The 57671-nt window shown below is 61.2% G+C and carries 50 protein-coding genes (2 of these 50 cut by a window edge); 21 read left to right on the top strand and 29 right to left on the bottom strand.

Annotated elements, in window-relative coordinates; translation table 11 throughout:
• The 3 genes in view from CAF77_RS08215 to CAF77_RS08225 are tightly spaced (each overlapping or abutting the next) and all read right to left on the bottom strand, a layout consistent with a single transcriptional unit that may run on beyond the window.
• Positions 1-400: the beginning of a carbohydrate ABC transporter permease gene (locus CAF77_RS08215; RefSeq protein WP_007951487.1), read on the bottom strand. The gene continues 467 nt to the left of window position 1, outside the view; the window shows 400 of its 867 coding nt (coding positions 1-400); its start codon is at positions 398-400; its stop codon lies off the left edge, out of view.
• A complete protein-coding gene (locus CAF77_RS08220; protein WP_007951488.1) occupies positions 397-1509 on the bottom strand; it encodes an ABC transporter ATP-binding protein in 1113 nt (370 codons plus the stop codon). Before CAF77_RS08220 ends, CAF77_RS08215 begins: the two co-directional genes overlap by 4 nt.
• Positions 1509-2603 (bottom strand): ABC transporter ATP-binding protein, encoded by a 1095-nt coding sequence (locus CAF77_RS08225; RefSeq protein WP_007951489.1) that lies wholly within the window; start codon positions 2601-2603, stop codon positions 1509-1511. The genes CAF77_RS08220 and CAF77_RS08225 overlap by 1 nt, the downstream gene beginning before the upstream one ends.
• 302 nt (positions 2604-2905) lie before the next feature.
• On the opposite strand from CAF77_RS08225, the gene CAF77_RS08230 reads away from it, so the two are divergent.
• A complete protein-coding gene (locus CAF77_RS08230) occupies positions 2906-4756 on the top strand; it encodes a sigma-54-dependent Fis family transcriptional regulator (protein ID WP_064380732.1) in 1851 nt (616 codons plus the stop codon).
• Between the two features lie 16 nt (positions 4757-4772).
• On the opposite strand, the gene CAF77_RS08235 is transcribed toward CAF77_RS08230, so the two are convergent.
• The 3 genes from CAF77_RS08235 to CAF77_RS08245 form a co-directional block, all read right to left on the bottom strand.
• Positions 4773-5984, bottom strand: a complete 1212-nt coding sequence (locus CAF77_RS08235; protein WP_064380733.1) for an MFS transporter — start codon at positions 5982-5984, stop codon at positions 4773-4775.
• A gap of 291 nt (positions 5985-6275) precedes the next feature.
• Positions 6276-7658, bottom strand: coding sequence for a cysteine--tRNA ligase (gene cysS, locus CAF77_RS08240; protein WP_039767472.1), 1383 nt, complete (start codon positions 7656-7658; stop codon positions 6276-6278).
• 20 nt (positions 7659-7678) lie between these two features.
• Positions 7679-9379 carry a glutamine--tRNA ligase/YqeY domain fusion protein gene (locus CAF77_RS08245; protein WP_039767474.1) on the bottom strand — a complete coding sequence of 567 codons (1701 nt, stop codon included), beginning with the start codon at positions 9377-9379 and terminating at the stop codon, positions 7679-7681.
• A 250-nt stretch (positions 9380-9629) separates the two neighbouring features.
• Here CAF77_RS08245 and CAF77_RS08250 point away from each other — a divergent pair, with 250 nt between their 5' ends.
• A complete protein-coding gene (locus CAF77_RS08250) occupies positions 9630-10136 on the top strand; it encodes a peptidylprolyl isomerase (protein ID WP_011334985.1) in 507 nt (168 codons plus the stop codon).
• Complete coding sequence (gene lpxH, locus CAF77_RS08255; RefSeq protein ID WP_064380735.1) at positions 10133-10888, top strand: UDP-2,3-diacylglucosamine diphosphatase; 756 nt, start codon at positions 10133-10135, stop codon at positions 10886-10888. The genes CAF77_RS08250 and lpxH overlap by 4 nt, the downstream gene beginning before the upstream one ends.
• A gap of 72 nt (positions 10889-10960) precedes the next feature.
• On the opposite strand, the gene CAF77_RS08260 is transcribed toward lpxH, so the two are convergent.
• The 7 genes from CAF77_RS08260 to CAF77_RS08290 form a co-directional block, all read right to left on the bottom strand.
• Complete coding sequence (locus CAF77_RS08260) at positions 10961-12490, bottom strand: DHA2 family efflux MFS transporter permease subunit (RefSeq protein ID WP_039767480.1); 1530 nt, start codon at positions 12488-12490, stop codon at positions 10961-10963.
• Between the two features lie 174 nt (positions 12491-12664).
• Positions 12665-13867: an efflux RND transporter periplasmic adaptor subunit gene (locus tag CAF77_RS08265; RefSeq protein ID WP_064380737.1), complete on the bottom strand. Its 1203-nt coding sequence runs from the start codon at positions 13865-13867 to the stop codon at positions 12665-12667.
• Positions 13868-13882: 15 nt separating this feature from the next.
• A complete protein-coding gene (locus CAF77_RS08270; protein WP_064380738.1) occupies positions 13883-15352 on the bottom strand; it encodes an efflux transporter outer membrane subunit in 1470 nt (489 codons plus the stop codon).
• Positions 15342-15824, bottom strand: coding sequence for a MarR family winged helix-turn-helix transcriptional regulator (locus CAF77_RS08275; protein ID WP_011334990.1), 483 nt, complete (start codon positions 15822-15824; stop codon positions 15342-15344). The genes CAF77_RS08270 and CAF77_RS08275 overlap by 11 nt, the downstream gene beginning before the upstream one ends.
• Positions 15825-16083: 259 nt before the next feature.
• On the bottom strand, positions 16084-19758 hold the full coding sequence (locus CAF77_RS08280) for a translocation/assembly module TamB domain-containing protein (RefSeq protein WP_064380741.1): 3675 nt from the start codon (positions 19756-19758) through the stop codon (positions 16084-16086).
• Entirely contained in the window at positions 19755-21482 is a 1728-nt protein-coding gene (locus tag CAF77_RS08285) for an autotransporter assembly complex family protein (protein WP_064380743.1), read from the bottom strand. The genes CAF77_RS08280 and CAF77_RS08285 overlap by 4 nt, the downstream gene beginning before the upstream one ends.
• A gap of 66 nt (positions 21483-21548) precedes the next feature.
• Positions 21549-22199, bottom strand: a complete 651-nt coding sequence (locus CAF77_RS08290; protein ID WP_064380744.1) for an N-acetyltransferase — start codon at positions 22197-22199, stop codon at positions 21549-21551.
• Between the two features lie 327 nt (positions 22200-22526).
• Here CAF77_RS08290 and xthA point away from each other — a divergent pair, with 327 nt between their 5' ends.
• Both xthA and CAF77_RS08300 read left to right on the top strand, forming a co-directional pair.
• The gene (gene xthA / locus CAF77_RS08295; RefSeq protein ID WP_064380745.1) at positions 22527-23339 is read left to right on the top strand and encodes an exodeoxyribonuclease III; all 813 of its coding nucleotides are present in this window, start codon (positions 22527-22529) and stop codon (positions 23337-23339) included.
• A 115-nt stretch (positions 23340-23454) separates the two neighbouring features.
• On the top strand, positions 23455-24789 hold the full coding sequence (locus CAF77_RS08300; protein WP_064384076.1) for a substrate-binding domain-containing protein: 1335 nt from the start codon (positions 23455-23457) through the stop codon (positions 24787-24789).
• Between the two features lie 180 nt (positions 24790-24969).
• On the opposite strand, the gene CAF77_RS08305 is transcribed toward CAF77_RS08300, so the two are convergent.
• On the bottom strand, positions 24970-26199 hold the full coding sequence (locus tag CAF77_RS08305; protein ID WP_011334996.1) for an acyl-CoA dehydrogenase: 1230 nt from the start codon (positions 26197-26199) through the stop codon (positions 24970-24972).
• A 176-nt stretch (positions 26200-26375) separates the two neighbouring features.
• Between CAF77_RS08305 and CAF77_RS08310 the strand changes: the two genes are divergently transcribed.
• From CAF77_RS08310 to CAF77_RS08335, 5 genes are all read left to right on the top strand, one after another.
• Positions 26376-27320, top strand: coding sequence for a LysR family transcriptional regulator (locus CAF77_RS08310; protein ID WP_064380747.1), 945 nt, complete (start codon positions 26376-26378; stop codon positions 27318-27320).
• 55 nt (positions 27321-27375) lie between these two features.
• Entirely contained in the window at positions 27376-27777 is a 402-nt protein-coding gene (locus tag CAF77_RS08315) for a MerR family DNA-binding transcriptional regulator (protein ID WP_039767497.1), read from the top strand.
• 144 nt (positions 27778-27921) lie between these two features.
• A complete protein-coding gene (locus tag CAF77_RS08320; protein ID WP_064380750.1) occupies positions 27922-28821 on the top strand; it encodes a hydroxymethylglutaryl-CoA lyase in 900 nt (299 codons plus the stop codon).
• A 1069-nt stretch (positions 28822-29890) separates the two neighbouring features.
• The gene (locus CAF77_RS08330; protein WP_064380754.1) at positions 29891-30256 is read left to right on the top strand and encodes a DUF6124 family protein; all 366 of its coding nucleotides are present in this window, start codon (positions 29891-29893) and stop codon (positions 30254-30256) included.
• An 87-nt stretch (positions 30257-30343) separates the two neighbouring features.
• The gene (locus CAF77_RS08335; protein ID WP_064380755.1) at positions 30344-30703 is read left to right on the top strand and encodes a DUF6124 family protein; all 360 of its coding nucleotides are present in this window, start codon (positions 30344-30346) and stop codon (positions 30701-30703) included.
• Between the two features lie 51 nt (positions 30704-30754).
• On the opposite strand, the gene CAF77_RS08340 is transcribed toward CAF77_RS08335, so the two are convergent.
• Positions 30755-32452: an AMP-binding protein gene (locus CAF77_RS08340; RefSeq protein ID WP_085654291.1), complete on the bottom strand. Its 1698-nt coding sequence runs from the start codon at positions 32450-32452 to the stop codon at positions 30755-30757.
• A gap of 200 nt (positions 32453-32652) precedes the next feature.
• On the opposite strand from CAF77_RS08340, the gene CAF77_RS08345 reads away from it, so the two are divergent.
• From CAF77_RS08345 to CAF77_RS08360, 4 genes are read left to right on the top strand one after another with little or no spacing between them, the layout of a single operon-like run.
• On the top strand, positions 32653-33816 hold the full coding sequence (locus CAF77_RS08345) for an isovaleryl-CoA dehydrogenase (protein ID WP_039767508.1): 1164 nt from the start codon (positions 32653-32655) through the stop codon (positions 33814-33816).
• Positions 33817-33828: 12 nt separating this feature from the next.
• Positions 33829-35436 (top strand): carboxyl transferase domain-containing protein, encoded by a 1608-nt coding sequence (locus tag CAF77_RS08350; protein ID WP_064380759.1) that lies wholly within the window; start codon positions 33829-33831, stop codon positions 35434-35436.
• 13 nt (positions 35437-35449) lie between these two features.
• Positions 35450-36265 carry a gamma-carboxygeranoyl-CoA hydratase gene (locus CAF77_RS08355; RefSeq protein WP_064380760.1) on the top strand — a complete coding sequence of 272 codons (816 nt, stop codon included), beginning with the start codon at positions 35450-35452 and terminating at the stop codon, positions 36263-36265.
• Positions 36265-38214 (top strand): acetyl/propionyl/methylcrotonyl-CoA carboxylase subunit alpha, encoded by a 1950-nt coding sequence (locus tag CAF77_RS08360; protein ID WP_064380762.1) that lies wholly within the window; start codon positions 36265-36267, stop codon positions 38212-38214. The genes CAF77_RS08355 and CAF77_RS08360 overlap by 1 nt, the downstream gene beginning before the upstream one ends.
• Positions 38215-38253: 39 nt before the next feature.
• Here the strand turns inward: CAF77_RS08360 and CAF77_RS08365 are convergent, their stop codons facing one another.
• Positions 38254-38910 (bottom strand): LexA family transcriptional regulator, encoded by a 657-nt coding sequence (locus CAF77_RS08365; RefSeq protein ID WP_064384077.1) that lies wholly within the window; start codon positions 38908-38910, stop codon positions 38254-38256.
• A gap of 129 nt (positions 38911-39039) precedes the next feature.
• Here CAF77_RS08365 and CAF77_RS08370 point away from each other — a divergent pair, with 129 nt between their 5' ends.
• Positions 39040-39378: a DUF6124 family protein gene (locus CAF77_RS08370; RefSeq protein WP_011335006.1), complete on the top strand. Its 339-nt coding sequence runs from the start codon at positions 39040-39042 to the stop codon at positions 39376-39378.
• A 143-nt stretch (positions 39379-39521) separates the two neighbouring features.
• On the opposite strand, the gene CAF77_RS29330 is transcribed toward CAF77_RS08370, so the two are convergent.
• Positions 39522-39761: a hypothetical protein gene (locus tag CAF77_RS29330; RefSeq protein WP_223290654.1), complete on the bottom strand. Its 240-nt coding sequence runs from the start codon at positions 39759-39761 to the stop codon at positions 39522-39524.
• A gap of 97 nt (positions 39762-39858) precedes the next feature.
• Here CAF77_RS29330 and CAF77_RS08375 point away from each other — a divergent pair, with 97 nt between their 5' ends.
• Both CAF77_RS08375 and CAF77_RS08380 read left to right on the top strand, forming a co-directional pair.
• Complete coding sequence (locus tag CAF77_RS08375) at positions 39859-41010, top strand: M14-type cytosolic carboxypeptidase (RefSeq protein ID WP_064380763.1); 1152 nt, start codon at positions 39859-39861, stop codon at positions 41008-41010.
• A 145-nt stretch (positions 41011-41155) separates the two neighbouring features.
• Positions 41156-42364: an MFS transporter gene (locus tag CAF77_RS08380; RefSeq protein WP_064380764.1), complete on the top strand. Its 1209-nt coding sequence runs from the start codon at positions 41156-41158 to the stop codon at positions 42362-42364.
• A gap of 7 nt (positions 42365-42371) precedes the next feature.
• Here CAF77_RS08380 and CAF77_RS08385 read toward each other — a convergent pair whose 3' ends face one another.
• The 5 genes from CAF77_RS08385 to CAF77_RS08405 all read right to left on the bottom strand — a co-directional run bounded on the left by CAF77_RS08385 (position 42372) and on the right by CAF77_RS08405 (position 47849).
• Positions 42372-42917: a cytochrome b gene (locus CAF77_RS08385; RefSeq protein WP_011335009.1), complete on the bottom strand. Its 546-nt coding sequence runs from the start codon at positions 42915-42917 to the stop codon at positions 42372-42374.
• Entirely contained in the window at positions 42914-44008 is a 1095-nt protein-coding gene (locus tag CAF77_RS08390; protein ID WP_064380766.1) for a catalase family peroxidase, read from the bottom strand. The genes CAF77_RS08385 and CAF77_RS08390 overlap by 4 nt, the downstream gene beginning before the upstream one ends.
• 120 nt (positions 44009-44128) lie before the next feature.
• Complete coding sequence (locus tag CAF77_RS08395; RefSeq protein WP_064380768.1) at positions 44129-44893, bottom strand: enoyl-CoA hydratase-related protein; 765 nt, start codon at positions 44891-44893, stop codon at positions 44129-44131.
• Between the two features lie 50 nt (positions 44894-44943).
• Entirely contained in the window at positions 44944-46212 is a 1269-nt protein-coding gene (locus CAF77_RS08400) for a hypothetical protein (protein ID WP_371915536.1), read from the bottom strand.
• Positions 46213-46274: 62 nt separating this feature from the next.
• Positions 46275-47849, bottom strand: coding sequence for an amino acid adenylation domain-containing protein (locus CAF77_RS08405; protein ID WP_064380770.1), 1575 nt, complete (start codon positions 47847-47849; stop codon positions 46275-46277).
• Between the two features lie 259 nt (positions 47850-48108).
• On the opposite strand from CAF77_RS08405, the gene CAF77_RS08410 reads away from it, so the two are divergent.
• Positions 48109-48615: an RNA polymerase sigma factor gene (locus CAF77_RS08410; RefSeq protein ID WP_064380772.1), complete on the top strand. Its 507-nt coding sequence runs from the start codon at positions 48109-48111 to the stop codon at positions 48613-48615.
• A complete protein-coding gene (locus tag CAF77_RS08415; protein WP_064380773.1) occupies positions 48612-49364 on the top strand; it encodes an anti-sigma factor in 753 nt (250 codons plus the stop codon). Before CAF77_RS08410 ends, CAF77_RS08415 begins: the two co-directional genes overlap by 4 nt.
• A gap of 5 nt (positions 49365-49369) precedes the next feature.
• On the opposite strand, the gene CAF77_RS08420 is transcribed toward CAF77_RS08415, so the two are convergent.
• The 7 genes from CAF77_RS08420 to CAF77_RS08450 form a co-directional block, all read right to left on the bottom strand.
• Positions 49370-50341, bottom strand: coding sequence for a spore coat U domain-containing protein (locus CAF77_RS08420; protein WP_064380774.1), 972 nt, complete (start codon positions 50339-50341; stop codon positions 49370-49372).
• Positions 50338-52695, bottom strand: a complete 2358-nt coding sequence (locus CAF77_RS08425) for a fimbria/pilus outer membrane usher protein (protein WP_064380776.1) — start codon at positions 52693-52695, stop codon at positions 50338-50340. Before CAF77_RS08425 ends, CAF77_RS08420 begins: the two co-directional genes overlap by 4 nt.
• A gap of 84 nt (positions 52696-52779) precedes the next feature.
• Positions 52780-53562, bottom strand: coding sequence for a molecular chaperone (locus tag CAF77_RS08430; RefSeq protein WP_064380777.1), 783 nt, complete (start codon positions 53560-53562; stop codon positions 52780-52782).
• 24 nt (positions 53563-53586) lie between these two features.
• Complete coding sequence (locus tag CAF77_RS08435; RefSeq protein WP_011335016.1) at positions 53587-54087, bottom strand: spore coat U domain-containing protein; 501 nt, start codon at positions 54085-54087, stop codon at positions 53587-53589.
• Between the two features lie 4 nt (positions 54088-54091).
• Positions 54092-54628, bottom strand: a complete 537-nt coding sequence (locus tag CAF77_RS08440) for a spore coat protein U domain-containing protein (protein ID WP_007951533.1) — start codon at positions 54626-54628, stop codon at positions 54092-54094.
• Positions 54629-54648: 20 nt separating this feature from the next.
• A complete protein-coding gene (locus CAF77_RS08445) occupies positions 54649-55182 on the bottom strand; it encodes a spore coat U domain-containing protein (RefSeq protein WP_064380779.1) in 534 nt (177 codons plus the stop codon).
• A gap of 100 nt (positions 55183-55282) precedes the next feature.
• Positions 55283-55792, bottom strand: coding sequence for a spore coat U domain-containing protein (locus CAF77_RS08450; RefSeq protein ID WP_139831582.1), 510 nt, complete (start codon positions 55790-55792; stop codon positions 55283-55285).
• Positions 55793-56079: 287 nt separating this feature from the next.
• Between CAF77_RS08450 and zapE the strand changes: the two genes are divergently transcribed.
• Both zapE and CAF77_RS08460 read left to right on the top strand, forming a co-directional pair.
• Positions 56080-57213, top strand: a complete 1134-nt coding sequence (zapE, locus tag CAF77_RS08455) for a cell division protein ZapE (RefSeq protein WP_064380782.1) — start codon at positions 56080-56082, stop codon at positions 57211-57213.
• 62 nt (positions 57214-57275) lie between these two features.
• Positions 57276-57671: the beginning of a leucine-rich repeat-containing protein kinase family protein gene (locus tag CAF77_RS08460; protein WP_064380784.1), read on the top strand. Its footprint extends 918 nt past the window's final position; only the first 396 of its 1314 coding nucleotides appear in the window; its start codon is at positions 57276-57278; its stop codon lies off the right edge, out of view.

Here is a 57671-nt window from a genome sequence, read left to right on the forward strand (position 1 = left end):
TCGAACCCAGCAGACCGATGTCGGCGCGGCCGAAAATCTGCCAGATAGTGCCGACCACGTTCCATGGAATCAGCAGCGGGATCGCCAGCACGATCAGTACCACCGACGACCAGCGGCCCTTGGTCGGCATGGTCAGCGCAATGGCGATGCCGAGGGGGATTTCGATCAGCAGCACACACGCCGAGTAGATGAACTGGCGCAGCAACGAGTCGTGCAGACGCGGATCGAGCAGCACCTGCTTGTACCAGTCGGCACCGACGAAGTAGCGGCTGGACTGGTCGAAGATGTCCTGCACCGAATAATTGACCACAGTCATCATCGGGATCACCGCACTGAAGGCCACCAGCAGGAACACCGGCAACACCAGCCACCAGGCCTTGTTGTTCTGCACCTTGTTCATGGCTGTACCTCGCTGTCGGTGGCATCCAGCAGAAATTCGTCGGCATAGACCATCAGCCACTGCGCCGGAAAACTGATGTAGGCCGTGCCCTGCGGCACCGGTTTGTCCTCGGCCAGTCGCACTTTCAGCGGTGCGCCGTCCAGATCCAGGGTCATGATCTTGTAGGTGCCGAGGTCTTCGACGTGTACGACCCGCGCCTGCATCGCGTCATCGAACGGCTCGTCCCACACATGGATGAACTCGGGACGGATGCCGACCTTCAGATTTTTCCACTGGCCGTGTTCGATATGGCGCTGCAAGCCGTCCGACAGCGGCAGATGGGTCGAGTTGAAACCGACCCCGCCCGGTTGCGGCTGCACTTCGATCAGGTTCATCCCCGGGCTGCCGATGAAGTAGCCGACAAAGGTGTGGCTTGGCCGCTCGAACAATTCCCGTGGCGTGCCGAACTGGACGATCTGGCCGCCGTACATCACCGCGATCTTGTCGGCGAAGGTCGAAGCCTCCAGCTGATCGTGAGTGACGTAGACCATGGTGATGTTGAACTGCTCATGGATCTGCTTGAGCTTGCGCCGCAGTTTCCATTTCAGGTGCGGGTCGATCACTGTCAGCGGCTCGTCGAACAGGATCGCCGACACGTCATCGCGCACCAGACCACGGCCCATGGAGACTTTCTGTTTTTCGTCGGCGGTGAGGTTGCGCGCCTTTTTGCTCAGCAGGTTTTGCAGGTCGAGGACTTCGGCGATTTCCTGCACCTTGCTGTGCACTTTCGCCTCGGCCAGGCCCTGATTTCTCAAAGGAAAGGCCAGGTTGTCGAACACGGTCATGGTGTCGTACACCACCGGGAACTGGAACACCTGGGCGATGTTGCGCTTCTCCGGGGTCAGGTCGTTGACCGCTTTGCCGTCGAACAGCACATGACCCTGAGATGGGCTGAGCAGACCGGAAATGATGTTGAGCAAGGTCGACTTGCCGCAACCCGACGGACCGAGCAAGGCATAGGCGCCGCCCTGCTCCCAGATGTGGTCCATCTCGCGGATCGCGTAATCCTCGGGCCCGCTCGGGGTTTTGCTGTAGCTGTGGGCGAGGTGCTGCAAACGGATTTCGGCCATCAGGCAACCCTCGCGACACGCCGGCCCGGTGCCTGCACCAGACGGCCCTGCGCATCGAACACAAATAGTTTATGGGTCGGGATATAGATGCGGATCGGCGCATCGACGTCGTATTCGTGAACGCCGGGCAAATGCAGCACCAGCAGGAAATGCTCGTTGCGCACGTGGAGGAAGGTTTCCGAACCGCTGATTTCCGCCACCTCGACGGTCACCGCCAGTTCCAGGTCGTCGTCGTTGCTCGGCACCAGCGAGATATGACTCGGGCGCACGCCGAAACGGAACTCGCCCTCGCCCACCGGCCGCAGGTCGACGTTCAACGGGAAGTGCACGAAGTTGGCGAAACTCACTTCGTTGCCGGCGATGCGCCCCGGCATCAGGTTGATCGGTGGCTCGGAGAACAATTCAGCCGCCAGCACCGTTTGCGGCTGGTGATAGACCTCGGTCGACGGGCCGCTCTGGATCACCCGGCCTTCATGAAGAATGGTGGTGGTGCCGCCCAGCGCCAGCGCTTCATTGGGCTCGGTGGTTGCGTAGATGGCGATGGTATGGCGCGCCTTGAACAGCTCGCGCATTTCCTGGCGCAGTTCTTCGCGCAGTTTGTAGTCGAGGTTGACCAGCGGCTCGTCGAACAGAATCAGCTCGGCATCCTTGACCAGCGCCCGCGCCATCGCGGTGCGCTGCTGCTGGCCGCCAGACAGTTCCAGCGGATAGCGCTTCAGGAATTTCTCGATGCGCAGCATCTTCGCGGTTTCCTGCACCTTGCTCTGGATCTGCTCGTTGGAGATCCCGGCCTGGCGCAGCGGCGAGGCGATGTTCTCGAACACCGTCATGGTCGGGTAATTGATGAACTGCTGATAGACCATCGACACGTTGCGCAGACGCACCGGGCGCTGGGTGACGTCGACGCCGTTCATCAGGATGCGGCCGCTGTCGGGCTTGTCCAGACCGGCCATCAGACGCATCAGACTGGTCTTGCCGGACAGCGTGCGCCCGAGCAGAACGTTGAAGGATCCAGGTTCGAATTTCAGGCTCGCATCGTCGATCCAGGTCTGGCCCTCGACGGTGCGGCTGACGTGCTCCAGGGTGAGTGACATGGCTCGGCCTTTTTATTATTGGAGTCAAGCGACCTGAGCTTTAGAGCGACATTCGTGCCAGAAACGGCAAGCCTTTGATTTACCGTCGAATTCGCTGCAAGCCACGCAAACCGTGGTTCGTAGCTGAACACAAATGAACAGTTACGAATGAACAATTGAACAGCCGGGCGATTGACAATGAACAATCGTGAACAACACTCTATGGATGCTTTTTGGCACGGATCCTGTGAGAGCGAGCTTGCTCACTCCCAAAGAGATCTCAATAACAATAATAAAAATGCTGTATTCAGAGGCTGACTGCCATGGCCGCACCTGCCCCGCCGCTTTCCCACGATGCGATCGTCCAGGACTCCTGGTCCCGTTGCCGCGCCTTCGGTCTCAATCATCAAAGCGCCCCGGCTTTCGATCAGTTGCCCGCCGCCGGCATCGCGCAGTTGCTCGACCGCCATCATTCGCTGGTACAGACCACTCACCAAGAAGTGCTGCCGTATTACGAGAACATCCTGAGCAACTCCAACTGCCTGATCATGCTGGCCGACAATCAGGGCCAGGTACTGACGTCCTGGGGTACACAGCGCTTCATCGAGCCGAACCTGGCGCGCGGTTTTCAGGCCGGCGCCAGTTGGGTCGAGCGCGCCAGCGGCACCAACGCCATCGGCACGGCGCTGGCCTGCGAGCAGGCGGTGCATATCGAACACGATGAACACTTTCTCAAGGCCAACCGCTTCATGACAGGCTCCGCCGCGCCGATTTTCGATGCCGAGCGCAAGGTCATCGCCGTGCTCGATGTGTCCAGCGACAGTTATCTGCCGCCCTCGCACACCCTCGGCATGGTCAAGATGATGAGCCAGACCGTGGAAAACCGGCTGATCCTCAACCTGTTCCATGGCCAGCACTTTCAACTGACCTTCAACACCGGGTTGAACAACCTCGACAGCCAGTGGGCCGGGCTGCTGATCTTTGATGAAAGCGGTCAGGTGTTGTCGGCCAACCGTCGGGCCGACAATCTGCTGGGGGTGCGGTTGTCGCGGGTCAGCGTTGAAAGCCTGTTCAAGGTGTCGTTGCTGGAGTTGATCAATCAGCCGGATGGCTTGCCGTTTGCCTTGCAGACTTCCGGGCGCAATCGTTTCCAGTGTTTGCTGAAGCGACCTAAACAGGCGCCGGTTCAGGCGCGGGTCTTTACTGAAGCCAGAACCGCTGAACCGAAAGTCACCGTACCGACGGCCATCAGCCTGAGCACTTTGCACTTCGGCGACAGTCGCGTGGAAAAAGCCGTGCGCCAGGCCGAGCGTTTACTGGAAAAAGACATTCCGCTGCTGATTCACGGGGAAACCGGGGTCGGCAAGGAAGTCTTCGTCAAGGCTCTGCACCAGGCCAGCTCCCGCAGCAAACAGGCGTTCATCGCCGTCAACTGCGCGGCGATCCCCGCCGAACTGGTGGAGTCTGAGCTGTTCGGCTATGAGAAAGGCGCATTCACCGGCGCCAACCAGAAAGGCAGCATCGGCCTGATCCGCAAGGCCGACAAAGGCACGCTGTTCCTCGATGAAATCGGCGACATGCCACTGCCGACCCAGGCCCGCCTGTTGCGGGTGTTGCAGGAGCGCTGCGTGCAACCGGTGGGCAGCAGCGAGCTGTTTCCGGTGGATCTGCGGATCATCTCAGCCACCAACCGCTCGCTCAGGGAACAGGTGCAACTGGGGCGCTTTCGCGAAGATCTGTACTACCGCATCGGCGGTTTGACCCTGGAATTGCCACCGCTACGCGAGCGCAGCGACAAGCAGGCGCTGTTCAAACGGTTGTGGGAACAACATCGCGAGCCGTCGCAGTGGGCGGGATTGAGTCGTGAGGTGCTGGAGCTGTTCGAGCGGCACCCGTGGCCGGGCAATCTGCGTCAGGTCAGCAGCGTGATGCAGGTAGCGCTGGCGATGGCCGAGGAACAACCGATTCGACCCGAGCATTTGCCGGACGACTTTTTTGTCGATCTGGAGATGGAGCCAGTAGAGGTGGCCGAGCCGTTGGGCATCGATCTGAACGATGCCGAGGCGTTGAACCGGGAGTTGCAACTGGCCGGCGGGAATATTTCCCATCTGGCGCGACGGTTGGGGGTGAGCCGCAATACGCTGTACAAGCGATTGCGGCAGATTGAAAGCTGAGAGCCTCCATAGCGGATCAGACCGAAACGGCTGGCTCAACAGGCGCAGCCGATGCCGCCGCCAACGTCCGCAGGCCCATCAACACCACAACCATCATCATCAGACCTGCGGCTATCGCAACGCCGAACCCTGCCCGTGCACCGTAAGCGTCAATTACCAGCCCCGCCAGCATGCCGCCGAGCGCCACGCCGATGCTGATCCCGGTGGTCATCCACGTCAGCCCTTCGGTCATCCTCGCCGCCGGGATAATGATCGTCCCCAGCTTCATCACCACAACCATGGTCGGCGCGAACGAGATGCCGGCGATAAACAGCATCGCGGTAAGGACATAAACGTCCGGTGAGAAAACCGGCAATACGCCGGTGACTGCCGTGACCAGGATCCCGATAAAGAACTGTTTTTCAATCGCCAGCGAAACCCGCAGCGCGCCGAAGGTCAGACCCGCCACCAGCGAGCCGAATGCATAGGCGGCAAGAATGAAGGTGGCAGCCGATGGCCAGCCTTGCGCATTGGCGAAGGCCACAACGGCAACATCGATCGCTCCGCCAATAACCCCCATCGCCAGCAACGCCAGGACAATGGTGCGAACGCCGGGAATCAGCAGGGTCGAACCACTGTTTCTCCGGTTGCCCGCCACCACTTTCGGTTCGGTCTGACGCTGCATGAGAAACGCCGTCACGCCGACAGCGAGCAACCCTACCGCCACCAGCGGCCCGGCTTCCGCGAAGAAACTCACACTCAAACCGATCGCCAGTGGCGGGCCGATGATGTAAGCCAGTTCAGTGAGGACTGTGTCCAGCGAGAACGCGGTGTGCAGTTGCGGCTTGCCACGAAACAGCTGCGTCCAGCGTGCGCGGATCATGGACGGCATGCTCGGCATCGTCCCCGCCAGAGCCGCCAGCACAAAAAACAACGCGGCCGGAGCCCTCAGGTGCACGGCAACAATCAGCGCCAGCAGCATGACGATACTGAAGGCCGTGACGACGGGCAGCACACGACTCTGGCCACGCCGATCAACCTGTTTCGAGATGCGCGGACCGAGCAGCGCATTAGCCAGGGTAAACGTACCGGCGACTGCGCCCGCCAGCCAGTAAACGCCGGTCTGCTGCACCAGCATGGTGATGATGCCGATGCCGATCATTGCCTGGGGCAGTCGGGCGATGGAGCTCGCGAGGATCAGCCCGGTGGCGCCGGGTGTCGATACCAGTTCGCGATAGTGATTAGCCATGATTCCTCCCTTCCGGATTCGTCGCTGATGAGCATCCTGCCGCGTGCGCTATCAAGACCTATGCGAATACCAAAAGCAATCGCACATTGTCTGGATCGTTCCCACGCTCTGCGTGGGAATGCAGCCCGGGACGCTCCGCGTCCCATGCCGAAGCGGACGCGGAGCGTCCATTGAGGCATTCCCACGCGGACGGTTCGACGCCTCGACGTGGGAACGATCAATCAAATCTGCCAGCCAGCAGAAAAACAAAAACCCGCACAAGGCGGGTTTTGTTTGTAGCAAGCGCAGCGATCAGTCAGCCAGACGCCAGGTCGTGCCGCCCTTGCCGTCTTCCAGCACCACGCCCATGGCGGTGAGCTGGTCGCGGATGCGGTCGGATTCGGCCCAGTCCTTGCCGGCACGTGCCGCCAGACGCGCAGCGATCAGCGCCTCGACTTCAGCAGCATCGACACGCCCTTCGGCGCCGGCCTGCAGGAAATCATCGGCTTCGAGCTGCAACACACCGAGCACGCTGGCCAGTTCTTTCAGACGCGCCGCCAGACCGGCCGCGGCATCGAGATCGCTCTCGCGCAGACGGTTGATCTCACGCACCATCTCGAACAGCACCGCGCAGGCTTCCGGCGTGCCGAAGTCGTCGTTCATCACCGTGGTGAAACGCTCGACGAACGCTTCGCCGCCAGCCGGCGCCACATTCGGCAGGCCTTTCAACGCATGGTAGAAACGCTCCAGTGCGCCCTTGGCGTCCTTGAGGTTGTCTTCCGAGTAGTTGATCGCGCTGCGGTAGTGGCTCGACACCAGCAGGTAACGCACGACTTCCGGGTGGTACTTGTCGAGCACGTCGCGAATGGTGAAGAAGTTGTTCAAGGACTTGGACATCTTCTCGCCATTGATACGGATCATGCCGCAATGCATCCACGCGTTGGCGTAGGTCTTGCCGGTGGCCGCTTCGCTCTGGGCGATTTCGTTTTCATGGTGCGGGAACTCGAGATCGCTGCCGCCGCCATGAATGTCGAAGGTCTCACCGAGGCAGCAGGTGGACATCACCGAGCACTCGATGTGCCAGCCCGGACGCCCCGCGCCCCACGGCGATTCCCAGCTCGGCTCGCCCGGCTTGACGCCTTTCCACAGCACGAAGTCCAGCGGATCTTCCTTGGCTTCGTCGACCTCGATCCGCGCACCGATGCGCAGGTCTTCGATCTTCTTGCGCGAAAGCTTGCCGTAGCCCATGAACTTGCCGACGCGGTAGTACACGTCGCCATTGCCCGGGGCGTAGGCGTAACCCTTGTCGATCAGGGTCTGGATCATCGCGTGCATGCCAGGGATGTGATCCGTGGCGCGCGGCTCCATGTCCGGCTTCTGGATGTTCAGGCGCGCTTCGTCTTCGTGCATCGCCGCGATCATGCGCTCGGTCAACGCTTCGAACGACTCGCCGTTCTCGTTGGCCCGGTTGATGATCTTGTCGTCGATGTCGGTGATGTTGCGCACGTAGGTCAGGTCATAACCGCTGAACCGCAACCAGCGGGTCACCAGGTCGAACGCGACCATGCTGCGGCCATGGCCCAGGTGGCAGTAGTCGTATACGGTCATCCCGCAGACGTACATGCGCACCTTGTTGCCATCCAGCGGCTTGAAGACTTCTTTGCTCTTGGTGAGCGTGTTGTAGATCGTAAGCACGGTGTTTCCTTAAGACTTGATCACTGGCCCCACGAATCGCGCAGGGTCACGGTACGGTTGAATACCGGCTGACCTGGTTTCGAGTCCTTGATATCCGCGACGAAGTAGCCTTCGCGCTCGAACTGGAAACGGTCTTCCGGCTGTGCATTGCCCAGCGAGGGTTCAGCACGACAACCGGTCAGCACTTGCAGTGAGTCAGGGTTGATGTTGTCCAGGAAACTCGCGCTGTCTTCGGCCTTCTCCGGGTTCGGAGAACGGAACAGGCGATCGTACAGACGCACTTCGCACTCGATGCTGGCAGCGGCCGGCACCCAGTGGATCACGCCCTTGACCTTGCGGCCTTCAGGGTTCTTGCCCAGGGTGTCCGGATCGTACGAGCAACGCAGCTCGACGATGTTGCCGTCGGCGTCCTTGATCGCTTCGTCGGCACGGATCACGTAGCTGCCGCGCAGACGCACTTCGCCGTTCGGCTCCAGGCGCTTGTAGCCTTTTGGCGGCTCTTCCATGAAGTCATCGCGGTCGATGTAGATTTCACGGGCGAACGGCAGCTGGCGCACGCCGAGTTCTTCTTTCTGCGGATGACGCGGCAGTTCGAGGTTCTCGACCTGATCTTCCGGGTAGTTGGTGATCACGACTTTCAACGGACGCAGCACGCACATGGCGCGCGGGGCGTTCGCGTCGAGGTCCTGACGGATGCTGAACTCGAGCATGCCGAAGTCGACCACGCCGTCGGAACGGTTGGTGCCGATCATCTCGCAGAAGTTGCGGATCGATGCCGGGGTGTAGCCACGGCGGCGGAAGCCCGACAGCGTGGACATGCGCGGATCGTCCCAGCCATTGACGTGTTTCTCGTCAACCAGTTGCTTGAGCTTGCGCTTGCTGGTGATGGTGTAGTTGAGGTTCAGACGGCTGAATTCGTACTGACGCGGGTGCGCCGGCACCGGCAGTGCGTCGAGGAACCACTCGTACAGCGGACGATGGCTTTCGAACTCCAGGGTGCAGATCGAGTGGGTGATGCCTTCGATGGCGTCCGACTGACCGTGGGTGAAGTCGTAGTTCGGGTAGATGCACCACTTGTCACCGGTCTGGTGGTGATGGGCGTGGCGGATGCGGTACATGATCGGGTCGCGCAGGTTCATGTTCGGCGAGGCCATGTCGATCTTGGCACGCAGTACGCGGGCACCGTCCGGGAACTCACCGGCGCGCATGCGGGCGAACCAGTCCAGGTTCTCTTCCACCGACCGGTCGCGGAACGGGCTGTTCTTGCCCGGCTCGGTCAGGCTGCCACGGTATTCCCTGGCTTGCTCGGGCGTCAGGTCGTCGACGTAGGCCTTGCCGGCCTTGATCAGTTCAACGGCCCAGTCGTGCAACTGGTCGAAATATTGCGAGGCATAGCGCACTTCGCCGGACCATTCGAAGCCCAGCCATTTGACGTCGCTTTCGATCGCGTCGATGTATTCCTGGTCTTCCTTGGCCGGGTTGGTGTCGTCGAAACGCAGGTGAGTGACGCCGCCGAACTCCTGGGCCAGGCCGAAGTTCACACAGATCGACTTGGCGTGGCCGATGTGCAGGTAGCCGTTAGGCTCAGGCGGGAAACGGGTGACGATCTGCGTGTGCTTACCCGAGTCCAGGTCCGCCTGGATGATCGGGCGCAGGAAATTGACCGGCGTAACGGGGCCGGTCTTGGAATTCGAGGTAGGGTCGACAGTGGGCTTGCTCATAGGATCCTTGAACGTACAGTGCGCGGCCGGGACACGGGCCTGACAAAACAAAGCGGCTATCATAGCCGATGCTGTCAAGCCCCTGACAGAGCAGGGCTTAAAAGGAATGCATTTAATCGCCGGGTTTTGAAAAACAGCCTCGAAATTCGCGCCTGTCACGCTAAACTGCGCACCTTGGCCCTCACGGGCTGAACCGGTACGGGGCCCAAATGTCCCAATACCCACGAATTCCTTATAAAGAGCATCGATCATGACTCAAGTTAAATTGACCACCAACTTCGGTGACATCGTCATCGAACTGAACGCTGAAAAGGCGCCTCTCACCACCGCCAACTTCATCGAATACGTCAAGAAAGGTCACTACGAGAACGTCGTGTTCCACCGCGTCATCAAAGGCTTCATGATCCAGGGCGGCGGTTTCGAGCCAGGCATGAAAGAAAAGAAAGACAAGAGCCCGAGCATCCAGAACGAAGCCGACAACGGTCTGAAGAACGACAAGTACACCATCGCCATGGCCCGTACCATGGACCCGCATTCGGCTTCGGCGCAGTTCTTCATCAACGCCTCCGACAACAGCTTCCTGAACCACACCGCCAAGACCGCTCAGGGCTGGGGTTATGCCGTATTCGGTAAAGTGGTTGCGGGCACCGACGTAGTCGACAAGATCGAAGGCGTTTCCACCACGTCCAAGGCAGGTCACCAGGACGTACCCGCAGACGACGTGATCATCGAGAAAGCCGAGATCATCGAAGCGTGATATTGCTGATTTCAGACTTGCATCTGGAAGAGGAGCGCCCGGACATTACCCGGGCGTTTCTGGATTTGCTCGCCGGACGCGCCCGCTCGGCGAGTGCGTTGTACATTCTGGGCGACTTTTTCGAGGCGTGGATTGGCGACGACGCCATGACCCCCTTCCAGCGTTCCATCTGCCAGGCCCTGCGCGACTTGAGCGACAGCGGCACGGCCATTTTTCTGATGAACGGCAATCGCGACTTCATGCTCGGCAAGGCCTTCTGCAAAGAGGCTGGCTGCACGCTGTTGAAGGATCCGAGTGTCGTGCAGTTTTACGGCGAACCGGTGCTGCTGATGCACGGCGACAGCCTGTGCACCCGCGACGAAGCCTATATGAAGCTGCGCCGCTACCTGCGCAACCCGCTCAGCCTGTTCATCCTGCGCAACCTGCCCTTGCGCACTCGGCACAAGCTCGCGCGCAAGCTGCGCAGCGAAAGCCGGGCGCAGACGCGGATGAAGGCCAATGACATCGTCGATGTCACGCCGGAGGAAATTCCGCGGATCATGCAGGAGTTCGGGGTGAAAACCCTGGTTCACGGGCACACCCATCGCCCGGCCATCCATAAATTGCAGATCGGCGACCAAGCGGCGAAGCGGATCGTGCTGGGGGATTGGGATCGTCAGGGTTGGGCGTTACAGGTGGATGAGAACGGGTTTGCGTTAGCGCCGTTTGACTTCGCGCCACCGCCTGCACTACCCGCCCCTGCCACCGCCTGATCGTTCCCGGACTTAGTTGATCGTTCCCACGCAGACGGTTCGACGCCTCGACGTGGGAACGATCTGTCGGACTTAGTGACCGCTGGCGGCCGGGCCTGCCTTGGCAGCAAACGGCGGCTTGGCCAGCCAAACAATCAATATCAACCCCATAAACCCCCACCCCAACAACGTGAAGTAATCCACGGTGGAGAGCATGTACGCCTGACTGGTGAGGATCTGATCCATCTGTGCATAGGCCGATTGGCTCGCGCCACCCAGCGAATGCAAGGTCTCGCGAGTCGCTGGCTCAAAGGTGCTGATGCTCTCGCTCATATAGGCATGATGCTGATCCGCCCGGCGAATCCAGATCCACGTGGTCAACGACGCCGCAAAACTGCCACCCAATGTCCGCAGGAACGTCGCCAGACCTGCGCCATCGGCAATCTGGCTCGGCGGCAAGTCCGACATCAGGATGCTCAAGGTCGGCATGAAGAACAGCGCCACCCCAATCCCCATGAACAACTGCACCAGAGCGATGTGCTGGAAGTCCACCTCGTTGGTGAATTCAGCACGCATGAAGCAGCTCAGGCCGATCGCCAGGAACGCTAGCCCCGCCAGCAGACGCAGGTCGAACTTATGCGCGTACTTGCCGACAAACGGCGACAGCAGCACCGGCAGAATGCCGATCGGTGCCACCGCCAGCCCGGCCCAGGTCGCGGTGTAACCCATCTGGGTCTGCAACCACTGCGGCAGGATCAGGTTGATGCCGAAGAACCCGGCGTAACCCAATACCAGCACCAGCGTACCGATGCGGAAGTTGCGATAGGCAAACAGCCGCAGGTTGACCACCGGATGCTGGTCGGTCATTTCCCAGATCACGAACACCGCCAGCGCGATCACCGAAATGGCCGCGCCGATGATGATGAAATTCGACTCGAACCAGTCCAGGTCATTGCCCTTGTCGAGGATCACCTGCAACGCGCCCACGCCGATGATCAGCGTGATCAGCCCGACGTAATCCATCGGTTGGTGGCTGGTGACCACCGGGCGTTTGGCCAGCTGCTGGCGCACCACCATCACCGCGAAGATCCCGATCGGCACGTTGATGAAGAAGATCCACGGCCAGCTGTAACTGTCGGTAATCCAGCCGCCGAGGATCGGTCCGGCAATCGGCGCCACCACCGTGACCATCGCCAGCAATGCGAGGGCCATGCCCCGCCTCGCCGGTGGATAGACCGCGATCAGCAGCGTCTGGGTCATCGGGTACAACGGCCCCGCTACAAGGCCTTGCAGCACGCGGAAGCCGATCAGTTCCGGCATCGACGTGGAAATACCGCAGAGGAACGAAGCCAGCACAAACAGAATGGTCGCCCACAGAAACAGCTTCACCTCACCGAAGCGACGGCTCAGCCACCCAGTGAGTGGCAGCGCGATGGCGTTGCTCACGGCGAACGAGGTGATGACCCAGGTGCCCTGCTCCGAACTCACGCCGAGGTTGCCGGAAATGGTCGGCAGCGCCACGTTGGCGATGGTGGTGTCGAGCACCTGCATGAAGGTCGCCAGCGACAGGCCGATGGTGCTGAGCAACAGGCTGGGCGGCGTAAAAGAGGCGTTATTGCTCATCGCGAATCCTATGAAGCCGGGTTGGCGCCGTGTCTGTTACGGACACAGCTGCCCTTTGTGGGAGCGGCGGTGCGACGATTCGACTTGCTCGCGAAGGCGGTCTGTCAGACAAATCAATGCTGAATGACACACCGCTTTCCCGAGCAAGCCCGCTCCCACAGGGTCAGTGGTGGATCAGCGTTGCGCAGTCTTGCTGACCGCCGCGCTGTTGTCGTGGATCAACTGGGTGATCATCGCGTCGGCTTCGGCCAGTTGGCGGTCGTAGACGTTGGTGCTGAACGAGGCCTTTTGCGGCGGCTGCTGGGCCAGTACCGGGCCACTCTGGTCGTGCAGATTGACCTCGACATTGGTCGACAGGCCGACGCGCAGCGGGTGTTTGGCCAGCTCTTCGGCGTTGACATGAATCCGTACCGGCACACGCTGCACGATCTTGATCCAGTTACCGGTGGCGTTCTGCGCCGGCAACAGGGCGAACGCGCTGCCGGTGCCCGCGCCGAGGCTGTCGACGGTGCCGTTGAACTTGACGTCGCTGCCGTAGATGTCCGACTCGATCTCCACCGGTTGGCCAATGCGCATGTCACGCAGTTGGGTTTCCTTGAAGTTGGCGTCGATCCACAGCTGATCCAGCGGGATCACCGCCATCAGCGCGGTGCCCGGCTGCACACGCTGGCCAAGTTGCACGGTGCGTTTGGCGACGTAACCGGTGACCGGTGCGATCAAGGTGCTGCGAGCGTTGGTCAGGTAGGCCTGGCGCAGTTGCGCGGCGGCGGCCATCACGTCCGGGTGCGAAGAGACCACGGTGTCATCGACCAGCGCGCTGGTGGTTTTCAACTGCTGCCTGGCGTTGGCCAGGGCGTTCTGTGCCGAGGTCAGGTCATCGCGGGCATGGGACAGTTCTTCCTGGGAAATCGCCCCGCCGGCCGCGAGATTTTTCCGCCGGTTGAAGTTGTCCTGGGCTTTCTGCACTTCGGCCTGTTGCGCATTGACCTGAGCCTTCATGCCGTCGACGTTACTGTACAGGCCGCGCACCTGACGCACGGTGCGGGCCAGATTGGCCTTGGCACTTTGCAGGCCGACTTCGGCGTCGTTCGGGTCGAAGTTGATCAGCACCTGGCCTTCATGCACCAGATCGCCATCGTCAGCACCGATGCTGACCACGGTGCCGGTCACCAGCGGGGTGATTTCCACCACGTTGCCGTTGACGTAGGCGTCGTCGGTGCTTTCGCTCCAGCGCCCGATGAATTCGTGATACGCCCAGACGCCGGCACCGGCGAGGGCAACCACAACGGCCAGCACCAGCAGCATCACCTTGCGTTTGCGCGGGTTGCCAGTGTCCTGGGCGTTGTCTTGAGCTTGTGTGTTTTCGGCAGTGGCCATGACAAGTACCTTGAATTAGTTGTGCGGCGTGGCTGGGGTGGCGTTGGCTGCGGTCAGGGTTTGCCCCTGGAAGCCGCCGCCCAGCGCTTGCATCAGTTGAATCGACAGGTCGATCTGCTCGGCATTCAGGTTCGCCAGCTGACGCTGGGCCTGCAGCAATTGCTGCTCGATGCTGAGCACGTCCAGGTAGTTGCCGATGCCGGAACCGTAACGCTGGACGACGGTGTTGTAAGAATCCTGGGCAATCTCGGTTGCGTGCTGCTGGGCGCCGATCTGCCGGCCGATGTCACGCAGCTGGTTAATGGTGTCGCTGACATCGCCCAGGGCTTTCACCAGGCTTTTGTTGTACTGCGCCACGGCGAGGTCGTAATCGGCGTCGCGCGCATCGAGGTTGGCGCGCAGGCGTCCGCCATCGAAGATCGGCACCGAAATCGTCGGGGCAATGTTGAAGAAGCGACTGGCGGAACCGAACATCGCGTCCCCCAACAAGGATTCGGCACCAGCGGAAGCCGACAGGTTCAAGTTCGGATAAAAGCGGGTCTTGGCCGAATCGATGTCCTTGCTCGCGGCCTCGACACGCCAGCGCGCGGCGACCAGATCCGGACGACGGCCCAGCAGTTCGGCGGGAAGCACCGATGGCAGTGCGACAGCGCTGGCTTGCAGGACTTTCGGCCGAGCGATTTCGTTACCGCGATCCGGGCCTTTGCCGAGCAATACGGCCAGGGCGATTTTCGCGCTGTTCAGGCGCTTTTCAGCGTCGATCAGGCTGGCTTCGGAGCTGGCTTCCAGGCTTTGGGTCTGCTGGAACTGGTACTGGCTGTCGATCCCCGAACTCAAACGACGCTGGCTCAGGTCGAGCATCTGTTTGGTGCGTTTGAGGTCTTCGTTGGCCAGGTCATAGACGATGTGCGCCTGACCGAGATCGCTGTAGGCCCGGGCCACATCGGCAGCCAGGGTCAGTTGCGCGGCCTGACGGTCGACTTCGGCGGCGCGGGCCTGACCGAGTGCGGCTTCCCAGGCGTCGCGCTGACCGCCCCACAGGTCGAAGTTGTAATTGAAGCCGGCGCTGATATTGCGCACGGTGGAGTAAGCCCCACCCTGCCCCAACGGATCCTGATCCCGGGCCAGACGCGAACGGCTGATGCCGGCGCTGGCGTCGAGGGTCGGATAACGCTCGGCATCGGCGGCGTACGCAGCGGCGCTGGCCTGATGGGCGCGGGCGTCGGCGATCTGCATGTCCGGGCTGTCTTTCAGAGCTTCGCGGATCAGACCGTTGAGTTGCGGGTCGCCGAGGCTGGTCCACCAGTCGCTCTTCGGCCACGCGGCCGGGGACAGGGTCACGCCATTGAGCGATTGCCCGGTCTGCAGGGTTTTCGCATCGAGGCTCGCGCCCTGGGTATCGAGGCCGCTGTAGTTGGCGCAACCGGCGAGAATCATCGCCGACAGCACCAGTGTCAGGCTGCTGCGCAAGGTTTTACCGCTCATTGTGTTCACCTAACCGCTGGATGGTGATGGGGTCACCGGCTGCCAGCAAAATTTTCTTGAGGATGTATTCCAGGGTTTTCAACTCGTCCGGGGTCACGGCGCCGGCCAGCTCATTCATGGCGTCGGCGCCGATGTGCGGCAGGCGATCGGCCAGTTGCTGGCCCTGCTCGGTGAGTTTCAGTTGCACCTGACGGCGATCGCCTTCGCTGCGTTGGCGAACCAGAAAGCCTTTCTGTTCCAGACGATCGAGCATGCGGGTCATCGAACCGCTGTCCAGCGACAGGTGCCGGCACAGCTCGGCCGGGGTGTCGACGCCGAACTGGGCCATGATGATCAACACCTTGAACTGCGCGGCGGTGATGCCGTGGGGTTCCATGTGGGTGTCGATGATCTTGTCCTTGAGCAAGGCCGCACGGCCGAGCAACAGGCCGAGATGGCAATGCTGGAATTCGTCTGGGGTGAAATGCTTCATGTGCTCACCTAATAACTGCCTAGGCAGTGAATGTATGTCGAGATGTTACTGCCTAGGCAGCGAATGTCAACGTAATAGTTAGGTTGCTTTGTAATTAGCCGATAACTGACCGCACGAGATCGTTCCCACGTCCAGGCGTCGAACCTTCTGAGTGGGAATGCCTGAATGGCCGCTCTGTGTCAGCTGTTGAATGGGACGCGGAGCGTCCGGGGCTGCATTCCCACGCGGAGCGTGGGAATGATCAGGAGGGAAAAGCGGGCTAGAAATCCCGCTTGTAGAAGATATCCAGCGAACTGGCCACGCCGCTGGCGGCTTCGAGGTAGACCTTTTTGCTCAGCTTGTAGCGCAGGGCGATGGTGTTGGCCGGTTCGAACACGCCGACGCCATAGCGCAGGCTGAGTTTTTCGGAGATGTTGCCGCTGGCCACCACGCTGGTGGTGTTGCCGCTGCCCTGGGTGTCGAGCTGGAAGTCCTGAATGCCCAGATCACTGGCCAGACTGCTGGTGACTCCGGAACTGCCCATCAGACCCAGACCGAGCGCCGCCTGCGCGAGCATGTTGTTGTCCTCGCCGGTGGTGCTCAGCGGACGCCCCAGCACCAGATAGGACAGAGCCTGTTCCTGGCTCATCGCCGGTTCCGAGAAAATCTGCGTGGTCGGCTGCTCGGCGCTGCCGCTCAGTCGAATACCGGCGATTACGTCGTCGGTCTGGCGAATTGCTTCGATATCCAGATACGGCTGATCGATCGGGCCGGCGAACAGCAGGCGCGCGCGACGCACCGTCAGGCGCTGGCCGTAGGCGCGGTATCGACCGTCGTTGAGCCACAGTTCGCCGCGAGTATCCATGTTGTCGCCGATGTGTACCTGGCCTTGCAGGTTGGCCGTCAGGCCAAACCCGGCGAAGCTCAACTTGTCCTGGCCGACCACCACATCGATGTCCATTTTCATCGCCAGCGGCGGTTTGCCCTCTTCGGTCTGCGCCCCGACGATGATCGTGTCATCGGAGACTTTCACCGTCGATGGCGGCAGTTCGCGCACGGTGATTTCGCCTTTCGGCACCAGCACCTTGCCGGCAATCGCCAGCTCATCGCCGGCCATGGAAATCTTCAGGTCCGGCGCCACTTCCAGTTTGGCGTAGGGTTCGACCGTCACTGGCAATTGCGTGCCCTTGAGCGCCAGATCCACCACCAGCGCCTGGCCCCAGGCGATGTTGCCGTTCAGGCTGCCCTGCCCGCTCTTGCCGCTTTTCCAGCCGCCGTTCAATTGCACGGCTTCACCGGCGATCACCGCTTGCAGTTGCAACGCTTGCAGCTCGATCGGCAATTCCGGCCCAGACACTTCGCCGTCGCTGAGTTGCACCGTACCGTTGACCAGCGGCGCGAGCAGACCACCGGAAATCGTGCCGCTGCCGTTCAGCCGCCCAGTCAGTTTCTCGACCATCGGCACAAACGGCCGCGCCACCGACAGATCCAGTCCGCTGAGGCGGAATGTACCGCTGAGTGGCTTGTTCTTCGGCAGCGGGTTGAGCTGCGCCTGCACCATCAATTCACCGAGCTTGCCGCCGACGAAGTTGAGGTCGGTGTCGATGCGCTTGGGCGTGAGTTTGCTGGTGAGCTTGAGGGTCTGGTACGGGAAGTCGACCCACTGATCCTTTTCCTTCATGCGCAAGGTGCCGCCGCTGGCATCGACGCTGATCTGGCCGTTCGGGCCGCTGGCCGGCAGGTCCAGTTGCAGGTCGGCGTTGAGCTTGCCCTGCCAGGCGAAATCCTTCGGTAGCCATTGCGCCAGGCTTTCGATCGGGAATTGCTTGAGGTGATAACGCAGCTTCGGCTCCGGCATCAGGCGCTGGTCTTCGCCACACAGGCTGGCATTGCCGGACATCCAGCAATGGGCGCCGAAGTTGATCTTGCCGTCGGCCAGACGCTCGAGTTTGGCCGGGTTTTGCAACTTCCAGTCCTGACCGCCGGCCTGAATGTCACCGCTGGCCAGTCGTCCGCGCCAGTTGCCTTTGTCCAGATTGCCGTCCAGGCCCAGCGCCAGTTTCAGCTTCGGCCCGAGCAGGTCGAGGTTGAGTTTCTGGTTTTTGATATCGCCCTGGGCGCTGGCGGTCAAAGTGCCCAGCGACGTATCGCCGGCCTGGATGCCGCTGCCCTTGAGGTCGATTTTCGCCCGTTGCGCGCTGTCGAGGGTGGCATCGAGGTTGAGGCTTTGCAGGCGATTGTCCTGGAACGCCAGTTGCGAACCTTGCAGGCCGAGCTTGCCCTGTGGCGCCTTGAGCGTGCCAGCGACATCGACCCGACCGTTGATCTGCCCGCGCAGTTGCGGCCAGAGCTGGGCCAGACGCGCCAGTTTGATGTCGATCTGTCCGGTGAGCTTTTGTTGCAGACTGCCTTTGCCGTTGATGCTGTTGTCGCCGAGGCGAATTTGCAGGGCATTCAGATTCCACTGCTCGCCAGCGCCGTCAGCCTTGGCTTGCAGGATCGCCGGTTGGCCGCGCAGTTTGCCCTTCAGATCGAGGTCGGCGTTCAGGCTCAGGCGCTCGTTTTTCATTTCGCCTTTGCTCTTCAACGGACCGGCCAGGGTGCCCGGCAACTCCGCAACCCAGTACGCCGGGTTGAGCGCCGACAGTTCCAGCGCGGTGTCCCAGGCAATGCCATCGGCGAACTGTACGTTCACATGGCCTTCGGCCTTGCCCTGCCCGGCTTCGAGTTTCAGTTGTGGCAGGAAGATCTGCTTGAGATTGCCGCTGAACGGACTGCTCAGGGTGAACGCCCCCGCCGGACCATCTGCAGCGGCGGCGAAGTTACCGAGATACTGACCGTCGGTGTAGGAGACTTCGCCGGTGAAGGTGCGCAATGTGACCTGCGGCTCTTCGATCTCCGGATAGAGCCGATGCCAGGGAAAGTCCAGCCAGTTGATATTGGCTTGGGCGCTGAGGCCTTTGCTCCAGTCAACGTTGCCGGTGAGCTTGACGCTTTGCTTGTCGTTGGCCGTCAGGTCGAGGCCGGCAATCTGCGCACCTTTGGCGTCGACCTTACCCTTGAGCAACAGCGCCACCGGGCCTTTCTCGGCAGGCAACGTGGCATTGCCGAGCAATTGGTAACCGTTTTTCAGGTCGCCTTCGCCGGTCAATTCCAGTTGATTGAATTGCAGAGTGTCCGGCAGATCCGCGCTCGGCTTGAACGCCTCCGCGGTGATCCGCACCTTGGCAGGGAGGTTTTCCACCAGCGGTTGAAGTTCGCCGCTCAACTGGCCGTCGAGGTAGCCACGGCTGTCGGCGTGCAGGTTGAGGGTTTTCAGCAGGTCGCCGTCGATTTTCAGCGCCAGCGTCCACGGCTCGGGCGCCGGCGACGGCAAGGTCAGATCACCAGTTATATTCAGCGGCCAGTTGCCGGTCGGTTGTAGCAGGCCGGACAGATTCAGGCTCAACTCGTCACGTTGCAGTTTCACGCTGTCGATCTGCAGGCCCTTGGCGGTCCAGTGCGCCGCCAGTTGCAGGCCTTTCAACTCCTCACTGCCATTGAACACCAGGCTGCCGACCTGCACGTCGCCCAGCTCGATGGCCACGGGCAATTGCAGATCAGGAAGTTTGATTGGGCCGCTTTCGGTGACTTCTTCGCTCGGCGGGAATTGCAGGCTGACGGTATCGGCCTTGAGCTGTTCGATGCACAACGTCATGCGCGTCAGGCACAGCGGCGACCATTCGAAGATCGGTTTGCTCAGTTCGACGCGGCTGCTGTCCTGCTGCCACAGCAGATGATCGGCGCTCCACTGCCCGCCGAGCCGACCCTGGAAATTGTCGACGCTCAAGCCCGGCACCAGACCCAGCACCCAGCGGCTGCCGGCCTGCGTTCCGAGCACAACGGTGATGCTCAATACAATCAGCAGCACCAGCGACAACAACGCCAGCGCCGATATTTTCAAACCACGCTTCACAGCTCAGGCCCCATGGAAAAGTGCAGCCGGATGCCGCCATCGTCGTCCAGCGCGTGGGCCAGGTCGAGGCGGATCGGCCCCACTGGCGAAACCCAGCGCACACCGATACCGACCCCGGTCTTGAGGTTCGGCAGTTCGAGTTTGTTGAAGGAGTTGCCCTGATCGACGAAAGTCGCCACGCGCCACTTCTCGGCAATCGAGTATTGATACTCGACGCTGCCGGCCACCATGTAGCGCCCGCCGATGCGGTCGCCCTCGGAGTTCTCCGGGGACAGGCTCTGATAGTCGTAACCACGCACGCTCTGATCGCCACCGGCGAAGAAGCGCAGCGACGGCGGCACCGATTTGTAGCCGTTGGTGGCGCTGCCGCCGACCTGGACCCGGCCGAGCAGACGGTGCTTGTCGAACACGGTGGTCAGGCCTTTGACCAACGCCGTGCCGTAAACCAGGTTGTTGTCTGAGCCGAGGCCTTCTTTCGCCACTTTGCTTTCGAAGGTCAGGCGATAGCCATTGTGCGGATCGATGCGGTTGTCGCTCTTGAGGTAGGAATAGCTGACACCGGGCATCAGCAAGGTGCTCAGGCCGGAGTCATCGCCGAGCTGATATTCCTCGCGCTGCCATTTCAGCGAGATCACCCGCTGCCAGCCGCTCGGCAATTTGCTGTGCCATTCCGGGCCGAAGGTCAGCAGCTTGCTCAAGGTGTCGGAACCGTCGATGTCCTCGTATTGATAACCGCCGGCCCAGCGCAGCTTATCGGTCAGCGGCGGATCCAGCGGGATGTCATAGAACAGGCCGACGTTCTGCCGTGGCGCCGACAGTTCGGCCTCCCAGCCATAACTGTCGCCCTGCGGGTTGACCCAGTGGCGGGTCCAGTTGGCCTTGATGCGCGGGCCGACGTCAGTGGAATAACCAAGACCCAGGCCCATGGTGCGCGGCTTGCGGGTGTCGAGTTTGACGTCCACCGGGATTACGTCGTTTTTTGCGGCGGTCGGCGCGGCATCGACCCGCACACCTTCGAAGTAGCCGCTCGATTGCAGGTCGCGGTTGAGTTCGGCGATCAGCTCGGAGTCATACGGCTCGCCGGCCTTGAACGGCACCATGCGTTGCAGCAGGTCTTCGTCGAACGGGGTGTCGCCTTCGAAGCTGACCTTGCCCAGCGCATAACGCGGGCCGCTTTCGTAGATCAGTTCGACGTCGGCGACCCCGGCGCGTGGGTCGACCATCAATTTCTGGCTGGTGAAACGGCCACTGAAGAAGCCATAGCGCGAGGCCTGATTCTGAATCAGGCGTTTGGCGTCTTCGTAACGCCCATGGTTGAGCACCGCGCCGGGCTTGAGCACGTCACTTTTCGGGACTCGAAAGGATTTGAGGGAGGCCGCCGGACCGTTGACGCGAACGGTCACGTTGCGCAGGCGGATCGGCTCGCCGGGATCGATGTTCAGCACCAGACGCGGTTTTTCACCGCCCTTGACGTCACTTTCGATCTGCGGCTGGTAATAACCCAAGGCCTGGGCGGCCTTGCGCGCCTGCTCTTCGGCGCCGCGACTGAAGCGCTGCAAGGCTTCTTCGTCACGATCGCCGAGGCTGCCGATATAGCCTTCTATATTGGCTTTCAGTTCATCGTTGGACGGTTTGATCCGCACATCCAATTCACTTTGCGCCAGCGCCGCGCAGCTGCTTAACAGCATGAGCACGCCACTGGTAAATCTTCCTGGAAACTTCATAGGCGCGGATGCTATCACGGGCTTGGGAGCGTGATAGAACAGGAAATTTCCGAAAAAGTTCGATGGTCATCCCGTTGCTGTTTGTAACACCTGCGGGTTGGCGTGGAAAAACACGTGCTCGCGCACCGGGCCGACGGCCACTTCACCGATTTCCTCGTAACCCTGACGCTTGTAGAACTCCAGGTAACGCGGGTTGCCGGTGTCGAGGATCACGCCTTGGGAGGTTTCGTCCACCGCGCACCAGTTGTGCACCGCTTGCAGCAGCTGTTCGCCAAAGTGTTTGCCCTGAAATTGGGGATGCACACCGAGCAGCGGCAGCATGTGCACCGAGTCGGTCGGCACGCAGGCTTCAACGGCAGCGTGGTATTCCAGATAACGCCGGGTGCAGCGGAAACCGGTGCTCAACACCATGCGCAAACGCCAGGCCCAACTCTCGGTAACACCCAGACGCCGCTGCGGCGGCGCGATCAGGGCGATGCCGATCAAGCGGTCGTTGACCAACAGGCCGATGGCCGGCAGATCCTGCAGGAAATGCTGTTTGACCAGCTCCCGCACCGTGGCCCGTACCCGCTGCTCGTAACCCGGACGCTCGGCTTCGAACAGGTAGGCGAAGGTCGGCTCGTGACGATAGGCCTGATAAAGAAGGGATCGCGCTTCACGGGAATAGCCGCGGTCGAGCATATGAATGTCGGCAATGGCGGTTTGGGTTTCAGGCATGACGGTGATTCTCCCCGGGGCGTGCTCGGATGGCGGCGCTCTTGTTGGTACGAACCTTTTGGTGATGGCACAGTTCCCCACAGGTATAGACCAACCAGAGATCTTCATCGACTGGTCGGGCCTCATCGCTGGCAAGCCAGCTCCCACAGGTTTTTCCTGCGTACACAAGTTTTGTGTACGACCCGGACACTGTGGGAGCCTGGCTTGCCAGCGATGGGGCCGTTACAGGCAGCGCACCTCTGACAGACCTGAATGAATCTGCTTACCCCACGCTGGCCCAGATCCTACATGTCAGCTAGCATCGCCCTTTTGCCAGGACTGCCGACCATGAAGATCGTTTCCTTCAACATCAACGGACTGCGGGCCCGTCCGCATCAGCTGGCGGCGCTGATCGAGAAGCATCAGCCGGACGTGATCGGCCTGCAGGAAACCAAGGTCCACGACGACCAGTTCCCGCTGGATGAAGTGCGGGCCCTGGGTTATCACGTGTATTTCCACGGCCAGAAAGGTCATTACGGCGTTGCCCTGCTCTCGCGCCAGGAACCGATTGCTGTGCACAAGGGCTTTGCCACCGATGAAGAAGACGCGCAGCGACGCTTCATCTGGGGCACATTCGCCGACGCCAACGGCGTGCCGGTGACGATCATGAACGGCTATTTCCCACAGGGTGAAAGCCGCGACCATCCGACCAAATTCCCCGCCAAGCAACGCTTCTACAGCGATCTGCAAGCCCTGCTGGAAAGCCAGTTCCACAATGAACAGCCACTGGTGGTGATGGGTGACGTCAACATTTCCCCGGAAGACTGCGACATCGGCATCGGCCCGGACAACATGAAGCGCTGGCTGAAAACCGGCAAATGCAGCTTCCTGCCGGAAGAGCGCGAGTGGATGGCCCGCCTGAAAAACTGGGGCCTGACCGACAGTTTCCGTCACCTGAACCCGGACGTGACCGACACGTTCAGCTGGTTCGACTACCGCAGCCGTGGTTTTGAAGACGAGCCGAAGCGCGGCCTGCGCATTGATGTGATTCTGGCGTCCCACGGTTTGCTGCCACGGGTGAAAGCCGCCGGCGTCGACTATGAACTGCGCGGGATGGAAAAGCCTTCGGACCATGCGCCGATCTGGCTGGAATTGAGCTGACCCGCTTGAAGCAGAAGATCACAGCCAGCGGTTGTGATCTTCTGCCCTGTCATCTTTCAGCAACCTCACTGACTTAATCTCCCCGGCAATCCCCTTGGCTGCAATCGGTGCCGGCATGATCCTGCGTGTTCTGTTCGTCTTTCTCCTGAGCGCCTGGCTGCAGGTTGCGGTTGCGGCGTTGCCCATTCCCGAGAACGGCCCGGTATTGCGCATTCAGGGTTCCAACACCATCGGCGCGGCGCTCGGCCCGGCGTTGGTGGAAGGCCTGCTTCACAATCAGGGGCTGTTGAAAGTCCACAGCGAAACCCCTGACACCGCCAACGAACAACGGGTCGTCGGCCTCACAGCTCAAGGCCAAAGAGTCGTGGTGGAGATCGCCGCCCACGGTTCGAGCACCGGTTTCACTGCACTCAAGAACGCCAGCGCCGACCTCGCCGCCTCGTCGCGCCCGATCAAGGACAGCGAACTGCTGAACCTGCAAGCCCGGGGCGATCTGAAAAGCCCCGATGCCGAGCAGGTTATCGCCATCGATGGCCTGGCGATCATCCTCCATCCCGACAATCCGCTGAATCAACTGAACACCGAACAACTGGCGCGGATCTTCAGTGGCGAGGCGAAGACGTGGGAAGACGTCGGCGGCAAGGGTGGGACGATTCATTTATATGCGCGGGATGATCAGTCCGGTACGTACGACACTTTCAAGGAACTTGTCCTCAGTCGTCGTGGGAAATCCCTGAGCAATGCCGCGAAACGGTTCGAATCCAGCGAGCAGTTGTCCGACGCCGTCAGTGCCGATCCGCAGGCCATCGGTTTTATCGGCCTGCCCTATGTGCGCCAGGCCAGGGCCGTGGCGATTGTCGACGGGCAATCCCAGGCGATGCTGCCACTCGCCAGCCTGATCGCCACCGAAGACTATCCACTGTCGCGGCGGCTGTTCTTCTATCTGCCGCCCGACAGCAACAATCCCTGGGCCAGGGCGTTGGTGGAGTTTGCGCAGAGCCGCCAGGGTCAGGCGATTGTCGCGGCCAACGGTTTTATCGCCCAGACCGTGCAGGCCATCGCCGTCACGCCGAATGCGCTGATGCCCGAGGGTTATCAATCCCTCAGCCGCCACGCCCAGCGTCTGACCGTGAACTTCCGATTCGAGGAAGGCAGCGCCAGCCTCGACAACAAGGCCCGCCAGGATCTGGCCCGGGTGTTCGACTATATAAAGCACCACGACAAGACCGACCGCGCGGTAACACTGGTGGGCTTCGGCGACGCCAAGGACGACCCGGCACGGGCGGATTTGCTGTCGAAGCTGCGGGCGATGGCGGTACGCCGAGAGTTGGTGAAAAACGGCGTGGTATTGCGCGAAGTGCGGGGGTTTGGCGCACTGATGCCGGTGGCAACCAACAGCGGGGATGAAGGCAGGATCAAGAATCGGCGGGTTGAGGTTTGGGTTTACTGAACCTCCCCGATCGTTCCCACGCAGAGCCGTGATCGCTCCCACGCAGTACGCTGATCGTTCCCACGCTCCGCGTGGGAATGCATACCGTGACGCTCCGCGTCACAGTGGACGCAGAGCGTCCATGGCTGCGTTACCACGCAGAGCGTGGGAACGATCAGGGCTGACGCGGAATGTCTGTAATCAGCGCTCGCTACGCAGCATTTCCTTCGGCACATACTTGCCGATCTCGAACTTGCCGATCGCCGCGCGGTGCACTTCGTCCGGGCCGTCGGCCAGACGCAGGGTACGTTGCATGGCGTACATGTAGGCCAGCGGGAAATCGTTCGACACCCCTGCCCCGCCATGAATCTGGATCGCCCGGTCAATCACCCGCAACGCGACGTTCGGTGCCACGACCTTGATCTGCGCAATCTCGCTCTTGGCGACCTTGTTACCCACGGTGTCCATCATGTACGCCGCTTTCAGGGTCAGCAGACGCGCCATGTCGATTTCCATCCGCGAGTCGGCAATCTTGTCGACGTTACCGCCCAGACGCGCCAGCGGTTTGCCGAACGCGGTGCGGCTTACCGAACGTTTGCACATCAGTTCCAGTGCGCGCTCGGCCATGCCGATCGAACGCATGCAGTGGTGAATCCGGCCTGGGCCAAGGCGACCTTGTGCAATTTCGAAGCCGCGTCCTTCACCGAGCAGGACGTTTTCGTACGGCACCCGCACGTTGTCGAACAGCACTTCGGCGTGACCGTGCGGTGCGTCGTCGTAACCGAACACCGGCAGCGGACGGATAATCTTCACGCCGGGGGTGTCGACCGGCACGAGGATCATCGAGTGCTGGGCATGACGCGGGGCGTCGGGGTTGCTCAGGCCCATGAAGATCAGGATCTTGCAGCGCGGATCGCAGGCGCCGGAGGTCCACCATTTCTTGCCGTTGATCACCCACTCGTCGCCATCGCGCACGGCACGGGCGGCCATGTTGGTGGCGTCGGAGGACGCAACGTCCGGCTCGGTCATGGCGAACGCCGAGCGAATCTCGCCGCGCAGCAGCGGTTCGAGCCAGCGCTGTTTCTGTTCTTCGTTGGCGTAACGCACCAGCACTTCCATGTTGCCGGTGTCGGGTGCCGAGCAGTTGAATGGCTCGGGACCGAGCAGCGAACGGCCCATGATTTCCGCCAATGGCGCGTATTCGAGGTTGGTCAGGCCAGCACCCAGCTCCGACTCAGGCAGAAACAAATTCCACAGACCTTCGGCCTTGGCCTTGGCCTTGAGTTCTTCCATGATCGCCGTCGGCTGCCAGCGATCGCCTTCGGCAACCTGGCGTTCGAACACGGCTTCGGCCGGGTAAACGTAAGTGTCCATGAACGCGGTCACGCGCTCACGCAGTTCTTGCACCTTGGGCGAATAAGCGAAATCCATGAGCAATTACCTTTTTTCGGCAGGTTGTTTAAGTCATGCAATCGATGCTAGAACAGCGTTGATAATTTACCTAGCCTATTCTCGGCGTGTATAAACATTCATCACCGATATATGATTGGTTGATTTTCCTGGCCGCCCTGACCCGCGCCATTCACCTATAACAAGAGAGCCGCGTAATGAATCTGAGCAAGGTCGACCTCAACCTTTTCATCGTCTTCGACGCGATCTACACCGAAGCCAACCTGACCCGCGCCGGGCAGATTGTCGGCATTACCCAGCCTGCGGTGTCCAACGCCTTGGCGCGGTTGCGCGAAACCTTCAACGACCCGCTCTTCGTACGCACCGCCCAGGGCATGGTGCCGACGCCCATGGCGCAGAACATCATCGGCCCGGTGCGCAATGCGCTGTCGCTGCTGCGGGTATCGGTTCAGGAAAGCCGCATTTTCAACCCCTCGCAAGCGGTCAAGACCTACCGCATCAGCATGACTGACCTGACCGAAGCGGTGATTCTGCCGCCGCTGTTCCAGCGTCTGCGTCGTCTGGCGCCGACTGTGATCATCGAAAGCTTTCTGTCCAAACGCCGGGAAACCACCAAGGAACTGGCTGCCGGGCGTCTCGACTTTGCCGTGGATGCGCCACTCAACACCGACCCGCAGGTGCGCCACGTCAAGCTGATGGAAGACCGTTACGTCTGCGCGATGCGCAAGGGTCATCCGCTGGCGACCAAGGAAAAATTCACCCTCGACGATTACCTGTCGCTGACCCACATTCATATTTCCAGCCGCCGCAGTGGCCTGGGCCACGTCGATCTGGCCCTGGGCAAAATGGGCATCCAGCGCAAGATCGCCCTGCGCTCGCAGCACTATCTGATGGCGTCCCAGGTGTTGCAGCAGACCGACATGGTGATGACCGTGCCGGAGCGGTTCGCCCGGCGCCATGACCTGCATGCGTTCAATCTGCCGGTCAACGATGTGCCGCCGGTGGAAACCCATTTGTACTGGCACGAAAGCACCGATCAGGACCCGGCCAACCGCTGGATGCGCGAGCAGATGATCGAGTTGTGCCAGCAAGTGACAGCGCACGAGAAGAAGCTCGACAAGCTGCAGACGCCCGCTACTTGACGTAAACGTCAACCTGACATTAGCTTAGCGCCAAGACCCTTCTTCGAGCGCTTTCATGAGCAGCCAGACCTACAGCATTTCCGACCTCGCCCGCGAGCTGGACATCACCACCCGGGCGATCCGCTTCTACGAAGAACAAGGCCTGCTCAGCCCCGAGCGCCGAGGCCAGGAACGCATCTATTCGCCGCGCGACAAGGTCAGTCTGAAGCTGATCCTGCGGGGCAAGCGCATCGGTTTTTCCCTGGCCGAGTGCCGCGAACTGATCGAGCTCTACGACCCCTCCAGCGGTAACACCAAACAACTCAACAGCATGCTGGCGAAAATCAGCGAGCGCCGGGCACAGCTTGAACAGCAACTGCTGGACATCGAACAGATGAAGCTGGAACTCGACACCGCCGAAGAACGTTGCGTGCAGGCGCTGGAGCAGACGCTCAAGAGCCAGCAAGTCGCGCAGTAACAGCCACAATTCATCTCCTGTGGGAGCGGGCTTGCCCGCGAATGCGGTGTTTCAGAATCAGATTTGTCGACTGACACTCCGCCTTCGCGAGCAAGCCCGCTCCCACAAGGGGTTCCGCAGGAATTCAAAGAGCAGGTCAACACCATGTCCCTCCCCTCCCAAGTACGCCTGATCGAAGTCGGCCCGCGTGACGGCCTGCAGAACGAAGCCCAGCCCATCAGCGTCGCCGACAAGGTGCAACTGGTCGACGCGCTGAGCGCCGCCGGTCTCGGCTATATAGAAGTCGGCAGTTTCGTCTCGCCCAAGTGGGTACCGCAGATGGCCGGTTCCGCTGATGTATTCGCGCAGATCCAGCGCAAGCCCGGCGTGACCTATGGCGCGCTGGCGCCGAACCTGCGCGGTTTTGAGGATGCGCTGGCCGCCGGGGTCAAGGAAGTCGCGGTGTTTGCCGCTGCGTCCGAAGCCTTTTCGCAGCGCAACATCAATTGCTCGATCAGCGAAAGCCTGGCGCGGTTCGCGCCGATCATGGAATCGGCGAAACAGCACGGCGTTACCGTGCGCGGTTACGTGTCCTGCGTGCTCGGCTGCCCTTATGAAGGCGAGGTCGCCCCGGAACAAGTGGCCATGGTCGCCCGCGAGCTGTACGCGATGGGCTGCTACGAAGTATCGCTGGGTGACACCATCGGTACCGGCACCGCGGGCGCGACCCGCCGGCTGTTCGAAGTGGTTTCGAATCAGGTGCCACGCGAAAAACTCGCCGGCCACTTCCACGACACCTACGGCCAGGCCATGGCCAACATCTACGCCAGCCTGCTGGAAGGCATCGCGGTGTTCGACAGCTCGATCGCCGGCCTCGGCGGCTGCCCGTACGCCAAGGGCGCCAGCGGTAACGTCGCCACCGAAGACGTGGTGTACCTGCTCAACGGCCTAGGCATCGAGACCGGTATCGACCTCGACGCCTTGATTGCCGCCGGCCAACAGATCAGCGCCGTGCTGGGCCGCCCGACCGGTTCGCGCGTGGCCAAGGCCCGTAGCGCACAGTGAGGGGATGGTGTTACCGCCGAGCGTGAAACGTGGGCACAAGCGAGTAACACGGAAACAGATTGTCTGGTTTTGCCCGAAGGAAAAATCCTTCAAAAAACTCAAACCATTGATTTACAAGGGTTTCTAAAAGTTGGCACGGCTTCTGCTATCTCTATGGCATAACAAGAATAAAAAGCAGCAAACCAATAAAAATAAGACGTACCGACTCTGACATAACAAAAACAACACGGCAGAGACGCAGCTAACAGATTTTTTTGGAGAAGGTGTGCTTTTCAGGGTATTCCTCGGAATGACCCGCAACCGGGCAGAGAACAATAAAACTACCTTCAGGTAGCTCCCGAATCGGTTGGATCGTTAGACGAGAAAGCAGATCAGCGCTCAAAAAAATACGTTTGCTCTTGACCCCGGATGGGGGTCGCCAAAAACAGCGGTAAAGGGCCACGGTTGCCAAAAACAACAACAGACCGCCCCTCAATAATAAAAAAGAGCACGCGACGACAAAATTAAAGGGGAGCTTCGGCTCCCCTTTGTGCTGTCTGGCGTTCTGAAATTGTCCGCAACGGAACTCCTCCCCCATCTCGATCTTCCTGCAAGCGCTTACTCGGCATGATCTCAATAAGGCAATTGATGCCGTGCCTCAACATCCAGCCCCACATACAAGTAATCCCAACAAAAACACGGTGGGTTCACGGCTTTCGCTGTGTGTAAACACGACGCCGCATGCGCGTTTAAATTACACGAACCGTTACGCCATAAGGGCTACAACACCTTGCGTCGTTGCCTACGCGTACGCCAGAATCCGCCGGCTTACGCGGCTATGGGGTGGGCTATATCGTTTCCCTGTCACTGAAAAACAGTGATCGGGTTTGGTAGCCCGTCTGTAATAGCTGTATGGCAACACCGTATGCAGGCCCTTTTGGGGGCTCTGTTTTATGGTGGTCATGCGTGGGGCTCATTCGTGAGCGCCGGGTTCCTATTGCAGCCGGTCTACCAGCCCGCGTATGGCCGCCACCCATCGTTTGGTAGCGTGGGTGATGGCTCCTTGACATCTGCGATAGGAGTTACACGTATGTTCAAAGCCACACCAAACCCACCAGATACCGATTCAATCCCCTACGACGCCGCACTGGAAGCCGAAAACATAAAAACGGCAACCGAGCGGGCGATCAATCATTACCTCGATCCTGGGGCGCAGAAGACGTCCAAGCCATCGCGCAAGCCCGGAAAGATCTATCTGGTCAATCCAACAATGGATGACGAAACGCTGCTGGTCGAAGCGTGCGAAACGCTGTCGTCGGCCAGTGACATGGCTCGGGACCTCGGCGACACCGTCGATCCGTCGCAGCGCAAGGCGATGCAGATTCTGCAGCAGGTCATCATGCTGAGTGAGCTGCTGGTCAATCGTGTGCTGGATAACCATCACGTCTCGCGGTAGTTGCCGCCTCGGTGAGGGGTTTGTCCCCTCACCGCCTGGCAGCCGTCTATAAAAACCCTCAAGCGACTCTTTCTGGAGTTCCAGCTGATGTCCAAGACCGTCATTCCACCGTTAGAAGATCCGGTGTCCCCCTACGAATTTCCCGATTCAAGAAAACTCCACGACGCGGCCGAACGCGCCCTCGACTATTACTTGCCCCCCGCAGCCAAGATCATGGCCACGCCCTACACCCCAAACGACATGTTCAGGGTCAACCCGCAAACCGACACGGAGTCATTGCTGGCCAACGCCTGCGAATCCCTGGCTTCAGCCACGGTCATGCTCGGTGACTTTGCCGGCCTGCTGGAAGGGCCGAACCGCAAGACCCTTTTGGGCATTGCGCAAGTGGTGATGTTGGGCGAGTTGGCGGTTAATCAGGCGTTGGAAAATGTAGAAGTAAAGCAATAAGCGCCGCTTTCGAAGCCAGGATCCGCGGCCTGGCTTCGAAAGCTCTAATCGTCAGCCCTCGTTGCTACGTAACTCCTCGATACTGATCTCACGCATCCGGAATTTCTGGATCTTGCCCGTCACAGTCATCGGAAATTCCTCGACGAACTTGAAGTACCGCGGCGTCTTGAAGTGAGCGATGCGCTCCTTGCACCACGCTTGCAGCTCTTGTTCGGTCGCGCTGTGGCCGGGATGGAATTTGATCCAGGCGACGATTTCCTCGCCGTAGCGCGAGCAAGGAATGCCGATCACCTGCACGTCCGCCACCGCTGGATGGGTGAAGAAGAACTCTTCCAGTTCACGCGGGTAAATGTTTTCGCCGCCACGGATGATCATGTCCTTGTTACGCCCGGCGATGCACACGTAACCCTCGTCGTTCATGCTCGCCAGGTCGCCGGTGTGCATCCAGCCTGCCGCGTCGATGGCTTCGGCGGTGGCATTCGGGTTGTTCCAGTAGCCGAGCATCACGCTGTAGCCACGGGTGCACAGCTCGCCGATGGTGCCGCGCGGCACTGGATTGCCAGCCTCGTCGATGATTTTGCTTTCGAGTTGTGGCTGGGTGCGGCCGACGGTGGTGACGCGCAGTTCCAGTTCGTCGGATGGCCCGGTCTGCAGGGACACGGGGCTGGTTTCGGTCATGCCGTAGGCGATCTGCACTTCGCTCATGTGCATTTCGTTGATGACGCGACGCATCACTTCGATTGGGCAGGTGGCGCCGGCCATGATCCCGGTGCGCAGGGTCGACAGGTCGAATTCGGCGCGTTGTGGCTGATCGAGCATAGCGATGAACATGGTCGGCACGCCGTACAGCGCGGTGGCCTTTTCTTCGGCGACGGTGCTCAGGGTCAGCAGCGGATCGAAGGCATCGTTGGGATAAATCATCGTGCTGCCGTGGGTAATACAGCCGAGGTTGCCCATGACCATGCCGAAGCAGTGATACAACGGCACCGGGATCACCAGGCGATCAGCGGCGGTCAGGCCGAGGCTTTCGCCGACCATGTAACCGTTGTTGAGGATGTTGTAGTGACTGAGGGTCGCGCCCTTGGGGAAACCGGTGGTGCCGGAGGTGTACTGGATGTTGACCGGTTGATCGAAGTGCAGGCTGTCGCTGCGTTCACGCAATTGTTCTGGAGAGACACTGGCGGCCAGATCTGCCAGTTGCGACCACGGGAGAAAACCCGAAGGCGGCTGGGGATCAAGACTGATCAACCCGCGCAGCTCCGGCAGACGTTCGCTGCGCAGTTCGCCGATGGATTGCTCGGCCAGTTCCGGCAGCAAGCCTTGCAGCATGCCGTGATAGTTCGAAGATTTGAAGGCGCCGGCGCAGACCAGCCATTGGCAACCGGATTGTTTGAGCACGTATTCGAGTTCAGAGCTGCGGTAGGCCGGGTTGATGTTGACCAGGATCACGCCGAGCTTCGCGGTGGCAAACTGAGTGATGCACCACTGCGCGCAATTCGGTGCCCAGATGCCGAGCCGGTCACCGGCCTGCAAACCCAACGCCAGCAGCGCTCTGGCATGCACGTTCACCGCGTCGGCCAGTTGCCGCCAGGTATACCGCAGCTGCTGATGACGCACCACCAGCGCCTCGCCGTCCGGGTACTGCGCGACGGTCTCGTCGAACTTCTGCCCGATGGTCATCGCCAGCAAGGCTTTGTCCTGGGAACCACGGGTGTAGCTGCGCTGCGGGTTTGCACTGGGTTGATCCATGACGACCCCTATTGTCTTTATTAGCGGGTGTTGGAACGGAGCTACGGCGGCTCCGACCATTCAGAACTGGCTCTACTCTCGCTCAAGTTGACGTTAACGTAAAGGGTGATTGACAGCCATTCGTCACAGGCTTACGTTAACGTAAAGGTGAGAACTGAACGCCCTTCTCCCCACCCTACAAAAAAGCCAAAAGGTGACCCATGAGCTACCCATCCCTGAACTTTGCCCTCGGCGAAACCATTGACATGCTGCGCGATCAGGTTCAGTCCTTCGTTGCCAAGGAGATCGCCCCGCGTGCCGCGCAGATCGACAGCGACAACCTGTTCCCCGCTGATCTGTGGCGCAAGTTCGGTGACATGGGCCTGCTCGGCATCACCGTACCGGAAGAGTACGGCGGCGCTGGTCTGGGTTACCTGGCGCACGTGGTGGCGATGGAAGAAATCAGCCGTGGCTCGGCCTCGGTGGCGTTGTCCTACGGCGCCCACTCCAACCTCTGCGTGAACCAGATCAACCGCAATGGCAACCACGAACAGAAAGCCAAATACCTGCCAAAACTGATCAGCGGCGAACACGTCGGTGCCCTCGCCATGAGCGAGCCGAACGCCGGTTCCGACGTGGTCTCGATGAAACTGCGCGCCGATAAACGCGGCGACCGTTTCGTGCTCAACGGCAGCAAGACCTGGATCACTAACGGCCCCGACGCCAACACCTACGTGATCTACGCCAAGACCGACCTGGAAAAGGGCCCGCACGGCATCACCGCATTCATCGTCGAGCGCGACTGGAAAGGCTTCAGCCGCAGCAACAAGTTCGACAAGCTCGGCATGCGCGGCTCCAACACTTGCGAGCTGTTCTTCGATGACGTCGAAGTGCCGGAAGAAAACATCCTCGGCGTGCTCAACGGCGGCGTGAAAGTGCTGATGAGCGGCCTCGATTACGAACGCGTCGTGCTGTCCGGTGGCCCGACCGGGATCATGCAGTCGTGCATGGACTTGATCGTGCCGTACATCCACGACCGCAAGCAGTTCGGCCAGAGCATCGGCGAGTTCCAGCTGATCCAGGGCAAGGTCGCCGACATGTACACCCAGCTCAATGCCAGCCGCGCCTACCTCTACGCTGTGGCCCAGGCCTGCGAACGCAACGAGACCACGCGCAAGGACGCCGCCGGCGTAATCCTCTACACCGCCGAACGCGCTACGCAAATGGCCCTGGATGCGATCCAGATTCTCGGCGGCAACGGCTACATCAACGAATTCCCTGCCGGCCGTCTGCTGCGTGACGCCAAGTTGTACGAAATCGGCGCTGGCACCAGTGAGATCCGTCGCATGCTGATCGGCCGCGAACTGTTCAACGAAACCCGCTAAACGGAGCTGTCCATGGCTATCCTGCATACCCAGCTCAACCCTCGTTCAGCGGAGTTCGCCGCCAACAGCGCGGCGATGCTCAAACAGGTCGACGCCCTGCACACCCTGCTCGCCCAAGTGACCCAGGGCGGCGGCGCGAAAGCTCAGGAACGTCACACCTCACGCGGCAAACTGCTGCCCCGTGAGCGGATCAACCGCTTGCTCGATCCGGGCTCGCCGTTTCTGGAAATCAGCCAGTTGGCCGCCCACGCCGTGTATGGCGAAGACGTGCCGGCCGCTGGCGTGATTGCCGGGATCGGCCGCGTGGAAGGCGTCGAATGCATGATCGTCGCCAACGACGCGACGGTGAAAGGTGGCTCGTACTACCCGCTGACCGTGAAGAAACACCTGCGTGCCCAGACCATCGCCCAGCAAAACCGTCTGCCATGCATTTATCTGGTCGACTCGGGCGGCGCCAACCTGCCGCGCCAGGACGAAGTGTTCCCGGACCGCGAGCACTTCGGGCGGATCTTCTTCAATCAGGCCAACATGAGCGCCATGGGCATTCCGCAGATTGCCGTGGTCATGGGTTCCTGCACCGCTGGCGGCGCCTACGTGCCGGCGATGGCCGACGAAGCGATCATGGTGCGCAATCAGGCGACGATTTTCCTCGCCGGCCCGCCGCTGGTGAAAGCCGCGACCGGTGAAGTGGTCAGCGCCGAAGACCTCGGCGGGGCCGATGTGCACTGCAAGACTTCCGGGGTCGCTGACCATTACGCCGAAAGCGATGAGCACGCCCTCGCCCTCGCCCGCCGCAGCGTCGCAAACCTCAACTGGCGCAAGCTCGGCGAAGTGCAGCAGCGCGCGCCGATTGCGCCGCTGTACGCCAGCGATGAGTTGTACGGCGTGGTGTCGGCGGACGCCAAGCAGCCGTTCGATGTGCGCGAAGTGATTGCGCGACTGGTCGACGGTTCGGTGTTCGATGAATTCAAAGCTTTGTTCGGCACCACGCTGGTGTGCGGTTTCGCTCATCTGCATGGCTACCCGATCGCGATCCTCGCCAACAACGGCATCCTGTTCGCCGAAGCCGCGCAGAAAGGCGCGCACTTCATCGAACTGGCCTGCCAACGCGGGATTCCGCTGCTGTTTCTGCAGAACATCACAGGCTTCATGGTCGGCCAGAAATATGAGGCCGGCGGCATCGCCAAACACGGCGCCAAACTGGTGACCGCCGTGGCGTGCGCCAAGGTGCCGAAATTCACCGTGATCATCGGCGGCAGCTTCGGTGCCGGTAACTACGGCATGTGCGGGCGGGCGTACGATCCGCGTTTCCTGTGGATGTGGCCGAACGCGCGGATCGGCGTGATGGGCGCCGAACAGGCGGCCGGCGTGCTGGTTCAGGTCAAGCGCGAGCAGGCCGAACGCAGCGGTCAGGCGTTCAGCGCCGAGCAGGAAAGCGAGATCAAGCAACCGATTCTCGACCAGTACGAAGAACAGGGTCACCCCTACTACTCCAGCGCACGGCTGTGGGACGACGGCGTCATCGACCCGGCGCAGACCCGCGATGTACTGGCCCTGGCCTTGTCCGCGTCGTTGAACGCGCCTATCGAACCGAGCCGCTTCGGCGTGTTCCGGATGTGATCGGGAGAACCTCATGAGCGACTTCAACACCCTCGAATTGCACAGCGACCCACGGGGTTTCGCGACCCTGTGGCTGAGCCGCGAAGAAAAGAACAACGCGTTCAACGCCGAGATGATCCGCGAACTGATCCTGGCTTTGGACAAGGTCGCCAGCGACGTCAGCCTGCGTTTCCTGCTGGTGCGCGGACGCGGCAAACACTTCAGCGCCGGCGCCGATCTGGCGTGGATGCAGCAATCGGCCGAACTCGATTACCACACCAACCTCGACGACGCCCGGGAACTGGCGGAGCTGATGTACAACCTCGCCAAACTGAAAATCCCGACCGTGGCCGTGGTGCAAGGCGCGGCGTTCGGTGGCGCGCTGGGCCTGATCAGTTGCTGCGACATGGCGATTGGCGCCGATGACGCGCAGTTCTGTCTGTCGGAAGTGCGCATTGGCCTGGCGCCAGCGGTGATCAGCCCGTTCGTGGTGCAAGCCATCGGCGAACGGGCGGCGCGGCGTTATGCGCTGACGGCCGAACGTTTCGGCGGGCAGCGGGCGCGGGAAATCGGTTTGTTGTCGGAAAGCTATCCAGCGACCGAGCTTGAACAGAAAGTCGAGCAATGGATCGACAACCTGCTGCTCAACAGCCCCGCCGCCATGCGCGCCAGCAAGGATCTGCTGCGTGAAGTCGGCAACGGCGCGCTGACGCCGGCCCTGCGTCGCTACACCGAAAACGCCATCGCCCGCATCCGCGTCAGCCCGGAAGGCCAGGAAGGCTTGCGGGCCTTTTTGCAGAAACGTGCGCCGAGCTGGCAAGCCGCAACCACCACCAAGGAGCCGCGTTGATGAGCGCACCTGTTCTCACCACCCTGCTGGTGGCCAACCGTGGCGAAATCGCTTGCCGGGTCATGCGTACCGCCAAGGCGCTGGGCATGACCACCGTCGCCGTACACAGCGCCACCGACCGCGAAGCGCGGCACAGTCGTGAAGCGGATATCCGCGTCGATCTGGGCGGCAGCAAAGCGGCCGACAGCTATCTGCAAATCGACAAACTGATCGCGGCGGCCAAGGCCAGCGGCGCTCAGGCGATTCATCCGGGGTATGGCTTTCTGTCGGAGAACGCCGGGTTTGCCCGCGCCATCGAAGCCGCCGGCCTGATTTTCCTCGGCCCGCCCGCCTCGGCCATCGATGCGATGGGCAGCAAATCCGCCGCCAAGGCATTGATGGAAACTGCCGGCGTGCCGCTGGTGCCGGGTTATCACGGCGAGGCTCAGGATCTTGATACCTTCCGCGATGCTTGCGAACGCATCGGTTATCCGGTGCTGCTCAAAGCCACAGCCGGCGGTGGCGGTAAAGGTATGAAAGTTGTCGAGGACGTCAGCCAATTGGCTGAAGCGCTGGCCTCGGCTCAGCGTGAAGCGCAGTCCTCGTTCGGCGATTCGCGGATGCTGGTGGAAAAATACCTGCTCAAGCCGCGTCACGTGGAAATCCAGGTGTTCGCCGATCAGCATGGCAATTGCCTGTACCTGAATGAGCGCGACTGCTCGATTCAGCGTCGGCACCAGAAGGTCGTCGAAGAGGCGCCGGCACCGGGCCTCAGTCCGGAACTGCGTCGGGCGATGGGTGAAGCGGCTGTGCGTTCGGCGCAGGCTATCGGTTACGTCGGCGCCGGCACGGTGGAGTTTCTGCTGGATGCTCGCGGCGAGTTCTTCTTCATGGAAATGAACACGCGGCTACAGGTCGAACACCCGGTCACCGAAGCCATCACCGGGCTCGATCTGGTGGCCTGGCAGATTCGCGTCGCCCGTGGCGAAGCGTTGCCGATCACTCAGGATCAAGTGCCGCTGAACGGGCATGCAATTGAAGTGCGGTTGTATGCGGAAGATCCGTCGAATGATTTTCTGCCGGCGACCGGGCGTCTGGATCTGTATCGAGAATCCGCCGCAGGACCGGGGCGCCGTGTGGACAGCGGTGTTGAGGAAGGCGACGAGATTTCACCGTTCTATGACCCGATGCTCGGCAAGCTGATTGCCTGGGGCGAAGATCGTGAGCAGGCGCGTTTACGGCTGCTGAGCATGCTCGACGAGTTTGCGATTGGCGGGTTGAAGACCAACATCAACTTCCTGCGGCGGATCATCGGGCATCCGGCGTTTGCGGCGGCGGAACTGGATACCGGGTTCATTCCGCGTTATCAGGATCAGTTGCTGCCAGCGCCTGCTGCGCTGAGCGATGAATTTTGGAATGCGGCGGCGCAGGCTTTTGCGCAGAGCCTGCCGGAGACGGCTCGGTCGGATGATCCCGCTTCGCCTTGGGCGCTACACAGTGGTTTGCGCGCGGGGTTGCCACGTGAAATCGCACTCCACTTGAGTTGCGAGGGGCAGGATCGGGCGTTGACGCTCGGCGCTGGCGGCAATGCAAAACTGATCGGCGAACAACTGGTGGTCGAGCACGATGGGCTGCGCCGACAACTGCGTGCGATTCGTCGTGGAGAGGTTCTGTTTCTGCAATGGGACGGCGAGCTGCGACGCGTTGAAACGTACGACCCGATCAGCGCTGTCGAAGCCAGTCATAGCCATCAGGGTGGTCTGACAGCGCCAATGAACGGCAGCATCGTTCGAGTGTTGGTGGAGGCCGGGCAATCGGTTGAAGCCGGGGCGCAATTGGTGGTGCTGGAAGCGATGAAGATGGAGCACAGCATCCGCGCGCCCCATGCCGGCGTGATCAAGGCGCTGTATTGCCAGGAAGGCGAAATGGTCAGCGAAGGCAGTGCACTGGTCGAACTGGAAGAAGCTTGAAAGGTGGATCGATCCTACGCTTGGCGAGGATCGATCTGACTAGTATTTGGCGGTTGCCTGAACCACGACACCGATAATTCGGCACTCGTCGGTCAACAAGGCTTTCGGCCAGGTCGGATTGAGCGGCGCCAGGTAACGCTGGCCGCCCTCTTCGATCAGTTTGCGGAAAATGGCCTCGTCGCTGTCCGGCCACTGGGCGATCACCAGTTTTCCGGGCTCGGCTTCCAGCGCCGGATCCACCAGAATCATCATCCCCTCGCCGATGCTCTGCCCGGTCGGCGCGGTCATCGCATTACCCGTCACCGTGAGCCAGAACGCCGGGCCACGGGCGTGATAATCCGTCAGCTCGAAACGTCGCTTGTCCTTGGCACTCGAATACGCTGGCTGGCTTTCACGGGCCTCGATCGGCGCATTCCACTCGCTGACCGGGTAGCGAAAGTAAGGGTTGTACTTCTGTGCCAGAGGCATTTCGTCGTCCGCATCGATCTGCGGTTCACGAATCACCACCGCGACTTCGAGATACTCCATACCCAACGCTTTCAGCACGCGGTTCATCTGCGTGATGCCGGGCTCGCGACGCTTGTTCAGCCAATGGCCGATGCCACCCTGAGACATGCCGACACGCTCGCCGAGCTCGACTTGAGTGACGTTGAGTTCACTCATTTTGGCCTTGACCAACTCAATCCATTTATCCATGTGCGGCACCATACGTGGACGCCTTCGGCCGACAAAACACATATTGTAGTATTTAAATTCTGGTCACAAATACTATTGGTACTATTCTTGGGTCACGGATTTGAATCGACCAAGGAGTGACCTTTCACCATGAATATCCCCAGCAAAGACTTGCCCGACCTGCAAATGGACACCACCTTTACGTCTCCGCAAGGGTGCGCCGCTGCGCAACGGGCGTTGGACTATTACTTGAAACCAGCTGTGTCAGAACCGGAAGTGGATGAGCGCTTTTTCGGCGTGAACAGCAACCTGAGTGGCGAAGAATCCCTGGTCCACGCCTCCGACCTGCTCCGTTGTGCAGCAGCGACGGCGTTCAAGGCTGCGGACAGCTTGCAGGGCGTCAATCGGGATCTGGCGTTTTCGGTCGTGCACATGGTGGACATGGCGCGGGCGATGGTTGATCACTCGCTTGATGGCGCAGTGCGCTGAAGACGGGAGTTCGGACGGACAGGAAAGAACTTTCCAATCGCGCAGATAAAAACATTTGACTTGCAAATGATAATGATTATTATTGCAAGCAACTGATCGCGAGATCAGTCGATGGACCAGAGACCTTAGGTCGGTCTTCTGGACTATCTCCTCATCAGGCTAATCACGGTTTTTGACCCGGCTTTTTTGCCGGGTCTTTTTTTTGCCAGTTTTCTGGCTTGTGGCTTCAGGCTAATGAAGTCTTTGGGTGCTGCAAATTCGTCGGCGCGGATGATATCAAAAGAACATCGCTTGGCAAGCCGACCCCGACCACATTGGGACAAAGTAATGCCAATCAGCACTTGAGAATCAATCGCACAGCCACTAAGCTGCCAGCGCGTCATGGAAGACGCCCCCCGCCGCAACCCGCAATTTCCCTCGGTTTCACCCCTGTCTTGCGTGTAAAGTAGCCGCCATAAAAATCATATTCAGGAACCGATTATGACCGTGGCCAAATCTTCGTTCGACATCAGCGCCAACTTCGACAGCGGCAACATCCAAGTCATCGACATCAGCAACCCGCTCAACCCGGTTCTGGCAATTCGGCCAGATACCCGCAGCGGCCATTTCCAGTGGTTCCACTTCAAGGCCAGCGGCCTGCACGTTCATCAGGAACACTGGTTTCGTCTGGTCAACGCCAGTCAGTCCTCGTACAACAAGGCCTGGACCGGCTATCAGGCGGTCGCTTCCTACGATCACGTCAACTGGTTCCGTATTCCAACCCAATTCGAAGGCGACAGCCTGCGCTTCTGCCTCGAAGCCGAGCAGACGCACGCCTGGTTCGCCTACTTCGAACCTTACAGCCGCGGCCGTCACGACTGGCTGATCGAGCAAGCGCTGACCAAGGCCGGCACCGAACTGCTGGCCACCGGCAAAAGCGTCGAAGGCCGCGACATCCAGCTGCTACGCAAAGGCACTGGCGCCGAAGGTCGCCGCAAGATCTGGATCATCGCCCAGCAGCATCCCGGCGAGCACATGGCCGAGTGGTTCATGGAAGGCGTGATCGAACGCCTGGAACATCATGACGATCCAGTGCTGAACAAACTGCTAGCCAGCGCCGATTTGTACCTGGTGCCGAACATGAACCCGGACGGTGCCTTCCACGGTCACCTGCGCACCAACGCCATGGGTCAGGATCTGAACCGCGCCTGGCAGAACGCCAGTCAGGAAGTCAGCCCGGAAGTGCTTTTCGTACAGCAGCAGATGGAAAAGTACGGCGTCGATCTGTTCCTCGACGTACACGGCGACGAAGAAATTCCCCACGTGTTCACCGCCGGCTGCGAAGGCAATCCGGGTTACACCCCGCGAATCGAGAAGCTCGAAGAACACTTCCGCAGCCACCTGAAACACACCACCAAAGACTTCCAGACCAAGTACGGGTACACCCGCGACGAACCGGGTCAGGCCAACATGACCCTGGCCTGCAACAGCGTTGGCCAGAAGTTCGACTGCCTGTCGCTGACCCTGGAGATGCCATTCAAGGATCACGATGACGCGCCGAACCCGCTCACCGGCTGGTCGGGCAAGCGCTCCAAACAACTGGGCAAGGACGTGCTGACCACCATCGCGGACATGGTCGACACCCTGCGCTGATCCCCCCTGAGTTTCGCTTCACGAAAGATCGCAGCCTGTCTGCGATCTTTTTTTGCGTCGATGTTTACCCAATCAGGTTGCAAATCAAAACCGGATTCCTTACCGTCAATCAAGTTTTAAATTGAAACCTGAAAAGATCCGGGACATGAACACTGCAACACTCGATAAAAGTGTCGTGCTGCTTTTCTCCATCGCTTGCGGCCTCGCGGTGGGCAACGTGTATTACGCCCAGCCGCTGCTGGATGCGATGGCCGACGCCTTCGGTCTGTCGCCGGGCAGCATCGGCATCGTCATGACGTTGACTCAGGTCGGTTACGGCCTTGGGCTGTTGTTGCTCGTGCCCCTTGGCGACCTGCTCAACCGCCGGCGGCTGATCGTCACGCAAACGCTGTTGTCCGCCGCTGCCTTGCTGATGATCGCCTTGGCATCGAACAGCGTCTGGCTACTGATCGGCGTCACCCTGACCGGTTTGCTTGCCGTGGTGACTCAGGTGCTGGTCGCCTACGCCGCGACTCTGGCCGTCCCGGCGCAACGCGGAAAGGTTGTGGGCGTGATCACCAGCGGCATCGTCGTCGGCATCCTGCTTGCGCGCACGGTGGCGGGCGGCATGGCTGATCTGGCCGGCTGGCGCTCGATCTATCTGCTGTCGGCGGGATTGACGCTGGTGATGGCCACGCTGCTGTTTCGGGTGTTGCCCAAAGATGAAGAAGCACGGCCATCCACGCATTACGTGGCATTGATCGCCTCAGTATTCAGCCTGTTTCGTGAAGAACCGGTGCTGCGCCAACGTGCGATCCTCGCGCTGCTGACTTTCGCCAGCGCCATGGTGCTGTGGACGCCGATGGTGTTGCCGCTGGCCGCCCCGCCGCTGTCGCTTTCCCACAGTGAAATCGGATTGTTCGGACTCGCCGGCGCGGCGGGTGCACTCGCCGCCGCCAGAGCCGGACACCTGGCGGATCGAGGGTTGGGGCAATGGGTAAGCGGTCTGTCGCTGCTGCTGATGCTCGGTTCGTGGTTGCCGATCGCACTGACCCAGTCTTCGTTGTGGGCGTTGCTGCTTGGCGTCATCACCCTGGATCTGGGCTTGCAGGCCGTGCACGTCACCAGTCAGAGCATGATCTACAGCGTCCGCCCGCAGGCGCAGAGCCGACTGACTGCCGGCTACATGCTGTTTTATTCAATGGGCAGCGCCTTGGGCTCAATCGCCTCGACGGCCATGTACGCCTGGGCAGGATGGCCGGGCGTCTGCGGGTTGGGAGCCGCAATCAATATGGTCGCGTTGCTGTACTGGTGGCGAACGCTGGCCACCCGGAAACATGGCGAGGCGGCTTGCGCCCTCGCCACGTCGGACTGACACACGATCAACCGCGATTGCGTCCCCGCAGCATGCTGTCGAGCACCTCGTCGCGGCGCACCCAGCCATGGAACAGCGCCGCCGCCAGGTGCAGCAGCACGGTCAGGAACAACAGATACGCCAGATACCCGTGAGCCTTGCGCAGCAACGCAAACACCTGCGCATCCGCCGGCACGATCGACGGCAATTGCAGGGATGTGCCGAGCATCACCGGATCCCCCGCCGCGCTGATCATCGCCCAGCCCAGCAACGGCAACACCAGCATCAGCGCATACAACAACAGATGAGAGGCCTTGGCCGCCATCACCTGCCAGCCCGGCAGATCCGCCGGCAGCGGCGGCTGACGGGTGCCCAGTCGCACCAGAATGCGCACGATCACCAAAGCGAGTATCGCGATGCCCAACGGTTTATGCAGGTTGATCAACCATTCATGCCGCGCCGACACCGAGGTCACCATACCGGCGCCGATGAACAACATTGCGATGATCATCAACGCCATCAACCAGTGCAGCAACCGCGCCAGCGGATTGAAATGAGTCGGTTGCGTGCTCATGGGCGAGCCTCCTTTTTGCCGGTGCGCAGTTGGCTGACTTCGCTGGTGCGACGCAGGTAGGAATCGGCATAACCGGCCGAGCGTGCGGCCAGCAACGGATCGTCGGAACCCTGAATACCGGCCGGCAGCACCAGCGGATCGTAGTTGATGTCACGGCATTCGCCGCTGAGCTGGGGCTGGGTCTTTTCCAGTACCAGGGTGCCGGCGTTCAACACCTTGCGACCGGCAGGCCAGGTCTTGCTCGCATCGTTCACCGGATCGTCGGCGTTGGCCAAGGTGATGTTCAACTGAAAGCGCAGCGGCCCTTCGGCCAGGCGTTGCACCAGGTCTTTTTCGAGAAAATCACTGCCTTCAGGCGCAGTCGCACCGGCGGCGTCCTGAGCCAGAGGCGTCATGCTCCAGCGCACCGCTTGCTTCTTGCCACTGGCATCCACCAGATAGAACGCGTTGACGCTGTTGTAGGTTTCCGTCGCGTAACTGGCCGAAGCTTTGGCGGTTTTAATCCAGGTCAGAAACGGCACGGCTTCCGGGTGTGCAGCAAAAAATGCCGGCACCTTGGTCGGGTCCGGTTTACCGGTGGCGGGATCCGGCGATTGCGCCTGCTGCAACTGATAGAACGCCTCGGGCGTGCCGACCGGGAACACCGGCATGCTGTTCATCCCGGTGCGCCACTGCTGGCCGTTGGCCTGAGTGAAACGCAGCGCCAGACTGCGGATCGGTACGGCGCTGTCCGGCGCATACGGACTGCCGGCTGGCAACGCAAAGCGCCCGACCACTGGGGTGCGCGGCTCATTGAACACTTGCGCGACAGAATACGGACGAGCCTCGCCGCTGCTCTCGAAATGTCCGATCACGCACACACCTTTGGCGTGATTGCGGCGAAAGCCGGGATGCACGCCGTTGTTCTTTTCCAGCACATCGACCAACGCTTTTGGCGTCAGGCGTTGTGGGTCAAATGAACCATGAACGTAGGCAAATGCCCCGGCCAGGCCGGCGACCACCACGGCGATTCCGCCAAGTCGCAATACCAGGCTCGGGGCACTCAGTGGCGGGCGTTGTGGCCCGCCGGGCGATGAACTGCGATCAACCATGAAAGACTCCAGGGCCATCGGCCATAGGGAAAGGTGCTATGAGACGCACGCCTCGTAGGATTATTCCCTCTGAACTGTAGTTTCTTTCGTGCGATGGCGTCGGAGCCCAATCGAGATCAGCTAAATCTGATCGAAACGCGGCTCGCGTTTTTCCAGAAACGCCTGCATGCCCTCCTTCTGTCCAGGTGTTGCGAACAGGCCGTGAAACGAGCGTCGTTCAAACAGAATGCCTTCGCGCAGTCCCGACTCGGATGCCCGGTCTACAGCTTCCCGGGCAGCCCGTGTCGCCGTACGGGGAAATCCGCCGATGCGCTGTGCAATGTCCATGGCCTGCTTCAACAAGTGATCGTCCTCTGTCACCCGCGACGCCAATCCCGCCTGTTCGGCCTCACGGGCGGACAGTGTGCGACCGGTCAGTATCATGTCCATGGCTTTGGCGCGGCCAATCAACCGGGTCAGGCGTTGCGTACCGCCCATGCCGGGCATCACCCCCAGAGTGATTTCCGGCAATGCGAACTTCGCGGACTCGGCCGCCACAATCACGTCGCACATCATTGCCAATTCGCAGCCCCCACCGAACGCGAAGCCCGCCACCGCCGCGATTTTTGGCGTGCGCAGAGCGGCAAACGCATCCCATCCGGCGAAATGATCTTCCTCGATCATTTCCCTGCAGGACTTTTCGTACATCTCCTTGATGTCGGCGCCGGCAGCAAAATAATCCTGTGTACCGGTAATGAGGAAACATCCGACACCCGGTTCGTTGTCCAGCGGTTGCAAGGTCCCCAGCAATTCGTGCATCAGTGATGTGTCGAGCGCATTCCGCGCCTGCGGGCGGTTGAGGCGGATCAGTACCACGGGCCCGTGTCGTTCAATCAATAGGTTCATTCGCAATCTCTTTGAAAAATGAAGTGAGTGGAAAAAACACCGACGCGCCGTCAGGAATCCCAGATCGCGCCGTAGGCCGGAATACCCCGGGATTCCATTTCCTCGACGACCCGCTCGGTCAACTTCTGATTGGAAATACAGATCACCGCCTCCGCACCGTGGGCTCGAACGGCGGCATACGCCAGCGCCACCAGATCCGGTTTGCCCAACCGGTCGGTGTCCCAGATATGGGCATCGGGTTGTGCCTGCAGGATTTCCTCCACCAGCGCCTCACCATAAGTTTCGCGCGGGCTGCGGGTGGACCAGATCAGGTGGATTGGCACTTGCCCCGCCAGCAGATGCGGCAGCACCGGACCAATGCCACTGCCGGTGGCGACGTACACCACTGACTTGAACAGGGTTTCGATATGGGCGACGCCTGCCGTGGTGATGCCCTTGACCCAGACATGGCTCGGCGGTTGTTCGATCAGTTCACCGGTCCAGTCGCCGGCACGGGAAATGATCAGGCGAAAACCCTGTTCGTCAGGTGCAGGAATGTTGGCAAACGAGTGCCACTCCCACAGCGGATGGCGACTGATGGCGGTGGAAGATCCGGCGAACGGCGTAAGGTGATTGAACCGGGCAATCACTGCATGCGATGACGGTTTGACCAGCGTCACTGGCACCCTGCGCAGGCGTAACCAAGGCAAGGCAATGCTGAACGTCAGGATCGGCAGCATCCAGAACGAAAAGGACGTCAACAGGACCTGCGTCAGGTCTGCCGAAGGATTTCTGTCCCGCGCAAACACCAGCGTCATGCCCCAGAACAGCAACAGCGCCGCCCAACCGGCAAACCGGTGCGTGCGCTCGAAAGCGTTGTGAAACCGTGAACGAATTCCCGGCAACGCCATGATAGCCATCAGCAGCAACAATCCCAGCAGCCCGGCGCTGATGGTCAGCAACGTCAGCGAAACCCCACCCACCCCTTGGGTCCTTTGCCAGATCATCGAGCCGAGCAGTGCCACGAACCAGGCAATCGCGGCCATCGCCCCGCCACTGTGCAGCCCACCGAAATGATAGACCTTGGCCAGCGAGCGACGAATCGCCAACGGCCAGCTCGTCGGGGCGCGGGTCGCCAGCCAGAACAACAGATTGATCACATATTGCTGACGAATCAGGATCGCCATCGACAGGTTCGCCAACACCAGCTGCGACAATGTCTCCAACGCGATCCCCGAGGCCGACCACCACTGACCGACGTTCACTCCGTACACCAGCGCCCCGACGTTAGCCAGCAGCACCAGCGCTACCAGGCGGTTGTAGTGCGAAAACAAGGGCATCGTTCCCAGGCGCCGCCAAAGCGGCCTTCGAGGTGGCAGGACAAAAGCGTCATCGACCTGACTCATTGCCCCGCCTCCCGAGAGGTGGCAACGAGCTGTGCCTGATACGCCTGAGCCCGCTCCAGCAGCAAGCGTTTATCGACCTTGCCCCTTGAGGTCAGCGGGATGTCGTCCACCGGCAGAATCATCGAAGGCACGCAGTAATAGGCCAGACGCTCCTCGCAACGGCGTCGCGCCTCGTCGGTATCCGTAGAAGCGGGATAGACGAATGCCACCAGATGACGGTTATCGAACTTCAAGGTCACCGCGCGCTCGCAGCCCGGTGCAGACTCCAGCGCCGCCGATACCGAGTCCAGTTCAACGCGAAAGCCCCGGACTTTCACCTGATCGTCCACCCGGCCCAGGTGCTCCAGTTCGCCGTCAGCGGTCCAGCGTCCCAGATCACGGGTGCGAAACATCATGCGACCCTGCCCCAGAAACGGGTCGAGTCGATAACGTTCGGCAGTCAGCGCAGGATTGCCCAGATACCCGGCCGTCACACAATCGCCACCGGCCCACATTTCGCCCTGTTCACCCGGCCCGCACAGTTGGCCCGCTTCATCCAGCACGTACACGGTGTTGTTGGGCGTTGGCTTGCCGATCGTCAACGGCCCCACGCCTCGGTAATGCTGCATGGTATTGACGATGGTGGTTTCTGTAGGGCCGCAAGCATTGTAGAAATCGCAAAAGGACGCCCAGCGATCGGCCAGGGGCTGCGGACACGGTTCGCCGGCCAGCGCCACCACTTTCACCTGGCTGCAGCGCGCCGGATCCAGCGTGGCGAGAATCGATGGCGTCGCGATCAGCACGTCACACTGCTCGGCGGTCTCGGCAATGTCCTTGCCCCGGATCAGCAGCGTCGCACCATGGGCCAGACAGCCGAGGATTTCCCAGGCGGCCATGTCAAAGGCGATATTGAGGATCTGCCCGACGTTCATGCCCGGCCCCATGCCGAGATTGCCGGGGCCGGTCAGCAGAATGTTGCAGACATTGCGTTGGGTCACCCTGACACCGTTGGGCTGTCCGGTCGTACCGGACGTAAACAACACAAAACACAAGGCATCCGGTGACGAAATATCCTCTCCCACATTGACGTCATCGACAGCCGAGCCCGGCGAGTCGATGAACGTATCCAGATGAATGCAATGCTGCCCGGCCGTCAGGGGAATCCCATGGGCCAGCGTTGAAAGCGTCAACACCACCTGCGTCGAAGCAACCGACATAATGTGGCTCAACTGCGTGGTCGGAGTAATGCCGACATGCTGCGGAATATAAGCGGCCCCCAGCTTCAAGGTCGCAAGCATGCCCACCAGCATAGGGATCGAGCGTTCGACAAACAGCGCCACGTGATCACCCGGTGCTACGCCATGGCTCGACAACAATCTGGCCAACCGGTTGGCCTGGCGATTCAACTCGCCGTACGTCAGGCTCTGTCCCTCAAAACGTGCGGCCACCTGCTGCGGGTGAGTCGCTGCCTGCGCCTCGATCGCACGGTGGATCAACGAGAACTCAGGCTCGGCCACCGGGCCGCAGCCGAATGTCCGCCAGGCGTCAGGGCCGGCACTTGGTGCGGGGGGATTCATTACGATTGCGTGCATTTTAAACATCCCTTTTTTGCTCAAGTCATCGTTTCAGCGGCTTCGGCCACCGATTGCCTGCTGGCGACATCGGTGGCTGCTTGCGCTTGTCGGACGGGTTGAGCCGGGGGATTTGAATCCATTACACGCACTACAGAACGCGGCGAACTTTCCTACGTCGCCGGTAATGAAATCTTTCAGCTTCTGGAATGGAATAAGCTGTGTCGAGAGGCGTCTTTCCTACCACTACCGCGCTTGTGGCCCAGAGCATATCCCTGTCATGAATAAACTCGACGAGCAATTACGCGATCTGATCCCCAGATTGCGCCGCTTCGCGCTGTCGTTGACACGCAACAGCAGCAGCGCCGACGACCTGGTGCAAGCCAGCCTCGAGCGGGCGCTGTCGGGTTGGGGCGACAAACGCGCCGACGGCGATCTGCGAGCCTGGCTGTTTTCGATCCTGTACCGGCAATTCCTCGATGCGCATCGGCGTTCGCGGCGATATGCGCGGATGCTCGAATTCTTCACCGGCCGCGATGACGCCGAGCCCTCGGTGGAACGCACGGTCATTGCCCAATCGACCTTGCAGGCCTTCGACCGACTGCCCACCGAACAGCGCGCCCTGCTGCTGATGGTGTCGGTGGAAGGCCTGACTTATAAGGAGGTCGCCGAGATTCTCGACGTCCCCACCGGCACCGTGATGTCGCGCCTGTCCCGTGCTCGCCAGGCCCTGCGCCAGCTCAGCGACGGGGAAATCAGCAGCCCTTCCTTGCGGATACTCAAATGATCAGTCTGCCCCCCAACGAACGTGACCTGCACGCCTACGTCGATCACCAGCTCAGCGAGGCCGACCGGCATGTGCTGGACACCTGGCTCGCCAGTCATCCCGACGAGGCGGCGCAGGTTCGCGCCTGGCAACAGGACGCCCAGCACCTGCGCGCCGCCCTCGGCGGTGCCCTGCAACAACCGGCCAATCCGGACCTCGATCCGTCGCTGATCCGTCAGCGGCTCAAGCGCCAGTCGCGCCGTCAATGGGCCAGCGCGGCGGTGCTGCTGATTGCCGTCAGCCTCGGCGGTGTCGGAGGCTGGAAGGCCCGGGACATGACCGTGTTTCATCCCCCGGCACCGATGACGGATGCCTTGCAGGCGTACCGCTTGATCGCCCAGCAAGGGCTTCTGCCGGCGGACTACAAGGTCGATGGCGACGGCGATATCCAGCGCTGGCTCGACCGTTATTTCACTCAGGCCAATCGCCTGCCGGACCTGAGCCGGGCCGGATTTTCACCGGTCAGCGGCCGTCTGCTGAGCACCGATGAAGGTCCGGCGGCGATGGTGATGTATGAAGACCGGAGCGGGCACAAGGTCAGTTTCTATGTACGCCCACCGGGACCGAAGAATACCTTTCTGCCCCGGGGCAGCCGTCAGGACGGGGATCTGCAGGCCGAATACTGGTCCGGCAAGGGTTACAACTACGCGATGGTCAGCCCGACCGATACCCCGGCGGCGAAAATGCTCAAGCAATCCTTGAGCTTCTAGCTGGTTCAAAACCCCACATCCAGCACCACATTGTCCAGATAGGTTCCGGCTGGCGGTGTGGTCTGGTCGGTGTAGATTTTCGCGTTGTAATTGAAGATCTGACTGCCGGTGCCCAGGCCGTTGCCGGGATTGACCTCGGCATCGCTGCTGGCGCGGCGAGCCGCGCCGACACTGCCCCAACGGGTGGTGCCGGCACTTTTGAAAATGTCGTAGGCCAGATAGTTGCTGCCGGAAATCATCCGCCGTCGTCCGCCGACACTCAGTGCATTTTGCCCGTCGTTCAGACCCACCGTGTAGGCACTGCCCTTGGTGCAGGCGAGGTTGATGGTCTGCCCGGTCACCGGGGTGAATGCACTGACCACCGGCGCGCTGCCGAAAGCGATGTTCGGCGCGGTGATGGTGCAATCGTTGGCCACCGTCAGGTTGACCGTCAGCGTCGTCGTGCCGTTGTTGATGTCGCGGCCCAGGCACAGCCCGCCCGCACCGATGCCCGAACAATAATTCCAGTTCCAGAAAATGCTCAGGGTCTCGGTATACACCCCCGCCGCCACATTGCTGCCGATGGTGGTACCGAAATAGAGCGGAACGGTCTTCGGCACCGTACCGCCCAGCAAGCCAAGGGCATCGATGATGCCATTGCGGGCGAAGTCATAGGCGGTGCCACGCGTCAGCGGGTAACTGGTGCTGTTGTTGGCGTAGATCGTGTAACCGATCACGTCACCGCTGGGCCCGAGCAAACCACTCTGGGTCGAGGTGACGGTGGCCCAGAAATGGTCATTGTTGGTCAACAGCGACAACAGCGAACCGGTGCAACTCAAGCCTCCATTCAGAGTGGAACTGGGTTGAGAGGCAGTGCGCACGGCGATCGAACTGATGTTGCCGAACCCGGCGGGTGTGGTGGTGACCACCGAACACAGCGCCTGCGCCAACCCCGGCAGCAGCAACAACAGCCACAGAACAAGCCGCGCCCGGGTCATTGGCACACCAACGGGCCGATCAGCGGCACTTCGTCCTGCTGCGGGTCGACGCTGAATTGCGCCCGGCAAGTCTTGCCGTCCGCGAGAGTCACCCGCAGCGAATTCTGCGCCTGAAGATTTTCCAGATAGACCAGTCCGTCCCATCCGACCACCGTCCGCGTGCCGCTCTGTTCGTGCAGCACACCACTGCCCAGCGGCAATTCCTTTTGCTGCGAATCCACCAGCACGATGCTCGCAGCGATCACCCGGCTCAGCGCAAACTCCAGCAGATAGCCACTGCCCCGGCGCACGGCAACACGCTGTTCGACGTTGGGACTGCGCACGTTGGCCGGCAGGTTCAACGGATCGATTTCATACTTGCCCCGGTAATAGGCGCTGCTCCACGGCACCAGCAGGTGGCCGTTGCGGTCGGTCTGGCCGACCTGCTGGTTCTCGTAACGCACCGGAATGTCCGCGTAGCCGTCGGTGCTGACCACCACGAACGCATCATCGATGCGGTTGGCGGCGAACACTTGATCATCCATCCACACCAGCGAACCGCTGGCATCGGCCCAACGGGTTTCGGCGTCGGACGTCCCGTAGACGCCCGCCTGCAATTGCACCGATTGCAGACGCCAGGTCACGTCGGCCTGGCGGTAATCGGCGCCGTCGCCCTTGGCATAGCCGAGATTGAAGCCCACCCCGCCCTCGGACGGCACGGCGCGACTGTAGTTGACCCGTTGCTGTGTCTGCCCGGTCTTGCTGCGCTCGCTGCTGATGGCCAGGCTGCCGCGCAGGTCGAAAGGAATCACCAGTTGCGCCTGCACCGCCCAGTTGCTGTCGCCGATTTCGCGGTTGGCCGACAGGTAAAAACTGCTGTTGCGCCACAGCGGTTTGCTCCAGCTCAGGTTGAGCAACCGCGTGCGAGTCTCGTCTGCCGCGCGGATGTCGAAATAGCCGACGCCGAGACTGCCCCAACGTTCGAGGTTGAGGCTCAGAGTGGCCTGCTCACTGCGCCGGCTGAGTGTGGTGTAGGAGCTGTCGACGACGGTCAGGTCGGCGTAGTGGTCGCGACGTTGCAGGCGCTGATAGGAAAAGCTGTAGCGCTGGCCGCTGTATTGATAACCGAGGCTCAGTTGCTGACCACCGTCGCCGTCGAAACGACTCTGGCTGAGCGCACTGTTGAGTACCCCGAAATTGCCCAGACGCAAGTTGCCCCCCAGCCCTGCGAGGGTCAGGGAATCCGCCGCTTCGGCGTGACTTTCCAGAGTAAACATGTCGCTGACGCCGTAGCGCAGACTGCCGGACGTCATGCCCGGACCGTAGCTGAAATCCTTCAAACCGTAATCCCGACGCAGCGTCCCGGCGGCCACCGAAAAATCGCTCAGGCCCTTTTGCAACAGGCTGCTGGTGACGTAGAACGGCACCGTGGTCGACACCTGCCGGCCCAGCGCATCGGTGGTCACCACCACCGCCTCGCCCGCGCCGTTGATGAACGGAATGTTGGTCAGGGTGTACGGCCCCGGTTGCAGGTCGGTGCTGCTGGACTTGTAGCCGTTGATGAACAGATCCACCGAGGACGGCACCGCCGCTTCCCCTGCGAACTGCGGCAGCGGGTAGGTCACCAGATCCGGACGCACCGCAAAATCCCGTGAGAACTGCACACCGCCCAGACGCACTGAACTGCTCCAGGGCAAGGCGCCGCTGACCACGTCCCCGGCCTCGTAGGTCAGCATCCGTTCATCATCGGAGTAACGCCAGGTGGTGTCGTAACGCAGATAACCGTTGTCCAGCGTGCTGACCGCATCCCCCGACAACGTGCGGCGATATTGCCCGGTGTTCGACAAAGTGCCCCAACTGTCGAACACCCGCACCTCGTTCCACGCCGCCAGATAGGTGCCGGCGTCGTCGGTGTCATTGAGATACAGGTCATAGTTGAACAACGCGCCGAAACTGCTCAGCGCCGGGGTGCGAGGATAAACTTCACGGTTACCGATGAACTGCTCCGGCAGCCAGTCCGGCGGAACGTCGAGCAGCAGGCGCTGGCCGACACTGTCGTAATCGCTGTGCAGGCCCGGCAGGCCGTCGAGATCGACTTCGGCACCCGCCTCTTCCGGCAGCTTCATGCCCGTATCACGCAATACGCTGGCCGGCAGGAACAGGCGACCGCCACGCTGCTCCACCGCCACCACCCGACCGGTATTCATCTGGTTGACCACCAGTTCCAGAAACAACTGTGCATCGCTGACGGCCTCCATGCCGCTGGGGGGCGGCGGCAGTTCGCCGGCCCCGGATGGATGAACGAACATCAGGCACCACGCGCCGGTCATGAGCCACAACGGACGCTGAATACGTCGAGCCCATCCCGGACTCATTAGCGTGTTACGTCCGTCAATGGACTGATTCCTCCTGAAACCGCTGGCGTCGAAGCCTGGAAGCGTCGAGATCACTCGCTACGGCTATCGCGCCGGTGGAATGCTCTGCACCTGCGCCGCGCCATTGATGCGCCCCGCCAGCTCTCCCGACACCGGCCCCGGTGCCGGCCAGCGCATCACTGCGCCGGGCAGCACGTAACCGAGCAGGCCTTCGGCCAAGGGTTTGCTTTGGCTGCCCTGCCTGATGGCCACATCGGTCAATCGCGCATGAACCGCGCCCTGATTACGCACTTCCACATAAGGACGGCCCTCCACCGCCACCGTCCGCCAGCTCAGTTGCGGCAGGCCGATACCTTTGGGGTCACGCTGACGGGCGCTGTCTTCCTTGCTCCACAGGCCCGCGCCATAGGCGAACAGCGGCACCGAGTAGCGCATCTGGAAGCGGATCGCCGCAGCGGTCTTGCCGTCTTCGGCAACGGGCGGCTGGGCCGAGGGGATTTCATCGATGATGATCCGGTACGCCAGCTCCTGACCTGGCGGCACGTCTTTGGTGCGGGTCAGGCGCACCAGTTGCTTCTGACCCGGCTCGATCTTCGCCACCGGCGGACTGCCGATCACCTCGCGTTGATTGCGGTATTGCTCTTCGAAACCGCTCTGGCTCCAGCCGAACACGCGGATCTGCAGGTTGGCGGTTTCCGTGCCGCGATTTTCCAGCCACAGCGCACTCGCCTGTTGATCGGCCTCCAACACCGGATCGATTGGCCAGATCAGCACCGAACTGGCGGCCTGGGCCTTGAGCGTCCCGAACATGACCAGCGCCAGCACGGCGCAACACACGGACCAATAGCGTGACGTGAAAAACCCCATAAACCTGCTCCTTGTCATTTCACATCACCACGACAGCTGCACCTGCAACACATCGCTGTATGTCCCCCCGGGCTGATTGCCCGGCAATTGCACCTGTCCGTAGATCGGCAGACTGATGTTGTTCGCATCGCTGTAGGCCACCGCCACACTCTGACCGATGCCCAGGCTCTGGCTGTATGCCGCATCGCGAAACAGCGCATACGCCACCTTCGCGCTGCCTCCGCTTATCTGCATGCGTCGCCCGCCGCTGTTGTACTGGCCGCCATCGACCGTCATGTTCAGCGCCACCCCCGGCGTGCATTGCAGCGTGACACCACCGGTCAATGCGACCTGAACCGTACCGGTGGCCAGCGCCGAACGCGAACCGAAATTCAGCCCGCCATAGTTCGATACGCCCCCCACCACCAGACAGCCCGGTGTCACTGTGGCACTGACCTGAAAGCTCTGGCTGGTCACCGCCGCCAACGGCAGCGGCAAGCTGCCCGCACACAACAGAAACAGCACCGCACCGCCATGCCGGGCCATGGCACTAGAACGTCAGTTCGACGGAAATCGTGTCGGTATACGTGCCCGCCGGCAGCCCGGCCTTGCCCACCGCCTGACCGTAGATGTTCACGGTCTGCGCCACACCGGTGCTGGCGGCGAGGTTGATCACCCCGTCGATGGCCAGCAACTGCGAGTGTCCGGCGTCGGTGTACAGGTCATACGGCACGTAGTTGGCGACCCCGTCGTACAGTGCGCGAGTACCTCCCGGCGAGAGCCCGTCATGGGCGCCGGCCCGAACCTTGACCGTTGGGGTGGTGCCGGCCGAGCACAGGATCGACAGCGCCCCGCCCCCGCCGCCCAGCACCTGGCCGGTGGCCGTGGTGAACAGACTGTTGGCGGTGCCGAAGTTCAACGCACCGAAGTTCAGCCCGGTCGAACCGCCGGAACCGTTGACCTGGCAACTGCTGATCAGGATCAGGCTGGAGGTGATCTGGCCGGTGACCGTGGTGGCGGCATTGACGCTGGAAGCGAGCGTCAGGCCGAGCAGCGACAAACCTATCCTTGATGCAATCGTACGCATGGTGTCCGTCCTCTACGGGGTTACCAGTCGAGCGTCACCGTCAGGGTGTCGGTATAGACACCGGCCGGTACCGCACGGGTGTTCGCCACCACCGAGCCAAATACCGGGATGGGTATCTGTGCGCCGCTGGTGACAGCGAAATTGTGTTGTTGACCGATGCTGTAGCTCTGGCTGCCGGAGGCATCGAGAAACAGCTGATAGGGGAGCGTCTGGCGCCCGTTGCTCAGGCGGCGTGTGGTGCCGTCGCCGTGGGTGCCCCCATCGATGGTCACGGTGAACCCGGTGACCGAAGGGTTGCAGGCGACATTCAGCTGGCCGCTGCCCGCTTCGCTGAGGCTGGCCTTGATCGGTGCGTTCCAGGTCGGGCCCTGCTGGCCGAAATCGAGAGAGCCCAGCCCATCCACCGGGCTGGCGGGGCTGGAGGCGTTGGTGACCTCGCAGCCGGCGATCAGCGTCAGTCGCGCAAGGATCTGCCCACTGACCGCCGCCGACGCGATCTCGGTGAACAACAGCAACGTGGCTGTGGCGATTACGCGCCCGTGTCTGCCCATCATTGAGCCCCGACTCCTTCAGGATCACTCGACCATTGCGCTCGTCATTGAACGCCCTTCCCTGCGCCACCCGGTTACACCGAATGGCTGAAAAACTCCGCGATCACCAGGTGACCGTCACCTTCACCAGATCCGAATACCGGCTGACCCGTGGCACCTCCGCCATACGCTCGATCCGCCCGTATAACGGCAAGTCCACCGTGCCGCTGTCCGGCACCCGGCCGCTGACGGGCACATTCACCACCAGCGGCACCCGCCGCGCAGGGTCCTGATACAGGCGATAAGGAATCGGCTTGCTGCCAGCCTCCCCCGCCATATAACGCACCTCGCCAACGCCACCGTGCAGGCCGCCATCGACACGCAACTGGTACGGGGTGTCCGGGTTGCATTCCAGACGTGGCAGGCGCGAATTCGTCAGCGCCGCACCGAGAGGCCCTTCCAGGTCGCCGAGCCGCGCCGTGGTGCCGAAGTCGAGCACACCCAGTTGCTCGATAACGGCCTCGCGTTGCTGGCCGATCAACTGGCAACCGCGCTGCACATCGACCCGCACCTCGACCTGAAGGTCGGCGGCGTGGACCGGTGCCGCGAGCCCGCCCAGCAATGCCCAGACCATCCCTGCATTCACTGCCCGTTCCTTGATGGCGGCAGCCTCGCTGCCGTTACAGTGTTTCAGGTTAGCAACGGACACCGAATGCGCCAGTCGATTGGATCCAGTCACCGACCGGGATTTGTTTCGAAAGGTTGGCAACACGTCGATTCATATTGTTGAAAAAACCTGTACACGCCGCAGATTACTGTGCGGAAAAACGATAAAGCGCAGTAGAAGCAAAACTACCCGTCTGGTTACACTACGCCGCCGCGCTCGCGAGGAGCCGGCCCGATGATGACGGAGTGACCGCAGTGCCTGCCCGACCGCCCGAACGTTCGCGTCTGACTCAGCGCTTGTCAGCCTTGCGCCACTTCTTCGGCAAACGCTCCCACAGGGCTGCGGGCCAGTGCGCCGCCAGCGCGCAAACGATCCGCGACTACTTCCGGCAAAAGGCCCACAGCCAGGGCTACACCCTCAGCCACAGCCAGCAACGGGTCATCGACTGCATGGCAAAGCAGGCCGGTCTGTTGTTCGGCACGCCTGCGCAAACCCCGCGCAGCCTCTATCTGTACGGGGCAGTCGGACGCGGCAAGAGCTGGCTGCTGGACGGTTTCTTCCAGGCGTTGCCGATCGAGCAAAAGCGCCGTCTGCACTTCCATGGATTTTTCGCCCGGTTGCATCAGGGCATGTTCGAGCACCGCGACCGCGACGACGCGCTCGCTGTCACTCTTGACGCGCTGCTGATGGACTGTCGAGTGCTGTGTTTCGATGAATTCCACGTGCATGACATCGGCGATGCGATGCTCATCACCCGCTTGTTCAAGGCGCTGTTCAAGCGCGGAATCCTGTTGCTGGTGACCTCCAACTATCCGCCCGAAGGCTTGTTGCCCAACCCGCTCTACCACGCGCGGTTCAAACCGGTGATCGACCTGATCAATGCGCGCATGCAGGTCATGGAAGTCGGCGGGCCGCACGATTACCGCAGCCAGGCGCGCCGTCACGCGCATCAGGTGTTCACCCAGGGCCATTACGTCTGGCCGGCCACCCCGGCGCAGCGCCAGGCCTTGAACCTGCCGCCACTCGACGCCACACCGTTGCCTTTAGCGGTTGGCAGCCGGCATTTGCAGGCGCGTCTGTGCGAAGACCGGCGTGTCGGTTTCACTTTCAACGACCTCTGCGAACAGCCCACCGCCGTGATGGATTATCTGGAACTGTGCCGGCGTTTCGACCACTGGATCATCGATGACCTGCCGGAGCTGGGCGAATGTTCGATCGCCGCCCAGCAACGGTTCATCAACCTGATCGACGTGCTCTACGACCAGGACAAACACCTGACCCTGCTCGGCCAACTCCCGTTGCGTGAAAGCCTCGGCGGCCAGGCGATTGATCTGGCCCGCACCCGCAGCCGGCTCGGGCAATTGCGCGAAGTGCACGAGCCGGGCTGATTTGCCGTTATCATGCCGCCCATTTCCGGCGCTCGGGCGCCTTCCAGATAGCGACCCTTTTCATGCACACCCTTGCTCAACTGCGCGCCGGCGAACTGTCGGGCATCACCCGGCTCGATCTGGCTGAAGGCCTGACTGAATTTCCGCCGGAGATTTTCAACCTGGCCGATTCGCTGGAAGTGCTCAACCTCAGCGGCAATGCCCTGAGCAGCCTGCCGGACGACTTGCACCGTCTGACACGCCTGCGCGTGCTGTTCTGCTCGGACAATCAGTTCACCCAATTGCCGGCGTGCCTGGGCCAGTGTCAGGCGCTGACGATGATCGGTTTCAAGGCCAACCGGATCACTCAGGTGCCCGGCGCGGCGCTGCCGCCGCAGTTGCGCTGGCTGATCCTGACCGACAACGCCATCGAAAACCTGCCCACAGAACTGGGCGAGCGCCCGTTGTTGCAAAAACTC

It is taken from the genome of Pseudomonas sp. R15(2017) (genome assembly GCF_002112685.1).
GTDB classification, from domain to species: domain Bacteria; phylum Pseudomonadota; class Gammaproteobacteria; order Pseudomonadales; family Pseudomonadaceae; genus Aquipseudomonas; species Aquipseudomonas glycinae.

Excerpts from the sequence above, each read along its gene's own strand:
- CAF77_RS08220 (WP_007951488.1), bottom strand. The coding sequence starts at position 1,509 with ATGGCCGAAATCCGTTTGCAGCACCTCGCCCACAGCTACAGCAAAACC.
- CAF77_RS08225 (WP_007951489.1), bottom strand. The coding sequence starts at position 2,603 with ATGTCACTCACCCTGGAGCACGTCAGCCGCACCGTCGAGGGCCAGACC.
- CAF77_RS08230 (WP_064380732.1), top strand. The coding sequence starts at position 2,906 with ATGGCCGCACCTGCCCCGCCGCTTTCCCACGATGCGATCGTCCAGGAC.
- CAF77_RS08235 (WP_064380733.1), bottom strand. The coding sequence starts at position 5,984 with ATGGCTAATCACTATCGCGAACTGGTATCGACACCCGGCGCCACCGGG.
- CAF77_RS08245 (WP_039767474.1), bottom strand. The coding sequence starts at position 9,379 with ATGAGCAAGCCCACTGTCGACCCTACCTCGAATTCCAAGACCGGCCCC.
- CAF77_RS08250 (WP_011334985.1), top strand. The coding sequence starts at position 9,630 with ATGACTCAAGTTAAATTGACCACCAACTTCGGTGACATCGTCATCGAA.
- CAF77_RS08260 (WP_039767480.1), bottom strand. The coding sequence starts at position 12,490 with ATGAGCAATAACGCCTCTTTTACGCCGCCCAGCCTGTTGCTCAGCACC.
- CAF77_RS08265 (WP_064380737.1), bottom strand. The coding sequence starts at position 13,867 with ATGGCCACTGCCGAAAACACACAAGCTCAAGACAACGCCCAGGACACT.
- CAF77_RS08270 (WP_064380738.1), bottom strand. The coding sequence starts at position 15,352 with ATGAGCGGTAAAACCTTGCGCAGCAGCCTGACACTGGTGCTGTCGGCG.
- CAF77_RS08275 (WP_011334990.1), bottom strand. The coding sequence starts at position 15,824 with ATGAAGCATTTCACCCCAGACGAATTCCAGCATTGCCATCTCGGCCTG.
- CAF77_RS08285 (WP_064380743.1), bottom strand. The coding sequence starts at position 21,482 with ATGAAGTTTCCAGGAAGATTTACCAGTGGCGTGCTCATGCTGTTAAGC.
- CAF77_RS08290 (WP_064380744.1), bottom strand. The coding sequence starts at position 22,199 with ATGCCTGAAACCCAAACCGCCATTGCCGACATTCATATGCTCGACCGC.
- xthA (WP_064380745.1), top strand. The coding sequence starts at position 22,527 with ATGAAGATCGTTTCCTTCAACATCAACGGACTGCGGGCCCGTCCGCAT.
- CAF77_RS08300 (WP_064384076.1), top strand. The coding sequence starts at position 23,455 with ATGATCCTGCGTGTTCTGTTCGTCTTTCTCCTGAGCGCCTGGCTGCAG.
- CAF77_RS08305 (WP_011334996.1), bottom strand. The coding sequence starts at position 26,199 with ATGGATTTCGCTTATTCGCCCAAGGTGCAAGAACTGCGTGAGCGCGTG.
- CAF77_RS08310 (WP_064380747.1), top strand. The coding sequence starts at position 26,376 with ATGAATCTGAGCAAGGTCGACCTCAACCTTTTCATCGTCTTCGACGCG.
- CAF77_RS08315 (WP_039767497.1), top strand. The coding sequence starts at position 27,376 with ATGAGCAGCCAGACCTACAGCATTTCCGACCTCGCCCGCGAGCTGGAC.
- CAF77_RS08320 (WP_064380750.1), top strand. The coding sequence starts at position 27,922 with ATGTCCCTCCCCTCCCAAGTACGCCTGATCGAAGTCGGCCCGCGTGAC.
- CAF77_RS08330 (WP_064380754.1), top strand. The coding sequence starts at position 29,891 with ATGTTCAAAGCCACACCAAACCCACCAGATACCGATTCAATCCCCTAC.
- CAF77_RS08335 (WP_064380755.1), top strand. The coding sequence starts at position 30,344 with ATGTCCAAGACCGTCATTCCACCGTTAGAAGATCCGGTGTCCCCCTAC.
- CAF77_RS08340 (WP_085654291.1), bottom strand. The coding sequence starts at position 32,452 with ATGGATCAACCCAGTGCAAACCCGCAGCGCAGCTACACCCGTGGTTCC.
- CAF77_RS08345 (WP_039767508.1), top strand. The coding sequence starts at position 32,653 with ATGAGCTACCCATCCCTGAACTTTGCCCTCGGCGAAACCATTGACATG.
- CAF77_RS08350 (WP_064380759.1), top strand. The coding sequence starts at position 33,829 with ATGGCTATCCTGCATACCCAGCTCAACCCTCGTTCAGCGGAGTTCGCC.
- CAF77_RS08355 (WP_064380760.1), top strand. The coding sequence starts at position 35,450 with ATGAGCGACTTCAACACCCTCGAATTGCACAGCGACCCACGGGGTTTC.
- CAF77_RS08360 (WP_064380762.1), top strand. The coding sequence starts at position 36,265 with ATGAGCGCACCTGTTCTCACCACCCTGCTGGTGGCCAACCGTGGCGAA.
- CAF77_RS08365 (WP_064384077.1), bottom strand. The coding sequence starts at position 38,910 with ATGGATAAATGGATTGAGTTGGTCAAGGCCAAAATGAGTGAACTCAAC.
- CAF77_RS08370 (WP_011335006.1), top strand. The coding sequence starts at position 39,040 with ATGAATATCCCCAGCAAAGACTTGCCCGACCTGCAAATGGACACCACC.
- CAF77_RS29330 (WP_223290654.1), bottom strand. The coding sequence starts at position 39,761 with ATGACGCGCTGGCAGCTTAGTGGCTGTGCGATTGATTCTCAAGTGCTG.
- CAF77_RS08375 (WP_064380763.1), top strand. The coding sequence starts at position 39,859 with ATGACCGTGGCCAAATCTTCGTTCGACATCAGCGCCAACTTCGACAGC.
- CAF77_RS08380 (WP_064380764.1), top strand. The coding sequence starts at position 41,156 with ATGAACACTGCAACACTCGATAAAAGTGTCGTGCTGCTTTTCTCCATC.
- CAF77_RS08385 (WP_011335009.1), bottom strand. The coding sequence starts at position 42,917 with ATGAGCACGCAACCGACTCATTTCAATCCGCTGGCGCGGTTGCTGCAC.
- CAF77_RS08390 (WP_064380766.1), bottom strand. The coding sequence starts at position 44,008 with ATGGTTGATCGCAGTTCATCGCCCGGCGGGCCACAACGCCCGCCACTG.
- CAF77_RS08395 (WP_064380768.1), bottom strand. The coding sequence starts at position 44,893 with ATGAACCTATTGATTGAACGACACGGGCCCGTGGTACTGATCCGCCTC.
- CAF77_RS08400 (WP_371915536.1), bottom strand. The coding sequence starts at position 46,212 with ATGCCCTTGTTTTCGCACTACAACCGCCTGGTAGCGCTGGTGCTGCTG.
- CAF77_RS08405 (WP_064380770.1), bottom strand. The coding sequence starts at position 47,849 with ATGCACGCAATCGTAATGAATCCCCCCGCACCAAGTGCCGGCCCTGAC.
- CAF77_RS08410 (WP_064380772.1), top strand. The coding sequence starts at position 48,109 with ATGAATAAACTCGACGAGCAATTACGCGATCTGATCCCCAGATTGCGC.
- CAF77_RS08415 (WP_064380773.1), top strand. The coding sequence starts at position 48,612 with ATGATCAGTCTGCCCCCCAACGAACGTGACCTGCACGCCTACGTCGAT.
- CAF77_RS08420 (WP_064380774.1), bottom strand. The coding sequence starts at position 50,341 with ATGACCCGGGCGCGGCTTGTTCTGTGGCTGTTGTTGCTGCTGCCGGGG.
- CAF77_RS08425 (WP_064380776.1), bottom strand. The coding sequence starts at position 52,695 with ATGAGTCCGGGATGGGCTCGACGTATTCAGCGTCCGTTGTGGCTCATG.
- CAF77_RS08430 (WP_064380777.1), bottom strand. The coding sequence starts at position 53,562 with ATGGGGTTTTTCACGTCACGCTATTGGTCCGTGTGTTGCGCCGTGCTG.
- CAF77_RS08435 (WP_011335016.1), bottom strand. The coding sequence starts at position 54,087 with ATGGCCCGGCATGGCGGTGCGGTGCTGTTTCTGTTGTGTGCGGGCAGC.
- CAF77_RS08440 (WP_007951533.1), bottom strand. The coding sequence starts at position 54,628 with ATGCGTACGATTGCATCAAGGATAGGTTTGTCGCTGCTCGGCCTGACG.
- CAF77_RS08445 (WP_064380779.1), bottom strand. The coding sequence starts at position 55,182 with ATGATGGGCAGACACGGGCGCGTAATCGCCACAGCCACGTTGCTGTTG.
- CAF77_RS08450 (WP_139831582.1), bottom strand. The coding sequence starts at position 55,792 with ATGGTCTGGGCATTGCTGGGCGGGCTCGCGGCACCGGTCCACGCCGCC.